Here is a 57,671-nt window from a genome sequence, read left to right on the forward strand (position 1 = left end):
AAACACCGATGCAGACGTTTTTAGATAGTAAACCTATGGCAAAAGAGAAATTATTGGAAACTCTTGCAGAGGAACAAAAAATCCTTACTTTTGGAAGTAAGGATAATATTGGATAACTGACAATTATTTTTAACCCCTAACTGTCAGATAAAGTCGTGGCTATTACAAGCTAAAACACCCAAGAGCATACTTACAATAACAATTGGAATGTACATACAGATGTACTCAAAATACTTAATTTTCATCTTTATTAGTTTGATTGTAAAATTTGTTGATTTTCTTTGATAAGACTTTCATCTAACTTTATTGCACCAGCTGCTTTATTTTTTAGTTCATCAACTACTTTCGCATAAATTTGAGTAGTGGTGACTTTAGTGTGACCCAGCATTTTACTAACAGTATAAATATCTGTTCCTAAAGAAAGTTGTAGTGTTGCAAACGTATGCCTGAAGCAGTGAAAAGTGATATGTTTGGTTATCCCAGCTGCTTGCATCCATTTTTCAAGCGGTCTGGAAATCCACGAGCTATCATGCAAATTTTCAAATACAAGTTGTTCTGGTAATCTTGGAGTTCCGCACAATTGAATTGCTTGTTCAGAAATTGGTGTATACTCAACCCCTTTTGTCTTTTTCTGTCTGAAGTGAATTTTGATTCGATTGGATTGCACATCAAGTTCTTTCCACGTAAGCCTTTTAATATCGCAATGTCGTAAACCCGTTAGAGCAGAAAATAATGATGCTCGTTTCAGTTCATCATTTTCACAAGGTGTATTTACTAAAAGATTAAGTTCCTCCAGAGAGAGATGTTCACGGAAAGATTCCTGCTCTCCAATACCTTTAATCTTTGCTGATAAGTCAATCATAAAATATCCATCTATAAAAGCTTGGGAAACTATTGCTTTAAAAATAGAAAAGTACGTTGCAGCACTATTATTTGAAAGTGTTCCTTTCTTATTTCCACGATATGGTGCCGACAAAAGATAAAGCTTAAAATCGTCAGCAAAACTTAAATCAATTTTAGAAAACCTTAAATCATCACCCGCAAACTCTACAATAAATTCAATTAGACATTTCCAGTTAGTTCTAATGGAATCTGAACTGTTTGCAGACCCGTGCCTTTTCTTCAGTAAACGATTACAGTAATCTGTAAACTTCTCTTTTTGCTTTTCTTGTAATTCAGCTTTTACAGCATCACCTTCACTATATAGATCTACACTATCATACTCTTTTTGACGAAGTTTGCGAATTCCATCTGCATATAACATAGTTTCACGATCGCGTTCACTTTTGCATATAATGACACCATTATCATCACGCCTTGGCTTAAATGTCTTTATACCACTTTTTGAATTAGTACGACCTGTTCTTTTTTTATCCCATTCAACAGTCTGAACAATTCTATTCAAATATTCCCTATCACGTTGAGGCTCATCTTTGCCAGCTACAAAAATTGGATAACTTTCCAAATAGACATACCATTCATTTCTGTCTTCAGCTTTACGCAGTCTAACGGTCACTTGAGTTTTTGAAAGTTGTTTCATACGCTAGTCTATAGTTCCATTATATAATTTATCAATCTCGCTTTTTGGAGCATAAACATAGTTACCAATTTGACGAGTAGGAATTGAGTATTTTCTAATATGCTTGTATACGCTGGTATCGTGTAATTGAAATTTTTTGGAAATCTCTCCTATCGTATAACAATTCTCTTCAGCAAGATCGTAAACAAAAGGATTTGTACTGATTTTTTCTGTTTTTGGCTTAGATATAGGGAAAAGTTTTTCCAAAGCCTGTCTATCTACTCTAATTAATCGAGATCCCTCGTTAACAGAAGGAACACTTTTATTTTTAATTAGCCTGTAAATTGTTGTTTTCGCAATATCAAAAATCAATATTGCTTCAGGAACAGTGATAAATGTTTTATCTATTGGAATCTTTGCAATCAAAGCTTGTCTTCGCATTTCCCTCTTCTCTTCCGTTTTTCTTTTTTGATAAGCCTTCTTGGAACATTGTTCTGTACAATAAACCGAAGTTACAGTCTTTGGTGTAAACTGCTCTGAACAATGTGGACATTCCCTTTTAATCCTCTTAATCATATTTTTAGAAAAACTAAAGATATAAAAAAAATCCTTAAGTTCCACTTCTTCGCATATTAAGTTCCGGTACAAATATGGTACAAATGTCTAATTAAAAACGGTTAAAAACACGCAAAATCAAACAATATAAAAAAAACAAAAATCCCCACAGACAGCTGTCTGTGGGGATTTTCGATATTTTATTAATTATTATTAATCAATAATTACTTAACTTCTTCGAAGTCTGCATCCTGTACATCTTCAGCTCCGGCGTTTCCACCAGGGTTCTGAGCACCTGCATCAGCACCTGGCTGCTGGCCAGCTGCGTATAATTCTTCAGAAGCGGCCATCCAGGCTGCATCTAACGCTTCAGTTTTAGCTTTTACGTCATCAGCATTTTTAGCTTCGAAAGCTGTTTTCAATTCTGCATGAGCTGCTTCGATGGCTGCTTTTTTGTCAGCAGAAAGTTTCTCACCGAATTCTTTCAGTTGTTTTTCAGTCTGGAAGATCAATCCGTCAGCTTTGTTGAAGATTTCAACTTCTTCTTTTCTCTTAGCATCTGCTGCAGAATTTTCCTGAGCTTCTTTCTTCATTCTTTCGATTTCTTCGTCAGAAAGACCTGAAGAAGCCTGGATTTTGATAGACTGCTCTTTACCAGTTCCTTTATCTTTAGCAGATACGCTTAGGATACCGTTCGCATCAATATCGAAAGTTACTTCAATCTGAGGAACTCCTCTTGGTGCTGGTGGAATATCTGTAAGGTCAAATCTACCGATTTCCTTGTTATCGTTGAACATTGGTCTTTCCCCCTGTCCTACTCTGATGCTTACAGCCGGCTGGTTGTCAGAAGCTGTAGAGAATACTTCAGATTTTTTAGTTGGGATCGTAGTGTTCGCTTCAATTAATTTTGTGAATACAGAACCCATTGTTTCGATACCTAAAGAAAGTGGAGTAACGTCAAGTAATAATACATCTTTTACATCACCTGTCAATACACCTCCCTGAATAGCTGCACCAATGGCTACAACCTCATCCGGGTTTACTCCTTTAGATGGTTTTTTACCGAAGAATTTTTCTACTTCTTCCTGGATAATCGGGATTCTTGTAGAACCACCTACCAGGATTACTTCGTCGATATCAGAAGTTGATAAACCAGCATCTTTTAATGCCTTAGCAACAGGCTCCATAGATCTTCTTACAAGATCAGCAGATAATTGCTCGAATTTAGCTTTTGTTAAAGTCTTCACTAAGTGTTTAGGACCTGTAGCAGTAGCTGTTATATATGGTAAGTTAATTTCAGTCTGAGGAGAAGAAGACAATTCAATTTTAGCTTTTTCAGCTGCTTCTTTCAATCTTTGAAGAGCAATGGCATCAGCTTTCAAGTCTACACCTTCTTCAGCTTTGAACTCGTCAGCCATCCAGTTGATGATCACATCATCAAAGTCATCACCTCCCAGGTGGGTATCACCGTTTGTAGACAATACTTCGAATACACCGTCTCCAAGGTCAAGGATAGAGATATCGAAAGTACCACCACCAAGGTCATATACTGCAATTTTCTGATCTTTATGGTTTTTATCAAGACCATAAGCTAACGCTGCAGCGGTAGGTTCGTTGATGATTCTTTCTACTTTAAGACCTGCAATTTCACCAGCTTCTTTAGTAGCTTGTCTCTGCGCATCGTTGAAGTATGCAGGAACAGTGATTACCGCTCTTGTTACTTCCTGGCCAAGATAATCTTCAGCAGTTTTCTTCATTTTCTGAAGCGTCATTGCAGAAATTTCCTGTGGAGTATATTCTCTATCGTCGATTTTTACTTTTACTGTATCGTTTGGTCCGGCAACTACTTTATAAGGTACTCTTGTGATTTCAGAAGCATCATCTTTAAAGTGTGTTCCGATAAATCTTTTGATAGAGTAAACAGTTTTTGTTGGATTCGTTACAGCCTGTCTTTTTGCAGGATCACCTACTTTTCTTTCTCCGTCTTCCGTAAAAGCTACGATAGAAGGAGTAGTTCTTTTACCTTCTGCGTTAGGAATAACAACAGGGTCTTTCCCCTCCATTACAGCAACACAAGAGTTGGTTGTTCCTAAGTCAATTCCAATTATTTTACTCATAATATTTTATATTTTTTCTATTTTTAATTTTAATTTACACTCTCAATTTCTCAATATCTGTACCATTCAAAAAAATATGACAAAATGACACAATAAAAATAAAAACCCCATTAAAGCTGGGGTTTTGAAATTATATTCAGGAAAAAAAATCATTTTTTTGAATGGAGATGTGTCAACTTTCATCAGTTTGCTGTGAGGTTTTATTTACTTTCTTTTAAAACCTGAATCAAAAAATAGCCAAGATCCGGATCCACAGGATATATTCTTCCAGTATTAATGCCAACTCCCACTCCATTTGTTCCAAAACCTACACCGTCTATTCCGATACCTGAGAAACTGTAGAATTTATTAAACTGCTCCGGTTTCCATTTTGCCCATACCGTCATTCCTGTAATCCCTCCTTTTACTATTTTCACCTCTTCATTTTCCTTTAGAGTAATGGCTGCAAATGTATTGTCTGTCACTTCTCTTTTCTCTCCGTTTACTTTAAACTTTGAAGTATTTCCGCCGTTTAGAATGGGCTCGCCAATAATATAAATTCTATTTTTTTCAATAAGCGTACTTTGATGTCTGATGTCGGAATCCTGTATATAATAAGTATCTATTACTAATTCAGATTCATTTTGATGATCTCCTTCTTTAAAGCTTACAATGTGATAAGCATTCGCTCCTGAACTTTTTGCTTTATCAGCAATGGCTGTAAATAAATGTCCGAGATAAGTATTGGGATAATAAGCTTTGTACCTTCCTACAAATGCTGATTTATAGTTTTCCTGCTGCTGTAAAGGAATCATAAATTTCCGGGGAGACAGGTTGTCCAGATTTCCTTTCTCCAGAACCTCTACATATTGACTGTGCCCCCAACCAAATAACTGCAGCAGAAGTATGATTATCAATTTTTTCATGACTAAAAGTTTTTTATAATCCCGGTAAATATTTTCAAATAATGAATAAATTTTTGATAATAACCTGATATAAATATAGCAAAAACAACTGATAACCAGACCTTTTACAAGAAGTCCCAATAAATAGAAGGAATCCCACATTCAATCTTCAAAAATTAATCAAAGTTTAACCTAAGAAATAGAGGCAGAATCTTTGTGAATTATTATTTTTGATAAAATATACACATTTAGAATGTCAATACACTTTAATCCCCGAGATATTACATGGCTTGCCTTTAATGAAAGAGTTTTGCAGGAAGCCATGGATGAAAAAGTTCCCTTACATTTAAGAATACGTTTCCTCGGAATTTTCTCCAACAATTTAGATGAATTTTTCAGAGTGCGTGTTGCCGGATTAAAGCGCGCCATGGATTTCAAGGAAAAAGTGATTGCCGAATCTTTTTATCAGCCGCCATCCAAGATCCTTCAGAGAATCAATGAAGTTGTGATGAGACAACAGCTGAATTTTGATAAAACCTGGAAAAAAATCCAGACCGAAATGGCTGACCATAAAGTTTTTATTAAAAATGCCAAAAACCTGACAGCCAATCAAAAAGAATTTGTCAAACAATATTTCGATGAAGTGGTAGAATCCAATGTGATCCCGATTCTCCTTCACGAAAATACTCCTATGCCTTATTTGCGTGATAAAAGTCTTTATCTGGGAGTAGCCATGAGAAAAAAAGACTGGCAGTATTCCAGTAATTATGCCATTATTGAAATTCCTTCCCGTTTTGTAGGAAGATTCGTATTGCTGCCAACGGAAGATCCGGAAGAAAAAAATGTCATGTTACTGGAAGATGTGATTACCTTTAACCTTCCGCACATTTTCTCTTATTTCGGATATGATGAATTTGCAGCCAATGCATTTAAAGTAACAAAAGATGCCGAACTGGATCTGGATAATGATATCAGAACCAATTTTGCAGAAAAAATAGAAAAAGGACTCAAAAACAGAAGAAAAGGAAAGCCTACCCGTTTTGTTTTTGATAAAGATATGGATAAAGCTCTGCTGGAGCTCCTTATCAGAAAGCTTAACTTAACCAAGAAAGACAGCATCATTCCCGGTGGAAAAATTCATAATTTCAAGCATTTCATGGATTTTCCCGATGTATTTGAAAAGTATGAAAGACCTGTGGAAAGAACCTCTTTTACGCATCAGGGGTTTGAGCATGGGGAAAGAGTAACAGATGTTATTTTAAAAGAAGACGTTCTCCTTACTTTCCCTTATCATAAATATAATCCGGTGATTGATCTTCTCCGTGAAGCCGCTATGGATCCGGATGTAAAATCAATACAGATTACCGCTTACCGTCTTGCCAGCAGCTCAAAAATCATCAATGCCCTGATCTACGCGGCCAGAAATGGTAAAGAGGTAACGGTAATGCTTGAACTTCAGGCAAGATTTGATGAAGAATCCAATCTTGAATGGAAAGATATGCTGGAACCGGAGGGAATTACCGTACTTGTCGGCATTCCAAACAAAAAAGTACATGCCAAACTTTGTGTCATCAAGAAGAGAGCCCACAATAAAACAATCCAGTATGGCTTCGTAAGTACCGGAAATTTCAACGAAAAAACAGCCAGAATATATGGTGATCATCTGCTGCTGACTGCTGACCGCGGCATCATGGCAGATATCAATAAAGTCTTCAATGTGTTGAAAAAACCGAAAGATGATTTTATTTCCATTTTGAAAACTTGTAAAAATTTATTAGTTTGCCCTCAGTTTATGCGTGAAAAGATTGTTCACCATATCGATAAGGAAATCGAAGAAGCTAAGGCAGGACGAAGAGCAGAAATCATTGTCAAAGTAAACTCAATGAGTGACCGCGCACTGATTGAAAAAATATATGAAGCTGCTAAAGCCGGAGTGGTAACCAGAATGATTGTAAGAGGTATCTATTGTGCTGTAAATCAAAAGGAATTCAAAGAAAAAATAAAAGCTATCAGTATTGTAGATGAATACCTGGAACACGCCAGAGTTATGTATTTTTACAATAAAGGGGCTGAAGACATGTACATTTCTTCCGCAGACTGGATGACAAGAAACCTTGACTACAGGATTGAAGCAGCCGCTAAAATCACTGATAAGAACCTTAAGAAGGAATTAAAAGATATTCTTGATATCCAGCTTAGAGATAACGTAAAAGCAAGGATTTTAGATAAAAAACTGAGCAATGAATACGTAAGAAATGATAAAAAAGAATGCCGATCACAAATAGAAACCTATAAATATTTAAAAGCTAAAACAAGCAAGAAATGAAGATAGCAGCGATAGACATAGGGAGTAATGCAGCCCGCCTTCTTATCAATGAGGTAAAGATCAATAACAGAAAACCTGAATTTATTAAGCTGAACCTTCTCAGAATTCCTCTGAGACTGGGAATGGATGTTTTTACCATCGGAAAGATAGGTCCGGAAAGAGAAAAAATGGTCATTGATTCTATGAAAATCTTCAGTGATCTGATGAAAATATACAAAGTAGACCACTACAGAGCCTGTGCTACCAGTGCTATGCGTGATGCTGCCAACGGTAATGAAATTATCGATCTGGTAAAAAATACCTCCGGAATTGATATTGAAATCATTTCCGGTGATGAAGAAGCAACGCTGATCTACGAAAATCATGTTGCAGAAGGTCTTGACAAAGAATTTGCCTATCTATATATTGACGTGGGCGGAGGTTCTACAGAGCTTACTTTCTACGAAAATGGTAAGATGGTTTACGAAAAATCTTTCAACATCGGAACGATCCGTCTTCTCAACAATCTTGTTACGATGGATAACTGGAAAGAAATGAAAGAGGAAATCAAGAAAAATATTGTCAGTAAAAAGCCGATTGTTGCCATCGGTTCGGGAGGAAACATCAACAAAGTATTCTCTATGAGCAAGACCAAAGATGGAAAACCAATGTCTCTGTCTCATCTGAAAAAGGTTTACAAAGAATTCAATGAACTTTCTGTGGAAGAAAGAATGACCAACTACAACCTTAGAGAGGATCGTGCCGATGTATTGGTACATGCCCTGGGAATTTTTAACAATGTCATGTCATGGTCTGATATCAATAAGATCTTTGTTCCTAAAATTTCCGTAGCAGACGGATTGATCCATAATATTTACAGTCAGCTGCAACATAAAAAGTAAAGCTTATAAAGATATTGAAGGCCAGCGCAAAAATGCGCTGGCTTTTATTTTAAAAGTTTTCCCCATTGTCATTGCGAGAAGCATAGCGACGAAGCAATCTGTATAATTAAGTTTTAGCTAAATCCAGTACAAGGCGGCTCATTTTTAAGGCGGGCTAAAGCCCACCCCTATTGAATTATTGAATCCGGACATTTAAGACAATATCTTTTATCTTTTATCCAAAATTTTAAAGTAAAACCCTATGCCTATCCGTCATACCTATATCAATAGCAAAGCAATGAACCCAATCAAAATAATTCTTACAGGAGCTACGGGAATGGTAGGCGAAGGTGTTTTAATGGAATGTCTTGAAAACCCGGATGTTTCCGAAATCCTGAGCATAAGCAGAAAACCCTCCGGGAAAACGCATCCTAAGCTGAAAGAATATCTCGTCCCTGACTTTCTTTCGCTCGATCTGAATGATGAAAAACTAAAAGGTTATGATGCCTGCTTTTTCTGTGCAGGAATCAGCAGTATAGGCATGAACGAAGAAGAATACACCCAAATCACTTATGATACAACCCTTCATTTTGCAAAAGCCGTTTTGAATCAAAACCCTGAAATGGTGTTCAACTATGTTTCCGGGGCAGGTACAGACAGCACAGAGAGTGGAAAAATGATGTGGGCCCGTGTAAAAGGAAAAACAGAAAATGATCTGAAAAGAATGAATTTCAGAGGTACTTATAATTTCCGTCCGGGATTTATGAAACCTGTTGAGGGTCAAATCAATGTAAAATGGTTTTTTAAACCTTTTATTTGGATTTTTCCTATATTTTTTCAGTCAAAATCATTAACTTTACACGAAGTGGGTAGAGCAATGATCAATGTGACACAAAAAGGATACCCTACATCTACTTTAGAAATTAGAGATATTAAAAATTTAGCGCTATGAGAGACATGTTAAAAAGAATTGTTCTGGTTATTTTTGTACTCTTGCTTGTGACTGCTGTTTCAGGATATTTTTATATGCAGAAACATCCTTTGGAAGGAAATAAATCAGGAACAATTTTAAACTTTTCGGGAAAATCAGGAAAATAATTTCACTATAAAGTTTCTTATTCACATAATTTTTATCTTTTATTGGAAATAAACCTATTTTTTAAACATTTCTTAAAGTTCCATTAAAATAATTGCAAGGTATAAAGTTCATTTTTGTATTTATCTAATTGAAATAAAAAATGATCAACAACTACCTATTAAAAGGGTCTGTGATTGCCGCATTCTTCTTTCAGAGCGGTCTTTTCGGGCAGACACTGATTCATTACTGGAATTTTAACGATAATGCTTCTGCATCCACAATTACGACCCCTACTTCTACGATGGTAAATGGTTCTCTTGCACCTATAGCAGGAGGAACGAGTGTTATTGATTTTGCCGGAGGTACCGGACAGAATTTTAGTCTGCAAAATTTAAATGCCAGAAACGGTGATGGATCCGGAACCCATTTAAGATTCAACAATCCGATTGGAGGGGCTTTACAGTTTAATCTTCCTACAACGGGCTATAATAATATCATTGTGAAGTTCACCACCAGAAGATCCGGTCAGGGAGTAGGAACACAAACCTGGTCTTATTCCACAGACGGAACTACTTTTGTACAGTTTCAGACCGTGAATCCTCAGGATGCAGATCCCCAGCTGATAACACTCGATTTTTCTGCTGTACCGGGTGCTAATAACAACCCTAACTTTAAATTAAAGGTAGAATTTTCCGCAACGGGAGGTGGAACAGGCGGGAACAACCGTTTTGATAACTTTACAGTAGATGCTGTTCCAGCAGGAGGCCCTGATACTACTCCACCAACGGTTACTTATTTACCTGCTCACAATACCAATAATGCTTCGACGGCTGTAAATCCGACCTTATCTTTTAACGAAAATATAAGGCTAACAGATAATTCTGCGATCAACGATTCCAATGCACAGAACCTTATTGATTTCCGTCTGGGAAATTCTTCAGGTACCCCAATTCCTTTCACTACAACATTCACTAACAATACCATCACTGTAATTCCTGCTTCCGGACTTGTGCCGGGGCAAGCCTATTATTTAGCGCTTAAGCCCAATATGGTGGAAGATTTTAGTGATAATGGAATTACCACTGTTACTTCGAGTACTTTTACTACTGCTGGAACAACAGTTGCTTTAGAAAAGAATTTTATTAAGGTTAATGAAAATGCGGGAAATCTTGCATTTAAAATCAACATTACCAATCCTTCTGCTTCTACGGTAAACCTTGTTGTAAAGCCTGCTCCTTTCAGTACAGCCGATTCCAATGATTTTACTTTAGCCAACCAGACTATTAACATTAGTCCATCTACAACGAGTTACACCGTCAATATTCCGATTATTGATGACACAGTGGCAGAACAGCAGGCTGAATATTTTGTAGTAAGTCTTGAAAATCCTGTGGGAGCTACTATTTCAGGAGACAATTCTGCAACGGTTTATATCGTAGACAATGATAAACCGGCTCCGGTTCCTTCCCATCAGATTCAGCTGAATTATCTTCTAAGTTTTGACCCGTCAGGAAATAATAACAGTTCTACAGAAATTGTGGTTCATGATCCGTCAACACAACGTTTATTCACAATCAGTTCGATTACTGATGTATTTGATATTATTGATTTCAGTAATCCTTCAATACCTTCAGTCATAAAAACAGTGAACATGACTCCTTATGGTGGTATTACAAGTATCGCTGTGAAAAACGGAATCATTGCAGCCGCCTCTCCCAATACTGATCCTCAGCAAAATGGATCTGTAGTATTTTTTGACATCAACGGAAATTTCCTGAAGCAGGTAACTGTAGGAGCTTTACCGGATATGGTGACATTCTCCCCTGACGGAACAAAAGTAATTACTGCCAATGAAGGAGAACCTAATGATGCTTACACTATTGACCCTGAAGGCACTATCAGCATCATTGATATTTCCGGAGGTATCGGAAATCTTACCCAAAGTAATGTAACAACACTTAATTTTAATAGTTTTGATAATCAGGTAGCAGCATTAACCGCTGCCGGTTTAAGAAAAGTAAGAACGAGTAATACCCTTTCTCAGGATCTGGAACCGGAGTATATAACCATCAGTGCCGACAGTCAGAAAGCATGGGTAACTCTTCAGGAAAACAATGCCATTGCTGAGATTAATCTGGTTACAAAAACCATCACAGGAATCTGGGGATTGGGAAAAAAAGACATGAGTATTCCGGGTAACGGTTTTGATGCCTCAGATAGCAATGGAGAGGTTTTAATTGCCAACTGGCCGGTAAAAGCTTACTATGTTCCGGACGCTGTACAGAATTATAAAATAGGAAACACCAATTATATTATAACCGCTAATGAAGGTGATGAAAAAGATCTTTCAGGATTCAGCGAAAGAACTACAGTAGGTGCTAACAGTTATACTTTAGATCCTGTATTGTTTCCGAATGCAGGTATTTTAAAAGCAGCTTATAATCTTGGCAGATTCAGGGTTTCATCTGCTACAGGAAATACGGATGGAGATTCGGAGTTTGAAGAAATGGCGGCTTTAGGAGCGCGTTCTTTCTCTATTTTCAATGCTGATACTAAACAGATTGTCTACGACAGCGGAGATCAGTTTGAAAGATATATTTCAGCTTATCATCCTTTAATTTTCAATGCGGATAACGAGTCTAACGGTATTAAAAACAGAAGCCGCGCCAAAGGCCCGGAACCGGAAGGAGTTGCTTTAGGAAACATCAACGGACAGACGTATGCTTTCATCACACTGGAAAGAACCGGAGGTGTTATGGTTTATAATATTACGGACCCTAATAACCCTACGTTTACAGATTACAAACATTCCCGTTCTACTTCAGCATACGGAGGAGACAATGGTCCTGAAGGAATCATTTACATTGCCCCTGAAAATACAACAACCAATAAAGGGTATGTGATCGTTGCGAATGAGATCAGCGGAACTTTATCCATGTATGAAGTAGCCACGCCTGCTACGCTTGGAACAGGTGAGATAAAATCTGAACAGGCAGCTTTCAATGTATTTCCAAACCCTGTCAACAAAGGAAATACACTTTATTTCAACAGAAAACAGGATTACGAATTGTACGATATGTCCGGAAAATTGATCGGAAAAGAAAAGGATGCTTTAACAATCAATACTTCTACACTTTCTGCCGGTGTTTATCTGGTAAAAACGTCAGAAGGACAGATCAAGAGAGTTATTGTAAAGTAAATATACATTACAGCATACCATTTTATCTAAGGCTTCGGATTTTCCGGGGCTTTTTTGTCATTGGAATATACAATATGCCATATGAAGACTCTTTATTTAAGATGATTTAACTTTTGAAACACTTGGAAGAAAGCATTTTATATCTATATTTATCCCGAATAAAAAACCAATTCGCATGAAGAATATTAAAACCGCAGGAATTCTTACTTTCCTGTTGCTGGGAACAGCTACTGCTTTCTCACAATCCAGAAAAACAGAATCTACAAAAGGTGTGGAGAAAACCGAAGGCAATAAAGTGGTACATGTAGAAGGTGTAGGACATACACTCAATTATACACTCAGCGGAGGCGTTGTTGAGGTAGAAGGTGGTGATAACAAGCTTACGGTAAAAGGGAGTGCAAAAAAAGTTACAATCTCAGGAACAGGTAACAAAATATACATCGATAAAGTAGACAAAATATCCATGGAAGGTGGTGATAACACCGTTTACTACAGAACTTCAGGAACAAAATCAGGGAAACCGGATGTTTCTATTACAGGAGTGGGAAATAAGGTTGTAAAACAATAAAAAAACATTTTTCGGAATCTGAAAAATCTCATCCTAGACCTAAAGTATCAATTAATTAAAAACCTGCCGGGCTTTAAAAACCCGTCAGGTTTGGTTCACCAAGCTGAACCAAACTTCTTGCTATTAATACAAATAAAAGACAGTCCTTAAAAATTCCTGCTTATAAAATATCTCCTTGTGACCTTTTTCAAATAAAAATCTCAATCAAATTTATTATATTATTTGTATATTTAAATAACATTTTAATATTTAACAGTAAAACCATTTTACAGTTAAAAAACACAAAACCAAAAGAAATCATGAAAAAAGTACTATTGTTCTCATTAAGCTTATTTTTCAGCTTATATTTTGCTCAGGTAGGGATAAACACAAGCTCTCCCACTGCAACTCTTGATGTAAAAGCATTAACAACAGCCACAGCTCCTGCTATTGCTGAGGGATTAATCACTCCTAGATTATCAAGAGCTGACCTTATTGCTAAAGACGGGGCTTATAATTCCCCGCAAACAGGTACCTTAGTATATGTATTAGATACAACAGGTACCCTTACAGTAAAAACAAACAATGTTACTACACCCGGCTACTATTATTTTGATGGAACTATCTGGCAAAAAGTAATTACCTCTGTTCCCAGCGATACCAGTATATATAATACAGATGGTACGATACAAGCAAATCGTACTGTCGCCATGACTAATAAAACATTATCTTTTACAGCAAGTACCCCCAGTGTCAATCAATTTAATATTGATGGCACTACTTTTTCAGTAGATACACAAAATGACAGAATAGGAATCGGGACTTCCGCACCTACTACTAAATTGGATATTAATGGTAATGTGAGAATTGGGACTGCTTCAAGTTCCAATTCATCAACTAATGTTTCTACCCTTGTGAGAGACAACACAACAGGAGAAGTGAAAATTGCTGTTTCATCAACCGGAAATACATCACCGCTAAATTATATTGTTTATACAATTTCTAACGTTAATGGAGACTGGGTTGCTAATTATGACACTAAAATAAGCAGCACAGATTATACTGTGACAGTAGTAGGAAATAGTTTTAACACCTCTTTAAATACTAATACAGGAACAACACCTCCTACTTATGCTCCCGCAAATGTGTTTGCATTTACTTCTGCCGGAACATGGCGTTTATCAGCTGACTATTTAGCCACGGCTACTCCAGGTGGAGTGAATGGAACATGGACAATCTACTGCCTTGTTATCAATAATAGTGTACTTAAAACGCTTACACCAGTGTCTCAAAACTTAGGAGGATTAAATAGTGGAGCAGCAGCTGCACCTCCGGCAGGATTATAATTTTCATTTATTACGTGAAAATATACTCAAAAATTAATAAACCTGACGGGTTTGGTTAAGCTTGGTGAACCAAACTTATTGTTATTAATGCAAATAAAAAGACAGGCCTTAAAAAAAGCCTGTCTTTTTAAAAATATCTCAGATATAATTTACTCTACGTTGATTACCTTTTCGATTTCCGGAGCATGTTGTTTGATTGTATTTTCAACACCCAGTTTTAAGGTTGAAAAATTCAATGAACACCCGGAACAGTTACCTAAAAGTTTTACAAACACCTGATTATCTTTCACATCAATAAGCTCAATATCACCACCGTCTTTATTCAAAAACGGCCTGATGCTTTCCAGAGCTTCCATTACTCTTGTTACTGTATCTTCGTGCGTTATGTTTGTTTCCATATTTTTTCAGTTCAATTCGGTTTCTTCAAATTTTATTGAAATTATTATTATTTTGCTTTTGGCGAGCATCCTGCCATTGTGGAAATCTTCACTGCTTCAGTGGGAGGAAGATTTTTATTTCTTTCCACTAAGCTTTCTACCATTTTTCTGGCAGTTTCTGTGTAGATATCTTCAATTTTAGATCCTTCCTGAAGTGCTGCCGGTCTTCCAACGTCACCTGCTTCTCTGATGCTCTGGATTAGTGGAATTTCACCCAATACCGGAATTCCAAGATCTTCCGCTAAATATTGTGCTCCCTGGTTTCCAAAGATATAATATTTATTGTCAGGAAGTTCTTCCGGTGTAAAATACGCCATATTTTCGATCAAACCAAGCACAGGAATGTTAATACTTTCCATCTGGAACATGGCAATTCCTTTTCTTACGTCTGCCAATGCAACATGCTGAGGTGTACTTACGATGACCGCTCCTGTTACTGGTACTTCCTGGATAATTGACAAGTGAATGTCACCTGTTCCCGGAGGAAGGTCAATTAGAAGGAAATCCAGTTCTCCCCATGCTGCATCTCTGATCATCTGGTTCAAAGCTTTTGAAGCCATAGGACCTCTCCATACTACTGCCTGATTGGCTCCTGAGAAGTATCCTATTGAAAGCATTTTTACTCCATAATTTTCGATAGGCTTCATCAGATTCTTACCATTCACTTCTACAGAAATTGGTTTTTGTCCCTCTGTATCAAACATGGTAGGAACTGAAGGACCGTAGATATCAGCATCCAGTAATCCTACTTTAAAGCCCATTTTAGCCAACGTTACTGCCATATTTGCAGAAACGGTAGATTTCCCTACTCCTCCTTTACCGGAAGCAATAGCGATAATATTTTGAATTCCCGGAATCTGTTTTCCTTTGATCTGACTTTGCTGAATTTCACTAGGCTCCGGAGAAACGATTTTAAGTTTTAAATGAATGTCTTCTCCAAACTCACTGGCAAAAGCCTGTTTCATAGCAGCCTCCAGTTTTTTCTTTTCGTGCATTGCAGGCGAATGGGCAGTCATATCAATATAAACATCGTTACCCATAATCTGAAGATTATTCACCAAATCGTCTACTTCTATTTCTTTAAGGAATTCCTGAACCTTTTCTTTCGTCAACATATAAATATAAATTGTTTACAAATTTACGCATTTTTTCGGTAATTTAGAATCAATAAAATCTATAATATCAGGTGATAAATCAGATCGTTAAAAATTTCTTATTCTGTTTTTTCATTCTGATACCACATCCTCTCCCAGAAAGCAATTGATATGAAAACGACCTCCTATCCTTCCAAATATGCACAGCCAAAAGGAATTATTATTGTTGGAAAAACAAAATTCAAATGGTATGACCTGGCCAATGATCCTGCAGAAGTTTCACAACAGGACATTGAAAATGCCCAAAAGTGTATCGAAAGTGCTGAAGAAAACTTTAAAAACATTGATGATCTCGGATTTGTCATTATGCACCGCTGCGGAAAAAACTATCTTTTACTGGTATGTACATGGCGAAATGAAAACGAATTATGGGAGAGCGTGTATTATGATGGTTCCGGACAATTTGAAATATGGGACAGAAACAAAACCCACCTCCCAACTTATTGTGTCTGGGAAATGGGTATTGTCTATCATGAATCTCAGTCCTGGAAAAAATATCTGGGCTCCGGAAGAGAAGACAAAGATAAAGAGACCTATCTCAATCATTTTTTTGAAGGAGAAGTGTAATTTAAATTCGCTCTGTCTTCTTATGAATGAGATCGTTTTTAACAGGACAAACGGTAATGATCTTTTATTGCATCACTTTTGCTGTTTTTCAATATCTTCGTCTGATAAAATCAGAACATGAAAAAAGGGCTTATTGCATTTTCTATATTTATTACTCAGATCATTTCTGCACAGAGCTATTCCCAATATGTGAATCCGTTTATAGGAACCGGAGGGCATGGCCACACTTTTCCCGGGGCAATCGTTCCATTCGGGATGGTACAGCTTTCTCCCGATACAAGAATTGATGGAAGCTGGGACGGATGCAGCGGATATCATTATTCGGATTCTGTAATCTATGGTTTTTCTCATACTCATCTGAACGGAACGGGAGTTTCCGATTATGGAGATATCATGCTGATGCCTACGATGGGAAACCCAGGTCTGGGCAGCAAGGATTATTCTTCAAGGTTTTCACATAAAAATGAAAAGGCGGCTGCCGGATATTATTCTGTAAAATTAGATAAGAATAATATTGATGTCCGCCTTACTACTACCAGAAGGGTCGGCTATCACGAATATACGTTCAACAACGCAGGCAATGCCAATATTATCTTAGACCTCAATCACAGAGACAAACTTCTGGAAGGGGAAGTAAAGATTATTGATGATAAAACCATTGAGGTTTTCAGAAGAAGTGAAGCATGGGCCACCAACCAGTATATTTACGCCAGAATTGAGTTTTCAAAACCCATGAAAATTTCAAAAAAAGAAGTTAACGGAAAGCAGGAAAACAATCTTTTTACCGGAACAAAACTTGCTCTGGCATTTTCAGCCACCGTTAAAAAAGGAGAAAAGATCAATGTAAAAGTTTCTGTTTCTCCTACAGGATATGAAGGAGCAGGAAAAAATATGCTGGCAGAAGGACAGTCAGGCGATTTTGACATTGTAAGAAAGCAAGCTCAATCTGACTGGGACAAAGAGCTTTCAAAAATTGAGGTGAAATCTGATGATAAAAACAAATTAGCCATTTTTTACACCGCTCTTTATCACGTTTTCACACAACCCAACATCAATATGGATGTAGACGGAAGATACAGAGGCAGAGATAATAAGCTTTATACCACCAATGGTTTTGATTATTATACGGTATTTTCACTTTGGGACACCTTCAGAGGAGCACATCCGCTGATGACTTTAATCGACAGAAAAAGAACTGCTGATTTTATCAATACTTTCATTAAACAATATGAACAGGGAGGAAAACTTCCGGTATGGGAACTGGCTTCCAATGAAACAGAATGCATGATTGGCTACCACTCCGTTTCTGTTATTGCAGATGCAATGGCAAAAGGAATTCAGGGATTTGATTATGAGAAGGCATTTCAGGCAGCAAAAGGTTCAGCCATGCAGGATATTTTTGGATTGAATGCTTATAAACAGAATCATTATATCAGTATAGATGACGAGCATGAAAGTGTTTCGAAAACTGTAGAATATGCTTATGATGACTGGTGTATTGCTCAGATGGCAAAAATTTTAGGCAAAAAAGAAGAGTATCAGGAGTTCATGAAGCGTTCTCAGAACTGGAAAAACCTTTATAATCCAAAAACAGGTTTTATGCAGCCAAGAAAGAACGGAAACTGGTATGAACCATTTGACCCGAGAGAAGTCAACAATAATTATACGGAAGGAAACTCATGGCATTATTCATATTCTGTACAGCAGGACATTCCGGGACTTATTGCGGCTCATGGCGGGAAAGAAAAGTTTGAACAGTTTATTGATGCTATCTTTACTGCTCCTGATAAAACTACGGGAAGAGAACAAGTGGACATCACAGGATTGATGGGCCAATATGCCCAGGGAAATGAGCCAAGCCACCACATTGCCTATCTGTATAATTTCGTCGACAAGCCAGAAAAAACAGATGCGAAAATCAAATACATTCTTGATAATTTTTATAAAAACACCCCTGACGGATTGATCGGAAATGAAGACTGCGGCCAGATGAGTGCATGGTATGTTTTAAGCTCAATAGGAATTTATTCTGTAACCCCGGGATTACCGGAATGGGAAACCACCACTCCATATTTTGACGAAATTAAAATTCACCTTGAAGACGGCACTACAAGAACGATTACAAAAACTACAGGCAGAGCAGAGCTCAAAAAATTAGGTTTCGAAAATGTAAAACCTGCTAAAGATTTTAAATATCCTGAACAGACAGCCTCTCCGGTAATTGCTGCCGACAGAATCTTCGACTTTTCTACCAAAGTTGAAATCACTCCATTAAACCCAAGCGACAAAGTATATTATATGACAATGGATGAGAGTGACAGCAATAAAAGAAAAACATTCTCTACTTATAAAGGCCCGATTTCCATCACCAAAACTACTCAGGTAATGGCTTATGCTGAAAGAAACGGCGAAAAAAGCTCTGTGACAACCGCTCATTTCAACAGAAGACCAAACTATTGGGATATTAATATTCTGTCAAAAGTGACTCCGCAGTACAGTGCTACCGGAAACTTGGCACTTATTGACGGAATCAGAGGAGATGTTAATTGGAGAAAGGGTGAATGGCATGGTTATCAGGGACAAAATTTTGAAGCTATTATTGATCTTAAATCCCCTCAAAACATTAAATATTTATCTTCAACGTACCTTCAGGACAGCAAAGCATGGATTCTGATGCCTAAAAAGGTGGAATATTACGCTTCCATGAACGGAAAAGATTTTGTCCTTCTGAAGACCGTTGACAATACTATTGATCCTAAGGATGAAAAAGTACAGATCAAAGATTTTTCTACAGAAATTCTTCCTACCGAAGCACGTTATATCAAAGTAAAAGCCTACTACTTCGGAAAACTTCCGGAATGGCATCAGGGAGCCGGAGGCGATGCGTATATCTTTATTGATGAGATTGGTATAAAGTAAGGAAGATGGGAGAAGGAAGATGGAAGTTTCTATCTGCCGGAGTACTTTTTAAAGTTGGCTTGAAGAAAGGTTAAAATTAAAAATTTGATAAGTAAACATAGATTAATCTTTAGACTTTCAGAAACTTCCAGCATCCAGCTTCCTACAAAAAAAATCACCCTTCGAAAATTCGAAGGGCGTATTTTTTATCCATTCATTCTTTCCGACCATTGCAGAACTTCCGGAAGTTCTATATCAGAAAACTCGATGTGAATGACTCTTCTTTTCCTTCCGTTCGTTGTTCTGTTAGAACCATGAAGCGTTAAAGGTTTCATCAGCATAATTCCCCCTTTTTCTACGTTGCAGATTTCTTCTGTTTCTACAGTCCAATCAATAGTCTCGGGTCTGTAAATGCCTTTTGCATGAGACTTTGGAACCACTTTCAGCGCTCCGTTGTTTTCATCGGTATCATCCAGATGGATTCTGATGGTATAGATATTTTCCAAAACGTTGAGTGGAGGCTGTACCGCAAACTGATTTTGTTTGGTGGTCCAAGGTCCGAAATTAGCGAGTTCCAACTTCTTATCTACAGAAATAGTAAGATCCTGGTGATAGGCTACATACCAGTTGGAGGTTTCAGGCTTATCAAAATAGATACTTTTAACCACAAAATATTTTTCACCGAAGATTTCTTTCACCACTTTCCGGATGTTTTCATTAAACACAAGATCTTTGATTTCCGGAACTTCTTTTAAGAACTGCCTGATAGCAAAAAGGTCTTCAGACTTTCTAAAATTTTCTTTTGAAGTGTCTATATTTTGCAGCACAACATTGATGTCTTCAAGTTCTTTCTGCGAAAACACATCATTGATAACAGCAAAGCCATATTCTTCAATATGGCTTTTATGATTTTCTAAGTTATGTAAACTCATTGATATTTAAATTTTGTCCAATGGTTCAGTTAACTGCCCTTCCCATTTTGAAACTGCTGTGGTTGCCAGCGTATTTCCAAGTACGTTGGTCATACTTCTACCCATATCACAGAAATGGTCAATTGGTAAAATCAAAGCAATACCTTCTGGCGGAATCCCGAACATTGAACATGTTGCCACAATAATTACCAGGGAAGCTCTTGGAACTCCTGCAATTCCTTTTGACGTAAGCATTAATACCAAAAGCATAGTGATCTGCTGTCCAAGGGTCATTTCGATTCCGTAGATCTGAGCAATAAAGATTGAAGCAAATGTCATGTACATCATACTTCCATCCAGATTGAATGAATATCCTAAAGGTAAAATAAAAGATACTACTCTGCTGTTACACCCGAATTTCTCCAGTTCTTCCACCAATTTCGGGAATACTGCTTCTGAACTTGTAGTAGAGAAAGCAATTAGCAAAGGCTCTTTAATTCTTTTTAAAAGATCAAAAAGACGGTTTCCTAAGATGAAATATCCTACCAGTAAAAGGACCAGCCAGAGAACTCCTATAGCAAAGAAGAAGTCTCTTAAATAAATAGCATATACTTTAAAAATTTCAAAACCATTGGTGGCCACTACCGCTGCAATAGCGCCCAATACTCCAAGCGGAGCAAACCACATGATATACCCTACCATTTTAAGAATGGCGTGAGCAATAATATCAAATAGTTTCACAACAGGCTTAGCGTATTCTTCTCCAAGATTAGCCAAAGCAACTCCAAACATTACCGCAAATACAACAATCTGCAATACCTCGTTGGTAGCGAAGGCTTCAAATAAACTTTTAGGAATCATGTGTTTTACAAAGTCTTCCATGGAAAAACTTTTGCTGCTTTTAAGAAGCTCATCAGCAGAAGCCACATCCTGAATCGGTAATTTTGTAACATGTCCCGGCTCCAGCCAGTTAACAAGGATCAACCCGATAAAAAGGGAAATCAGAGAAGCTGAAATAAACCAAAGCATGGCTTTTGTACCTACTCTTCCAATCATTTTGATATCACTCATTTTGGCAATCCCCACTACTAATGTTGTAAAAACCAATGGAGCAATAATCATCTGTACCAATCTGATAAAAACCGTTCCCAACAGTTTTATGTTTTTAGAAAAGGGTTCTGCACTATCCGGATAGCTCACGTGTACAATACCTCCGATTCCTACGCCCAGAAGAAGGGCAATGATAATTGCTATAAAAAGTTTATTCTGTCCTTTCATATATATAGTTCAATTTGCGCAAATATAATGGTTTTTCAATTGGCAGACGATTTTCTTCTATAGCGTTGAATTTTGCATTAAGTTTTTAATCCCTGAAAATTAAAACCCTGGTTTAGAAAATATTGTAAAAAAATTAAGAAACATTTATTGAATTTTTATTCCTTTGGTACAAATTTTATTATTACATTTGAGTGTATAACAACATTAATAAATATACAATATGAAAAAAACTATTGCAATGGCTGCATTAGCTGTAGCTGTATCTTTCGGTGCTATTTCTTGTAAAAAGAAAGTTTCTGATGCCGACCTTCAGACTCAGGCTACAACTATAGTAACTTCTAATCCCAATGCTTCTGTTGAAGTAAAAGAAGGTGTAGCTCACTTAAGCGGTACTTTCGCAGATCAACAGTCTAAAGACGCAATGATTGCTAAATTAAAAGCTATCAGCGGGGTAAAAGACGTAATGGATATGTCTACTATAGCAGCTGCACCTGCACCTGCACCAGTGGAAACTGCTTCTGCTGTAGATCCTGCTGTTCAGAAAAAAGTTCAGGATGCGGTGAAGGATTTCCCTTCTGTAAAAGTAGAAGTTGTAAACGGACAGCTTACGCTTACAGGAAATGTTTCTGCTTTACAGGCCAGAAAAATCAAAGAATCTGTAGATGCTTTGAAAATCGGAAAGTATAACAACAACCTAATCGTAAAATAATTAAAGATGAGCGAATTACAAGATAAATATTCAAGTGTAGTTTCAGCGGCACAGTCTGCAGGGATTTCCAATCTTCAGGTTCAGGAGCAGGATGGAATTCTTTATGTTTCCGGAAATGCTTCCAATACTGCAGCTAAAGATGCTGTATGGAATGCTTTAGGAGCTATTGATTCTACTTATTCTGCTTCAGATATCAATATTGATGTACAGGTTGCAGGTCTTGCTTCAGGGGCTTCTTTAACAGTGGCTACTGAAGAATCTAATCTTAACATCAGACAGGAACCTTCTACTGAGGCTGCCGTTGTAGGTAAAGCTGCAAAAGGTTCTTCTGTAACTCTTATTGAGCAGACTTCTGATGACTGGTGGAAAGTGAAAAATGCAGATGGTCAGGAAGGATATGCTTATTCAAGATATTTAAGAGCATAATTTTTATTAAAAAATAATAAATTTTCACAAAAAAAACATCGAAACATCCCAGATTTGGGATGTTTTTATATTTTTACGGCTCTGAAAAAAAAACTAATGAAGAAAACTCTGCTGCTATTGACTTTGATGTTCACAGTCATTATTCTGCACGCCCAAAAACTACACATTGACGGAAAAATATCCGATTATGAAAAGAAAGCGATAGAAAATGCCACCGTTTATCTTTTGAAAGAAAAAGACTCATCCATTATCAATTACACAGCTACCAACAAAGAAGGGAAATTTTCTCTGAAAATTGATGACATAAAAGAACCTTCCATTCTTAAAGTAGACGCTGATAAATTATCTTCCTATTCGAAAAAATTTGAAAAAATAAACCTGTCATTATCACTGGGGGATATTCAGCTCGAGAAACAAGGCATTGTGAATACGATTGATGAGGTAAAAATTACGGTTTCTCCGGTAAAAATTAAAAAAGATACTATTGAATTTAATGCAGCCGCAATCAAAGTAAGACCTGACAGTAAAATTGAGGAACTTCTGAAGCAGATTCCCGGTGTAGAGATCAGCAATGAAGGAAAAATTACGGTGAATGGAAAAGAGGTGGATCAAATCATGATCAACGGAAAACCTTTCTTTGATAAAGACGGTAAAATTGCCCTCCAAAATCTACCTGCAGATATCATCAAGAATATCCAGTTTACCACCACCAAAACAAAGGAGGAGGAACTGAGCGGAAAAGCAGCCAAATCCCAGAATACCACTATCAACTTTAATATTGATGAAAAGAAAAATAAAGGTTTGCTGACAAGACTTACGGTCGGCTATGGATCAGACAAGCGGTATGAAGCAAGCGGACTGGCCAGTTATTTTAAAGGGGATACGAAAATAAGTTTGTTGGCTTCTTCCAACAATATCAATTCCCAGGGATTTTCCAGAGATGAGGTTTTTGACAGCATGGGTAATGGCCGGAATGCCTGGATGATGCAGGGAGGATCTGTCTCAACGGTAGGAAATGTAACTTACTTTAACCAGGGAGGTGGTACAAAAGGAATTCAAAGGTCTACGACCATTGGCTTAAACTACAGTGACAAACTTGGAAAAGATGCCGATCTGGATTCCTTCAGTCTAATGCATTCCGATTCTAATACAGAAACAAGGTCTAAAGTTTCAAGGTCTACTCTTCTCCCTGCTTACACGCTTCAGACCAATTCTGAAAGTAACGGAGAAAATGAATCCAAGCAATACAGTTTTGATACTTCAGCCAAAATCAAGCTGGATTCTATGACCAGTATCTATCTTTCTCCGAGATTTACAAAAAACAGCAGTTTCAGTTTCAATAACTCAAGATCCTCTTCTTTAAGGAATGGCAGTCTTCTGAATGAAAGTAATGCGTATTCCAGTAATGATTCGGAAAGCAATTCATTTAATCCATATCTCTATTTTTCAAGAAAATTCAGAAAAAAAGGCCGTTCAATTTCCGCTAATATGAACAGTTCCATTTCAGAATCCAGAAGGGATAATCTGAATCAATCTCAAAACACGTTCTATCAATCCAATGGAATATCAACAGACAACAGGGATCAATTAGCCAAAAATAAAAATCAGAACAGCAGTTTCAATTTCAATGCCGGATATACAGAACCTGTTTCCGATTCGTCCAGTGTAAGTTTTGAAGTGAAATATGAAACCCGATCTACCAGAGACTTGAGGAATGTAAATGATTTTGATAATACAACCGGAGACTACACTAAATACAATCAGCTTTTATCCAACAATATGAAGCAAAGAATTAATCAGATCTCTCCTGAGCTTACATATCAGATTAATAAAAAGAAACTGAATTTCTGGGCTTCCATGAATCTTGATATTTCAGATATGAAGGTAAATTCTATCTATAACGGACAGCAATATGATCTGCAGAAAAATTTTGTACTGCCCCAATATAATGTCAATCTTTACTATCAGCTGAGTGAAGGAAAAACCTTGAACATTTATAACTATTCCAACTTCACCATTCCCACCGCAGAACAATTGACTCCATATAAAGATGAATCCAATCCTTTGATTACGTTTCAGGGAAACCCTGACTTAAAAAACACCTGGACCAACAATCTTTATTTGTATTTCAACAATTATAATAAAGTAAAAGATCTCAGCTACTATTTCAATATCGGCTTTACGTACAGAAATAATGACATCATCAATTTTTCCACCTATGATAATGCAGGGAAACAGGTAATTACTTATGACAACGTAAGCGGAAATAAAAGCATCAATGCCGGCGGAGGTTTTAGTAAAGTATTGAAATGGAAGAATAATAAACTTATTATCAATCCAAGACTCACCATGAATTATGCTTACAATAACGGTTTTATTGACGGACAATCTTTCACCAGCAATTCTTACAATCTAAACCCAGGTCTTAATCTCACCTATGAAATCAAGGATAAAATGACCATCAAACCTTCTTACAGACTTGGATACAGTTTCTCCAATTATACCAATTATAATGTAACGAATGTAAATACAGCCAATCAATCCCTAAAACTGGAACTCACCAATTATATGCTGAAAGGCAATTTCGTATTTGGAAACGATTTTGAATACAATACCAATTCCAATATTGCTCCGGGCTTTAAAAAAGATTTCTACTTCTGGAATACCAGCCTTGGATATTCGTTCTATAAAAAACAGTTTACGGCAAAAGTAAAGGTCTATGATGTTTTAAATCAAAATCAAAGCGTAAGAAGAACGATCACCGATTCTTATTTTGAAGATCGTGAAGATCTCATCCTGAAACGATACATCATGTTTTCCATCAGCATGAAACTGAATAAGTTTGCAGGAAAAAAGAAGTAATAATCACACCATACTTTATATATAATTTTTGATAATGGCCGGATCTTTCCGGCTATTTTTATAGACAACCTGAAATATAATACTGAGCTCCATTACAAGTGAATACGTAATATTCCCCTCCTCCGGAGGGGTGGCGAAAATTCAAAGAATTTTTGACGGGGTGGTTTCCCAAGAAATATCATCATATTACACAGATTAGTAGTAATCACAACAACCTTTTAAACAAGATTTACGAATAAACCTGTTTTTATTTTTAAATTAGCATCAAATTTTTTTTATGAAAATCCATATTTCAGTATTATGTATTCTTTTTTTCATTCTTGGAAAAGCTCAGAAAACGGAACAGAAAGATACTTTCGTTAAAGACAATTTCACCAAGAAAGAATTTTATATTCCAATGCGTGATGGCGTAAAACTTTTCACTGCGGTATATATCCCGAAAGATATATCGAACAAGAACAAATATCCGTTCCTGATGCAGAGAACCTGTTACAGTATCGCACCGTACGGAGAAAGTGAATATAAAACAAAGGTAGGTCCCAACACGTATCTTATGAAAGACAAGTATATTTTCGTGTATCAGGACGTACGCGGAAGATATATGAGTGAAGGCACTTTTACCAATATGACTCCGCAGGTGGAACGCAAGACCAAAAAAGATGTTGATGAAAGTACTGATACTTATGACACCATCGAATGGCTTTTGAAAAATGTGAAAGATAACAATGGTAAAGTAGGCCAATTCGGAACATCATACCCGGGATTCTATACTGCTGTAGGAACGTTGTCACAGCATCCTGCTTTGGTAGCTTCTTCACCACAGGCACCTATTTCTGATTTCTGGAATGACGACTTTCTTCACAACGGAAGATTTATGCTCGGCTATTTCAGAACATTCCCTGTTTTTGGGGTTCAAAAAACGCAGCCGGAGAAACAGGCCTGGTATATGGATTCTTTCATCAAACAGACTTCTGAAGACGGTTTGAAATTCTACAGAGATATGGGTACTCTGAAAGATGGATATGAAAAATATTACAAGAATAATTTCTTCATGACAGAGATTATGAATCATACCAACTATGATGAATTCTGGCAGAAAAGAGGTCTTCTTCCTCACTTAAAGAATATTAATCACGCTGTAATGACTGTCGGAGGATGGTTTGATGCAGAAGATCTTTCAGGACCATTGAATATTTATAAAACCATAGAAAAAACAAGCCCTAAAGCAAAAAATACTATCGTTATGGGACCTTTCTCCCATGGCGGCTGGTCTCAGGAGCAGGGAAAACATTTCCACAGTGAAACGTATTTTGGTGACAGCATTGCTACATACTATCAGAAAAATATTGAAACAAGGTTTTTCAATCATTATCTGAAAGGCAATACCAAAGAAGATGCAGGACTTCCTGAAGCACTGATGTATGACACCGGTGCTAAAGCATGGAAGGAATTCGCTTCTTACCCACCGAAAAATGCTCAGAAAGTGAATTTCTATCTTTCTGATAAAACCCTGAAAAAATCATCCGGACAAGGCTATTCTGAATATTATAGTGATCCTAACAATCCTGTTCTAAGCTCAGATCATTTAAAAGACTTTAACGGTTTCACTCCAAAAAATTATATGTCGGAAGACCAGAGATTTGCTGTAGGAAGACCAGATGTATTAACATTCACTACCGATGTATTGACTGATGATATTACATTTGCAGGAGAGATTGTGGCTAAACTGAATATTGCATCCACGTCTACAGATGCCGATTTTGCAGTAAAACTGATTGATGTTTATCCTGAAGATTTTAAGCCTGCAGAAAAGAAAGAAGGCGTTATCTATGGCAACTACCACCAGATGGTAAGAAGTGAGATCATGCCTGCAAGATTCAGAAATACCAAAGAAAAGGGAGAAGCTTTGGTTCCGAACCAGAAGACGGCTGTTAACTTCAGACTTCAGGATGTAGTTCATACGTTCAAAAAGGGACACAAAATCCAGATTCAGATCAGCAGCACATGGTTCCCGCTTTTCGCCATCAATCCACAGAAATTTATGGATAACCCGAATTTTGCCAATAAAGAGGATTACACCAAAGCATTTATTAAAGTATATGATGACAGCTCCATTGAAGCTGAAATTTTAAAATAAATTGAAAAAGCTGTTCGTTTGAACAGCTTTTTTGTTTTTAGAGCTTGAAGTTTATTTTGGTTTTGGCTAAAGCCGGATGATTTTGTTCTTTTGGTTTAAGTGGGCTAAAGCCCACTTCTATTGATGGAGATGATAAGCGTAATTCTCTAAAGTCTGCGTAAACAGCTTGCCATTAGATAAAGCATCATTGGGACTCCTTCGGAGTGACAAACGTTATGGATAAAATTTCTCTTAAAAACTATTCTTCAATGGTTCTGAAAGTCAGGTTGACTCTTGGAGTTTTCACTTTTGTAGTGGGTGGAAGCCTGTGAAGCCAGTTGTCCTGGGTAGTTCCTTTCATAATTAATAAACTTCCGTTTTCGAGGAATATCTCAACTTTTTCTTTAGTTACTTTATGTTTAAATAAAAATTTTCTTTCGGCGCCAAAAGTCAGAGAAGCAATGGCTCCATGTTTTTTCAGATCTGTCTCGCCATCGCTATGGTAGGCCATTCCTTCACTTCCGTCGTGGTACAAATTAAGCAGACAGGAATTGTAGGTTTCTCCCGACACTTCTTCACATTTTTTCTTCAGCTCCAGTAATTCGGGAGTCCAGAATTTTGCATATTTTGTTCTTTTTGAATAAGTGTATTCAAATGCTTTTTCTCCAAACCAGGCCACTTTTCTTTTGGTTAAAATCAGTTTTCCAAAGATTACCGCCTCATCATTCTCCCACGGAATCTGATTAAGCAGATATTTATAGTAAAAATCTGATTGTTCTTTGGTGAAGACCTTGCCATAATAATGAACGGTTCCATCGTGTGGAAGGATATTTAGGGGATAATCTGATATTTCTTCGAAAAGGCTCATCATCGTTTTTAATTTTTTTTCATTAAACACAAATTACACTAATATTTTTCACAAATGACACGAATTTTCGCATCAATAGAAACGGACTTTAGCCAAAACTTCAATTAATAGTTTTCAGCCACAAAAGATTCTTTCATTAAACACAAATTACACCAATGTTTTTCACTAATGACACGAATTTTTATATCAATAGAAACGGGCTTCAGCCCGTTTAATAAAATACAAGAATCCATTGGCTTTAGCCAAAAACTTAATAATTGCAGAATCCTTTTGTGGTAAAATAGATTACGAGTAAATATGTGAGCCCTCCCAACCCACAATCAACTGTTTCCTATCACTTCCCCATCGGTAGCCACCGAGATGTCCTGTAGACTGAATCACGCGGTGGCATGGGATAAGAAATGCAACCGGATTACTTCCAATAGCCGTTCCCACTGCTCTGGAGGCTTTAGGATTTCCTATTTTTTCGGCTAACGTGCCATAAGTAGACAGTTTACCCATCGGAATAGTCAGCAGACTTTCCCATACTTTCAACTGAAAATCGGTTCCTTTTAAGTGTAGTTTTATTGTGTTGAGTTTTGTCCAGTCTTTATCAAATATGGACAGTGCGTTCTTTTGAAGGGCATCCTGTTTTTCAATAAAAGAAGCATTGGGGAATTTTTGTTTCAGTTCCCCGAATGCTTTTTCTTTATCGTCTTCAAAAGCCATATAGCAGATTCCTTTTTCTGTAGAAGCTACTAAGATATTTCCGAAAGGACTTCCGGAAAAACTGTAATGAATACTAAGGCTTTTTCCTCCGTTTTTATATTCTGCCGGAGACATTCCTTCAATCTTTACAAACAGGTCATGAAGCCTGCTGGTACTTGAAAGTCCTGTCTCATAGGCGGTATCAAACAAGCTTGCTTTTTCTTCCTTCAATAAATTTTTAGCATGTTCAAGACTGATGAACTGTAAAAATTTTTTCGGACTTGTTCCTGCCCAATCTGTAAAGATTTTCTGGAAATGAGCCGGACTTAAGTGAATATTTTCTGCCACTTCCTCCAAACTTGGCTGAAGCCTGAAATTGCTCCGGATATATTCTATCGCTTTGGCAATTCTGTTATAATCTATCTGACTTTGTGTGGACATCATATTATTGTTTTTACCTCACAAATATCCAAAGAATATACGGCAGAAAAAATCCGATTCTTGCGGAATATTAGTTGTTGTTATAAATATCGTAGTAAGCAAGCATTTTGTAATATAACTTTGCAGACAGGAAAGCTGTTGGCTTAGCCATTGGTGAATCCATTAATTCTACAATATCAAATGCTACTACATTACATTTTTCAAATACTTTTCTTAATAATTCCAGCGTTGGATACCATTGTAATCCACCAGGCTCAGGAGTTCCTGTAGATGGGGCAATAGAAGGATCAAAAGCATCTAAATCAATAGTGATATACACATTTCCCGATACTTTTTCCAATACATCATTGATCCAGTTTTCGTTGTTGGCAATTTCGTGAGCAAAAAATACTCTTCCTTCAGGTAAATATTGCGCTTCTTCAATATCCATAGAACGGATTCCCACCTGTACCAGATTATGCTTTTGATTGGCTTCAAAAACAGCACAAGCGTGGTTGGAAGTAGAACCGTGAAACTCTGGACGTAAGTCTGTATGAGCGTCTAATTGAAGTACTGTTAGATTTTCAAATTTTTCTCCTACTGCACGGATAGAACCGATAGAAACAGAGTGCTCTCCACCGAAAAGAGTAAATAATTTACCGTCATTGTCCAAAAGCTCTTTTGTTTTCTGATAAACCGCTTCCGTCATTGCTTCCGGTGAAGAATTTTCCGAAACTTCTCCTGCTAAGTAAACTCCCTGTAAGTAAGGTTCTGTTTGAGTTTCAATATCGTAAAGCTCCATGTTTTCAGAAGCGTTTAAGAATAATTCCGGACCTTTATCAGCTCCTTTCCCCCATGTTGAAGTTCCATCGTAAGGAACAGTTACCAACATTACTTTCGAATTCTCTAACGTTGCGTTTTCCTCGGGAATTCCTGCGTATGTTCTCATGCTTTATTTAAAAATTTTAATGTTTTAAAATTGAAATATTGACCACAAAGATACGAAGAGTTTATGAGTTGGAGAGTAAGAGTGTCGGCGAGTTTATGAGTTACAAGTCTGCTACCTAAAACCTATCATCTATCATCTATCATCTATCATCTATTATCTATCATCTGTTACCTCTTCCCTTTCCACTCTCAACTCAAATAACTATTTTTGTATAAAACTCATTATATGCCTTTAAAAGCTGTACTTTTCGATATGGATGGAGTTATTGTAGATACGGAACCCTTACATAGAAAAGCTTATTTCAAAACTTTTGACGAACTGGAAATCGTAGTTTCCGAGGAGCTGTACACTTCTTTTACTGGTGCTTCCACCAAAAGAGTCTCTGAAACATTGATTAATGAATTTAATTTAGATCAGACTTATGAAGCCATTGCTGGAATAAAAAGATCTCATTTCAAGGATTATTTTTACAATGATGATGAGTTTGATTTAATTCCGGGAGTAAGAAAACTGATAGAGCATTATCATGAAAACGGACTCAAACTGATTCTGGCATCTTCTGCTACAATGGTAACCATCAATATGGTTTTTGAAAAATTCGGACTGGAGCAATATTTCAGCGGAAAGATCAGCGGTGCGGATTTAAAAGAATCAAAACCTCATCCTGAAGTTTTTTTACTGGCCGCTGAAATGGCAGGAGAACCTGTTGAAAACTGTATGGTTATTGAAGATTCCACCAACGGAATTTTGGCTGCGCACCGTGCAAAAATCTTTTGTGCAGCATACAGAAGCCCACATTCAAAAAATCAGGATTATACGTTGGCAGATACTGTGGTTTCAGATTATGAAGAATTAGAACTGGATAAGATTTCAAAATATTTTTAAATAAAAAGCTCTCAGTTTGTCTGAGAGCTTTGTTTTGGCTAAAGCCAATGTAATTTATTATTCTTGATGAAACGGGCTAAAGCCCGTTCCTATTGATATAAATTATTTATAACCAAGAAGTTTCAATACATCTTCCGGTTCCTGTTTCTCACGGAAAATCTCATATTGTAATTCACCGTTTTCATCTTTCTGAATCAGGACGTGTCTCGGCTGAGGCATCAGACAGTGATGTACTCCGCCATATCCTCCGATTGTTTCCTGGTAAGCTCCGGTATGGAAGAATCCGATATACAAAGGTTTTGTATCACTGAAAACAGGTAAATAAATGGCATTGGTATGCTGTTCAGAGTTATAATAATCATCCGAATCACAAGTCAGTCCTCCCAAGAATACTCTTTCATACGTATCTTCCCAACGGTTAAGCGGAAGCATGATAAAGTGTCTTGAAATGGCCCATGTATCAGGAAGAGTGGTCATGAAAGAAGAATCAATCATATTCCATTTTTCTCTGTCGTTCTGACGTTTCTGAGAAATGATTTTATAAAGGTTGGCCCCACTTTCCCCTACGGTAAAGCTTCCGAATTCAGTATAAATATTAGGCTCTTCTACTCCTTCCTCTTCACAGAATTTTTTGATCTGAGAAACGATTTCTTCCACCATGTACTGATAGTCATAATCAAAATTCAAAGAAGTTTTGATTGGGAATCCACCTCCGATGTTCAGTGAATCCACTTCCGGAGCGATTTTTTTCAGACGTGCATATACACGAAGACATTTATACAATTCATTCCAGTAATATGCTGTATCCTTAATCCCTGTATTGATAAAGAAATGAAGCATTTTCAATCTTGCGTTCGGATGTTCCGCGATCTTCTGGCTGTAATAAGGAATAATATCTTTATATCCGATTCCTAATCTTGAGGTATAGAATTCGAACTTCGGTTCTTCCTCTGATGCAATTCTGATTCCGATATCAAAAGTGGAATCAATACTTTCAGTAAGCTTATCCAGCTCTCTGTAATTATCAAGAATCGGCGTAATATTTTCAAATCCGCTATTGATCATATCTGAAATCTTTGCCAGATAATCATCGGTTTTAAAACCATTACAGATCACTTCGATATTCTTATCTACCTTACCCTTCTCATAAAGAGATTTTACGATATCCATATCATAAGCTGAAGATGTTTCTATTGAAATATCATTCTTCAGAGCTTCTTCCAATACAAAATTAAAATGACTGGATTTTGTACAATAGCAGTAGGTATAATTCTTTTTATATTCGGTTTTCTCAAAAGCTTCTTTAAACCAGCCTTTCGCTTTCTGAATATTTTGAGAAATTCTCGGCAGGTAGCTAATCTTTAGCGGGGTGCCAAATTGTTCAACAACATCCATTAACGGAATATCGTGAAACAACAAATTGTTCTCAGAAACATTAAATTCCTCCGTAGGAAAATATAATGTCTGATCAATAAGTTCCGAGTACTTTATTTTCATTTCTAAACAAGTGAATTAAGAAATGCAAAATTGCTAAAAAACTTTCATTTTTAGGTGTTAAAATTATTATAATTTTAAATAAACACCCAATATTGAATCCCAGAAAAATTTATCTCTGATAATCAATACGTAAACTTCTGAATGTATTCTTTTCTTCTGGCATCTGAAATCCCTAATACCTGCTGAATATAGACATCTGTAGAGCCATATTTTTTATTGATCTCTTCAAAAGCCGCATCAAGGTATCTTTTTTCTACCCAGCTGAGTTTTTCCAGCACCTGTAAATCCATTTTCGGATAGAGGAAATGTAAAGTACTGGCAAGGCGTAATCTTTTTTGAACAAGATTTTTTCTGTAGTTATTGGATAAAAGATATTCATTATAAATAGTCTCTTTATCAAACTTCAGAATGGCAAGAATTAGTGCGGTGGTAATTCCGGTTCTGTCTTTTCCTGCGGTACAATGGTAAAGGATAGGATCTTTGGATTCCAGTATTTCCGTAATAATTCTTTTTATCATTTCCGGATTTCCGGTAACGTACTCGCGGTAAAAATCGATCATTCTTTTATCAGCATCGGAAGCATTTACTTTACCTTTAAGAACAAGTTTTTTGGCCTGAGCCAGCTGATCTCCTTCATCTTCAAATGCTGAGAAGTTTTTGTAAACATTTTCTGAAGGCAGCTGATCGGGCTTTTGAGCAATTTCCCTGGAGTTTCTGAGATCAATAATTTCTTTAATCCCCAACTTTTCAAAATCGTCGAAAGATTTCTTTTTAAGCTTATGAAGATGGGCACTCCGGTAAAATTTCCCTTCTTTTAAAGTTCTTCCATCTGTATTTTTGATATTTCCTACCGTACGGAAATTGGTTACTTTCTTGATCGGAATCACTTTCTCAGTTTCATTTTTACCATATTCAGGTGTTTCAAAATGCTGTGTTTTGCATGAGAAAATACAGCATAATGAAATGGTGAAAACTGATATTCTGATTAGTTTATTCAATGGTTTTTAATAAGTTTTGGCTGAAGCCAATGGATTCTTGTATTTTATTAAACGTGCTTCCTTCGTTTAAGTTCAGGATTATTGCCCGTTCCTATTGATATAAAATTAGTGCCATTTGTGAAAAACATTGGTGTAATTTGTGTTTAATGACAGTCTTTTTTTACAATGGGTAAAGCCCATTTCTATTGATAATCATCACTCTAATAAATTGCCGGATATTCAATCTCCTTGATCCCTACAAAAAACAAGACATCTCCTGATTCATACTCTATAGAAACCTCATCTTCAACAGCGAAATTCCGGGTTCCTATTCTTGAGGTAATGCTAAGGCTTTCATTAGTCAAAGGCCAATTGAGACCTTTTGTCGTGATATTATGCACTGATGGAAACGGATAAAGAGAAATCATCCTGTTTTTCGCTCCTTTCAATGTAAAATGATTGGGAATGAAATAATATTCTGAAAACTCATCATAAAATTTAATATTCATCAGGTCTTTGAATGCAAAAGCAACGGTAAGATTCCCAAGAAAATGATCCTGTTCACCACCGCTTCCTCCAAAAACATCGACCTCTGAAAAACCTTTTTCCTGAATAATTTCCAGCGCTTTATGAAAATCTGTTTTTTCCTGATCTAATGTAAGGATGAATTTTTCCTCATACATATCTTCATCTGATCCGGAGTGCGAATCAAAATCGCCAGATATAAAAGCCAGCTTATCCAAAGGAAATCCCATTCTTTTTAAATAATGAAAGGCACCGTCTGTGCAGGCAATCAATTCATAATTTTCGGGGTTGGGTAATGATTTTGGAGCATCTCCGTTGATGAAAAGTAATGTTTTATCTTTCATTCGGGTTCCAGTATTCTTCCGGTTCGTTGTTCAGTTTTGAAATATATCTGGCCAATACAAAAAGATAATCTGAAAGCCTGTTTAAATATTTAATCAGTTCGGGACGTACTTCCTCAGATTCATTCAGGAATACCAGTGAACGCTCTGCTCTTCTGCATATTGTTCGGGCTGCATGTAAAAAGGTCGCCGGTTTACCTCCTCCAGGCAGAATAAAATACTGAAGCGGTTCCAGTTTTTCGTCAAAAGCATCCATCCATTGTTCCAGTTCTTCAATTTCTGTTTCTGAAATAATGATCGGAAGACGGGATTTTCCATTGGCAAGCATCAGCTTATCCACAGGTGTTGCCGCCTCTGAACCTACAGTGAATAAATCAAACTGTATTTTCTTCAGCTGTCTCAGCACTTCTTCATCTTCGATATGGCTTTTTGCAATTCCGATGAATGAATTCAGCTCGTCTATATTTCCATAACTGTCTACTCTTGCACTGGCTTTGGAAACTCTTGTTCCGCCGTACAATGCAGTCTGACCTTTATCTCCTGTCTTTGTATAAATTTTCATAGTACTAAAATACCTTTTTTTATACAATGTAAAAAGTAAAATTTAGTAATAACTTCCTGTTCTATCTTAAAAAATAAAACTGACATTAGAAATTAATGTCAGTTAGTATTTGCGTAGATCGCTTTTATATCTTTTATGGTTAATTTCCCTGTATTAAAGCACTAATTATTTATTTATACATTAAAAAGTGTAATTAACATTAAGCTGAAAAGTGGTTCCGTTAAATCCAAACTGGTTGACCTCCCACGGATATTTGAATCTTCCTCCAAGATCTGTCACTACATCTCCTTTGCTGTCTATGACGTCCGGGTAAATATTAAATAAATTATTTACAACTCCGGAAACTTTAAGGTCATTCGTAATTTTATAGGTTAAAACGATGTCTGTAACCACCTTACCGGAAAATGTCTGATCTTTGGCAGGATCAGTGGCATGCTGCCATGTAACAGAGCCAAAATACGTATTATTAAGGTTAAAATTAAACTTTGTAATGTCATAAGACAGACTAAGGATCGTTTTTGTTTTTGGCCTTGCAGAAGTAATTCTGGATTGTTCCTTTCTGTCAAAAAAGTTTTCTGAATAGCCATTTTGCGCCAAAATAGACGGAACAGCAATATTATCTACTATTTTAGTTTCGTTATAATTGAAGGCAGCAATAACGCCTAATCTTCCTTTTCCAATAGCTGAAGTATAATAATTCGCGACAAAGTCTATTCCCTGAGTAACTGTATTGACAGCATTGGTGAAAAACTTCAGGGAAGTTATTTTATTATTGTTTAATATGACTTCCACAGGGTTTGACAGATCCGGACTTCCGGGAGCTCCGGTTTTGTATCCAATATCTCCTGAAAAAAGTACACGGTCTTCAATTTTTATTCTGTAATAATCTGCTGTAATAGTAAGATTTTTAAAAGGTTTTACAGCCAATCCCCCGGTAATGTTAAAGGCTTTTTCAGCATTTAATTTTGGAACCCCAAGATCAGATCTTACAATTGGAGAGTCATTATTAAAGGTACCCTGATTGGCTACTGTATTCCCTGTAATTTTAGTCTGAACATTGGAATAATATATCTGGTGTAAGGAAGGGGCACGGAATCCTGTAGAAACAGATCCACGGAAAACCAATTTATCATCCAGCAATTTATATCTTGCATTTCCTTTCCAGGAAACATTATTTCCGAAATCACTGAAGTTTTCATACCTCACCGTTCCTCCAACTAATAGGTTTTTTGTAACATCCCATTCAGCATTGAAATAGGCTCCGATATTCTGACGGTTTTTATTGACTTCATTTTGAGGCTGCAGTCCCGGAAATGATTCCGCGCCACTTCCCATATAAGAAGCTTCTTCTCCTGCCCTTGCCTGATAGTTTTCATTGCGCACCTCAACTCCGGCTCCTAAAACAAGTGCACCAAAATCTCTGCTGAGATCTATGTTTCCTATAATATTACTGAACTGGTGACCACCTGCCTTAAAACTTGTTGGTGACTTTGCACCCAAAGATGTATTAATGGTATTTCCTACCACATAATCTACTGCATTAGAGCCAAAGGTGGCACTCCCATCAAAACTCCATTTTCCAAACATTCCTTTCCATCCGGAGGTTAAATTATAATCATAAACATCGGTTTTAAATTCCGGCTGAAATCCATTGTAAGGCTGTCCTTTTGGAGTTAATAAACCAAAATCTGATGATACCCAATAAGGTGTTCTATACAAAGCGAAACTGGTCCCATTTCTGTAAGTTGTACCGCCAAAAGCATAAAATTTACCCGTTTCGCCGGTTGGCAATTCAAAATTCACAAACATATTGGCAACTTTTGTCTCCGGTTGCCCAATGATCATTCCTAAACCAGGATTAGCCTGTGTCCAGGCATTATCCACACCAAAAAGTTCATCTTTTGTAACAGAACCTGCACGATTAGTTTTATTTTGTGAGGAAAATCCTAGTGTAAGATTCAGGCTTCCTGTTTTTGCGATTCTGATTCCTGTATTAAAATCTGCTCCGATATTAAAGCCATCTCCTTTTGAAGTAATTCCGGAAAAGAGATTCACTGTGCTTTTCCCAACACCATTCTTAAGGATAATATTGATCACTCCTGCAATAGCATCAGATCCGTATTGTGCAGATGCTCCATCCCTCAGGACCTCTACGTTTTGTAAGGCTGCTGAAGGAATACTTTTCAGGTCTGTACCTACTTCACCTTTTCCCGGTGTATCATTTACGTAAATGAGAGCACTTTGATTTTTTCTTTTATTATTAACTAAAACTAATGTTCTGGAAGGCCCCAAACCCCTTAAGTCTGCCGGATCAAAATGGGCCGTGGCATCAGAAACAGTTTGTTGTGATGAATTAAAAGAGGGAACAGCATAGGTTAAAGCTTTGTCAAAAGTTACCTGACCTGTAGATTTTAGCTGCGCTGCTGAAATATTGTCTATAGGAATTGCTGAGGTAATGATGGTTCTGGGCTTAGTTCTCCCCGTGGTCACCACCACTTCGTCTATTTTATTTTGTTTTATGCTGTCCTGAGCATATCCCATAACACCAGCTCCGCTTAATACTAAGACATAGATTTTTCTATTCAATAAATTTTCCTTCATGTTAATTGTTAATTATTCAATAAAACTAGTAAAAAAATCAACATTAAACATAAAAATAAAAAATATAATAGCAATTTTATTTCATATTTACGAAAACCATGCCATTTCATAAAAACAAGAATTAATATACGAAACGTAAAGTGATTTATTAATAACAATAAAAAATATAAATCAATAACATCAAATTTGTATAAAAAAATCAATTAGTTAACATCAGAAATAAACATGATTTTATTCGTTCTGAAAAGTAATTTTCAATGAGTTGAGAAGCGTTTGCTATGGCTCGCAATAATCGAAAAATGAATGGAAATAAAAAATGGCCGGGAGAAACCGGCCATATCCAAATTATTTATTTACCTCTACGTATTGTATGATGGTCTGATTTTTTGGGTTGTAGATAATGGTACTACTGTTCGGAAATCTTTTCAGCTTATAATACTGAATATTTTTATCGGATTTAATATCTTCGAGAATACTGGTATCAAAAGTATTTTCAGGAAGGAATTTTGACAGAAAGCTTATTTTATCAATAATGTTCTGGCCATCAATCTTTCTGGCAGTTTTATCAGATTTATTTTCATCAGACGTTGGCTGACTTTCCAAAAATGGCAGCAACACTGTAATGTCGGCTTTATATTTAAAGATATATCCTTCTGGTCTTCCCGGAATTTTAATTTTCTTTCCTTTTTCTTCAGAAACAATGGAAGCACCTGTACCAGGGAAAACGGTATTAAACTTTACGTCTTCGGCGTTGGTTAAAGAATTTATAGATTCATTGACTGTTTTCTTGACTGTTTCTTCTACAGCCTGATGTGTTTTTTGTTGTACTGCTTCTGTTGTTTTCTGAACAGTCTGGTCAATTTTTTCCTCAATCTTATTGCATGATACTAATAAAAAACCAGTAATAACAGGCAAAATATACTTCTTCATAATTCTAATAATAGCGATTTTTTTATTAATATCCTCTTTTCTAACGTAAAAACGGGCCAGGATATTTTAGCAAAGAAAAAAATATTTTTTCAATATGAAAAATCCTGCTGACAAACTGTTGTCATAAACCTCTCTTACCTTTGTATCAACAACAAACAAAAAACAAAACATTATGACAACTACAGCAACAGCCACTAAACAATTCATGACTACAGATCAGTTATTAAAAGACTGGCAGGGACACAGAAATCTTACAAGAAGAGTGATTGAAGCTTTTCCTGAAAAAGAATTATTTGAATTTTCCGTTGGAGGAATGAGACCTTTTGCCAAACTTGCCACAGAGATGATCAGCATTGCAGGTCCTGCTTTGAAAGGAATCATTGAAGGGAATATGGAAGGTTATAATGAAGAAGGGTTCAATCCTTCAACTAAAGAAGAGTTATTAAAAAAGTGGGATGAAGAAACAGAAGTAATCAACCACTATTTCAATCAGATTTCTGAAGAGCGTTTCCAGGAAGTATTCAACCTGTTCGGACAATATGAATTCCCGGTGTATGAAAATATTCTGTATTTTATTGATAACGAAATCCACCACCGTGGGCAGGGATATGTTTATTTAAGAGCTTTAGGGATTGAACCTCCTTTCTTCTGGGAGAGATTTTAATACAATGGGAAGGTAAAATTGCAGAAAGGGTAAACAAAACTTATATCTTTTTTTGCGACACAACAAATTTTCTTATTTGCAATTATGCCTTTTCCGTAAACCATTTCATTTATTGCCTCAATTAAGTCTTTAAACCTCAACAGTCTTGTTGGGGTTTTATTATTGATGTCTTTCAACCATTTTTACAAGCAGTTCATTCAAACGGACACGAAGACTTTCCGGTTCCAGAACGGTAGCATAATCTGCAAAAGTAATGAGCCAGCGGGGAAATCCATCACTGATCCATTCTGTTTCAAAGGTGAGTTCCATCCCTTGTTCGGTTTCTACTTCTTCTATCAATCCGTAATATTTTTTAGAATTTACAAGATGATTCATGATCTTTTTATCAACCAGCAGTTTGGCTTTAACCTTATTTCCGTTTGATTTTTTACGGTAATCATTCACCTGTCCGTATTCCTGTAAAAAAGGATTCTGTGTTTTTGAGATTTCCAGAATTCGGTCGATACGAAACTGTCTGAAATCTTTTCTCAAGGTACAGTAGGCCATGATATACCAGAAATTAAATTCGAAAAACATACCAACTGTTTCAATCGTTCTGTTGTTTACTCTTTCATCTACAGTCTTATACCTGATATTGAGCTGGGTTTTCTCCGCAATACTTTCCAGGATAATAGGAATTACGTTTTTCAGTGAATCTCCGGAATCTGTATGAAAACTGAAAACATCTATTTGCTTCTCGATATTTTTAATCAGATTTTTATCAGAATATTTCAGTACCGAACGTACTTTTTCCATGGCAGCCTGATAATGATTTCCCAGGCTTTGGTGGGAAAATTTCTGCATCAGCTTTTCAGCGGTAATGAAACTTAACACTTCTTCTTTGGTAAACATGATCGGAGGAAGCTTATAGCCTTCCATTAAAGAATAGCCGTTTCCAGCTTCTCCCACAATAGGAATACCGGCATTTTCCAGGGTTTTTACATCACGGTAAATAGTTCTGATACTTACATCAAACTTTTCAGCCAGATCCTGAGCGCGTACAACAGGTTTCGACTGCAACTGGGTAAGGATGGCCGTTACCCTATCGAGCTTTTTTAAATAGTGATCGTTCATGATGGAACAAAGCTAAAATTCTTTTTTGAGGTATGACTTATAAATGAGAGGGCTTTTTGACTTTAATTTTCTTTAAAAGTATTCACCAGTTTATCGAGATTAAGACTGCGGGCAGAGGCATCAAAAATCTCACGGTATGTTCCTTCTTTATTGTACAGTTCATCATGAGTTCCATTTTCAACCACTCTGCCTTTTTTCATCACATAAATGGTGTCTGAATCCAGGATCTGTGAAAGAGAATGGGAAATAATGATCACCGTTCTTCCTTCTTTAATAGCATCCAGAGAATTCTTGATCTGTTCGGTGGCAATAGCATCAAGGCTGGCTGTAGGTTCATCCAGAAAAATAATCGGTGGATTTTTAAGAAACAGTCTGGCAATGGCAATTCTCTGCTGCTGTCCTCCTGAAAGCTGAGTAGCATCATGCTGATATTTTTCAGGAAGATCCATGATCTGATCATGCAGATAAGCTTTTTTTGCAGCCTCCTGAATTTTTTCAAAACTAGCATTCATATCTCCATAACGGATATTATCTTCTATGCTTCCCTGAAAGATATGATTTTTCTGAAGTACCAACCCAAGATCGCTTCTCAGGAAAGTATTTTCATATTCATTAAGGTTGACTCCATCCAGAAGGATTTCTCCAGAATCCGGAAGATAGAATTTACACAAAAGATTGATCACCGTTGATTTTCCTGCACCGCTCAACCCTACCAAAGCAGTCGTTTTTCCGTTTTCAATTTTCATGGAAACATCATGCAAAGCTTTTGTACCGTTAGGGTAAGTAAAATCCACATTTTTCAATTCAAAAGTTCCTTTGATTTCTTTTTCTACAAAGTTTCCGTTGGATTCTGTTTCATGATCTGCATTTAAAATATCAAAGTACCCTTCGGCGTAAATCATGGCATCGTTCATATCATCATAGATTCTGTGAAGCTGTCGGATAGGCGCTGAGACATTGTTAAAAAGCATAATATGAAGCATGATAGCACCGATAGTCATTTGCTGGTCAAGCACCAGATAAACGGTTAAAAGGATAATCAAAACAACTCCAAATTGTTCAATGAACGTTTTTAAACCATCATAAATAAAATTGGTTCTTCTTGTGATCATCTGGCTTTCCATCAGCTCCATCTGAAGGTCATATTGTTTTTTCCCTTCAAATTTTTCACGGACAAAGCTTTTAATAACCATAATAGAATTGATCAGGTTCAAAAGTCCGGAGGTCTTTTTTTCTCTCTGATTCCTAAGCTGACGCCTCACTCCGCCCAGTTTTTTGGCCTGCAGGGAGCTGATGTAGAAATAGATCGGTACAATAATCGTAGAAACCAGTCCCACATACACATTCTGCATATACATAATGATGAGGGCAATAATGGCATTGGAAAAAAGAGGAAGGATATCAATAAAAAAGTTCTGAACCAATCTTGTCAGACTTTCTATTCCACGGTCTATTCTGATCTGTAATTTTCCGGACTCATGGTTTTCATCATTAAAATAAGCGACTCTGTAGGTTAAAATCTTATCAATGGCTGATTGTGCCAACACTGAGCTCACATTGATCCTTATTTTTTCGCCATAAAATTTCTGTCCGAAGTTGATAAAGATGTTCAATAATTCTTTTCCCAGTAAAATAATGGAAATAATAATGAGAATATGAATTCCCTCCGACATCGGATGTGGAAGGTGAGTAAGCTTGGTAACCTCATCCACTGTATATTTCAGAACAATCGGGTTCACCTGTGCTGCAAGAGCTCCCAGAAAAGTAAGAAACAATGTTCCGTAAATCATAGGTCTGTAAGGTCTGATGAACGGGACAAGCTGTTTATAGATTCCGAATAAGGTGACAGTTCTGTTAAAAGGTTTAGCCATAGAAATCATTTTAAATGAAAAACGTACCGCTTTCAAAAGAAAAAGGTACGAATTATTATTAACTGGTCATCTAGGATTTATTTAAAAATCTTTCAATGTACCATCGTCATTAATGTATTTGAATTGGTAGTTTGGATCAATTATCTTCCCTCCCATTTGTACAAAAGGCCCCCACATTCCTGACCAATCTTCAAAATCATTTTCAACAGATGTATCCCAGCGGATTACGGTTGAACTTTTATGGAACTGTACATCCACTATAATACCATATTCATTATACAAATAAACTTTGGTTCCTACTTGAAAATCTTCATATCTATAAAGATCATCCATTTATCCTTCAAACAAATAAGTTGTAAGATAATGCAGTTCTTTTCTGCTGGCTTCTTTAGACTCTGCTTCTGCCTGTTCTAAAGAATAGTGGGAATTGATTTCTTTTTTCTGCAAAACAAATGAATTGTTGGCGTTCTTATCCACTACATCATTGAAAATATGTTCAATTTCAGAATTCGCTAAGGTGGCAAAGCTGACTTCTTCAAAGCCATGTAACAATCTAAGATCATCAAACTGACTGAAATTTTCATTGACAAATCCCTGCAGCTGTGATTTTGAATCAAAATTACCAGCCCAGATATTGTAAGCATATTTCTTCTTTTTAGGTTTATCCAGAATACTCTGATACACGAAATTTTCACCCAGATAAGCTTCTCTTACCTGCGGATCATTGGCAAGATCTTCCGGAAGTCCTTCTTTAAGGATCTTTCCTTCAAACATGATATAGGTTTTATTAGTAATTGCCAGGGTTTGCTGTACGTTGTGGTCGGTAATCAGAATTCCGATATTTTTATCAACAAGACTTCTTACGATTTTCTGAATATCTTCTACGGCAATCGGGTCTACCCCTGCGAAAGGCTCATCCAGAAGAATGAAGTTCGGGCTTGTGGCCAAACAGCGTGCAATCTCGGTTCTACGTCTTTCTCCCCCGGAAAGAAGATCTCCTCTGTTTTTACGGACATGCTGCAAAGAGAACTCCTCAATCAGTTCATCACATTTGATCTGCTGTTCACGCTTCGAAAGCTTGGTCAGCTGTAATACTCCCATAATGTTTTCTTCCACAGACAACTTTCTGAAAACCGAAGCTTCCTGAGCAAGATACCCGATTCCCTTCTGGGCTCTTCGGTACATAGCATCTGTAGTAATCTCCTGCTTATCCAAAAAAATTTTTCCTGAAGTGGGCTTAACCAACCCTACAATCATATAAAACGATGTGGTTTTCCCTGCTCCGTTCGGACCCAGCAAACCAACAATTTCTCCCTGTTGAACCTGTACAGAAACGCCTTTTACAACTTTTTTAGGACCGTATTCCTTGATTAAGTTTTCTCCTCGTAAAATCATAGGGCAAATATATCAAAAATATAAACTTCACTTATAGGTTAATATCAACTTGTTTACGTTAAACGCAAACTTATTCATTTACAACCTATTGTAACTTTTCACTACTTTAATCTACTTATCGTAAAACATCAATCAATTATAAATAGTAAGAAATGGAAAATTACGGTTATACAAAAACAGAAAATGTGCAAAACCAGCAAAGCAATGTTCCCTACCGTTCAGAAAAGAAAATCCCTGCCGCTATATTGGGAATTCTTGTGGGATGGCTGGCTTTAAATAAATTTTATCTTGGATATACGAAGGAGGGAATTATTCAGCTTGTCCTGAATGTTGTTACGTTAGGAGCTGCCTCTGTTATTCCTTTTATCGAAGGTATTTTATATCTTTTTATGAGCGATAAACAATTCGATGACACGTATGTGTATGGGAAAAAAGGATGGTTGTAAAATTATTATTACTTAGAAATAAAAAGAGACTACCGATTGAGTAGTCTCTTTTTTATCTGAATGAATTTAATCATTATTTATTTAAAAGAATAGCTGCTTCTTTTGCAAAATAAGTAAAGATCATATCTGCTCCTGCTCTTTTAAAACAAGTCAAACTTTCAATGATCGTTTTGTCGTTATCCAGCCAGCCGTTTTGAGCCGCTGCTTTTACCATGGCATATTCTCCGCTTACATTGTATACTGCAATCGGAAGATCGATGGCTTCACGTACTTTGGAAACAATATCCAGGTAAGGAAGTCCCGGTTTAATCATGATTACATCGGCTCCTTCATCTATATCTTTAAATACTTCATTCAAGGCTTCGCGTGAGTTGTGGAAATCCATCTGATATGTTTTTTTATCTTTCGGAATTTCCATATCATCTTTCGGAGCACTGTCTAAAGCACTTCTGAAAGGGCCATAGAAAGAACTTGCATATTTCGCAGCATAGCTTACAATTCCTACATCTGTAAATCCGCTTTCTTCCAAAGCTTCACGGATAACCATTACTCTGCCATCCATCATATCACTTGGTGCTACAAGATCGGCTCCTGCTTCTGCATGAGATACTGACATTCTTGCCAGTGCATCATTGGTAGCGTCATTTACAACTTTTCCGTTTTCAATGATCCCGTCGTGTCCATAGATTGAATAAGGATCTAAGGCTACATCCGGCATTACAATCATTCCCGGAACGGCATCTTTGATTGCTTTGATGGTGTTCTGCATCAATCCGTCTTTGTTCCAGGCTTCTTTTCCTGTATTGTCTTTCAGATGTTCTGACACTTTCATATACAAATTGACAGCTTTTACCCCCAAAGAAAATAATTCCTTACATTCCTTCACCGTTAAATCTATACTGCGCCTGAAAATTCCCGGCATAGACGGGATTGCCTCCTGCTTGTTTTCGCCCTCCATTACGAAGATCGGCATTACAAAATCATCAGTTGTAAGCACATTTTCTCTTACCAGACTTCTGATAGATTCATTAACTCTAAGTCTTCTATTTCTTGAATGTATCATTTTGGAATACTTTTTGAATAAGTTTCTACAAATTTAATATAAGTTCTGCAAAAAACTATTGTACGAAATTGCAGAATGTATTACATTTGTTATATATATTCGAGAAATTATAAATTTGATGAAAAAACTTTTACTTTTATTTCTATTTGTAGGCACTTTTGTTGGTTTTTCCAACAATTTCAAAGCTCAGCTTAGAGAGCCGGGTTCCACCACTCAAAAGGCGGATGACGGCGTATTGCTTGCCTATCCAAATCCTGCAAAGGATTTCCTTATTATTAAGGCAAAAGATTCTTCTTTAAGAATCAAAAGCGTGACTTTTTATTCAATTTTGGGTATGCAGGTCGCTAATTATACGGTGAATATGAATTCCGGAGAGATTAATATTGAAAAATTAAAGCCCGGAAAATATATGATCCGATATATTTTAAGTGACAATACACAAAAAGTTACTCAAATCGTGAAACAATAAATTAAAATCCTGATAATCATCAGGATTTTTTCTTTTACATTAATTCTGTTTTAATATTTCCGTAACTTTCGGGACTTTTTCATACTAATAGTAAAAAAGAACAATTTAATGCTAAAAGCTGAACATATTAAAAAGACCTATAATGCCGGAAAAAAGGTCGCCCTGGATGATTTCAGCATCCATGTCCCGAAAGGCAGTATTTATGGCCTTTTAGGTCCCAACGGAGCCGGAAAAACTTCTTTTATCCGTATCATCAACCAAATTACTCAGGCAGACTCTGGAGAAATCCATATCAATGGCCAAAAGCTTAATCCAGGTCACATTAAAGATATTGGCTATATGCCTGAAGAAAGAGGACTGTACAAAAACATGACGGTTGGTGACCAGATTCTCTATTTCGGGGAACTGAAGGGAATGAGCAAAAGTGATGCTCTGAACGAAGCCAAAAAATGGTTTGAAAAACTGAACATCGACCAATGGTGGAAGAAAAAGCTTTCTGAACTTTCTAAAGGAATGGCTCAAAAAATCCAGTTTGTAGTTACTGTTCTTCACAGGCCTCATCTTTTAATTCTTGATGAGCCGTTTTCAGGTTTTGATCCGGTAAATGCCAACTTAATCAAAGATCAGATTATTGATCTTAAAAATAACGGAACAACCATCATTCTTTCTACCCACAGAATGGAAAGTGTGGAGGAAATGTGTGATTATGTTGCATTGATCAACAATTCAAAGAAGATTATTGACGGAAGGGTTTTTGATGTAAGGGAAAAATTCAAGAAAAATATTTTTGGGATTACGCTTTCTGAAGTAAGCAATGATCAGTTTGAAAATTTCAGAAACAAATATGAGATCTTCAATTTATCCAATGAAAACAATCTTGTTTCTTTTGACCTGAAAAATGAGGAGAGCCAGAATAATGTTCTTCTTGATCTTGTACAGGTAGGTAAAGTGAGATCATTCGACGAAAGAATCCCAAGTATGAATGAAGTGTTTATTAATGCTGTAAGTAACCATTCTTAATTTTATGAATAATATTTTTTTAATTACCAAGAGAGAGTTTCTTACCCAGGTTAAGAAAAAATCCTTTATCATATTGACTCTGCTTGCCCCTGTCTTGATTATTGCTTTCGGAGCAGTGGTAGGGCTAATGTTTAAGGCGAATGAATCACATAGTATCATAGAAGTGGTTGACAAGAGCGGCTTGTTTACCAATCAGCTTCAATCAAATGATAAATTAAGCTATGTTTTTGTTTCTGCGGCGGATGAAAAGTCCAAGATTAACAATCTAAAAGGGAATGAATCTCTCGATGGCATCCTGATTCTTCCACAGCTGAAAAACCAGAATTTTGATGAGCTTGAAAAGGAAACCAGACTAATTATCAACAGTAAAATAGGGTTTGACACAAAACAGAGAATTGTATCTGATATCAGCAATGTTGTCCGAAAAGAAAAGATCAAGCAGCTGGGTATTCAGGAAACTCAATTAAATGATCTTGATAAAAACTTTAGCTTAAAAACCATCAACGTTACGGATAATAACAAAGAGGACTCGGATCTTGTTTTCGGGGTGAAATCCGGATTGAGCATGGTACTGATGTATGTTACTTTTATGTTCATCATTATTTACGGGGTAAGGGTAATGAGAAGTGTACTTGAAGAAAAAAACAACCGTGTTGTGGAGATCATCATTTCTTCTGTAAAACCTTTTGAACTGATGATGGGTAAAATTCTGGGAGTAACCATGGTTGCACTAACCCAGTTTCTGATCTGGATTACCATGTCTGTTATTGGTGCATTGGTACTCAATACAGGGTTCTCTTCTATTCAGAAGAATATTCCAGGGGGAAATGAGGAGATGGCAAGTAAACTGGATATGGGACAGCTTGCTACCCAGATTTCTCACAGCCTGCTGGAGTTGAACTTCCCGCTCATCATTTTTGTATTCATCGTATTTTTCCTTTTAGGATATATCTTCTATAGTTCTATTTATGCAGCTATTGGTTCTGCAGTGGATAACGAAACAGAAACCCAGCAGTTTACTTTATTTGCGATCTTACCGTTAACATTAGGTATGTATGGAAGCTTTACACTGATGAACAATCCGGAAGGTCCTTTAGGCTTCTGGCTGTCAATCATTCCGTTTACTTCACCGGTTGCTATGATTGCCAGAATTCCGTTTGGAGTTCCTGCATGGCAGATTGCATTGTCTATTACATTATTGCTGGTAACTACTATTTTCATGATCTTCCTTGCCGGAAAAATCTATCGTGTAGGAATTTTAATGTATGGAAATAAAGCTACGTTAAAAGAGCTTTGGAAGTGGATTAAAGGGTAATCAAAATGTAAAGCAGCGTAAAAGCTGAGAACGTTGGTTTGCCAACTGATATAAAATAAAAATCCCGGAAACTGCGTTTCCGGGGTTTTTTATATTCTGAAATATTCTATTTGAATATATAGCTTAAAGTAAGTGCAATTACCTGTTCTGATTTTTTCTTATCAGTACCTTTGGTTTCTTTAGCAAGACCAGGATAAGTATCGCTTAGACCTAAGTCATATTTTACCGCTACTTCAAGTTGTCTTTTGTAGCTATATCCTACGCCCAGACCAAGTCCCCAGTTAAAACTGTTCGCCTTACCGTTTACGCCTGCCGGCTGGTTAGGATCAGTAACATCGGGATCATAATAAGGTCTGCTTACTGGAGCGTCTTTAACGTTCTGGCTCAGCAAGAAGTTAAATCTAGGTCCTATCAATCCAAAGAATTCTGATTCTGCTTCAGAAAAATATCCTTTAAAATAAAGAGGTACACTCAGGTAGTTATTAGCATATAATGCGTCATAACCACTTACCCCTTTAGCATCTTTATCTTTTCCTGTTTCTCCTGCACCATAATACAGAACTTCGGGTTGAATAAAGAATTGGTTTGCCTTTCCTACGGGAATCAATGCCAAAGCTCCAGCCTGGAAAGTGTATCTTGGGCCTGAAGGATTATGGGCGTTAGATACTCTGGAGTAGTTTAAACCTCCTGTTACTCCAAATCTTGTACTTTTCCACTGCACTTGTGCAAATGATAAAGCAGAAAACATTAAAGCTGAGGCTAATAAAAGTTTTTTCATATGCTGGGTTTTATATTATCCTAGAATCTTAGCTACAGTAGCACCAATATCAGCAGGAGAATCAACAACGTTGATACCGTTTTCTCTCATGATTTCCATTTTAGCCTGAGCTGTATCTTCAGCACCACCTACGATAGCACCTGCGTGTCCCATTGTTCTTCCTTTTGGAGCAGTCTGTCCTGCGATGAAACCTACAACCGGTTTAGTAGATCCGCTAGCTTTGTACCATCTTGCAGCTTCAGCTTCAAGACCTCCACCGATTTCACCGATCATTACAACAGCTTCAGTTTCAGGATCGTTGATGAATAGCTCTAATGCTTCTCTTGTAGTTGTTCCGATGATTGGGTCACCTCCGATACCGATTGCAGTAGAGATACCGTAACCTGCTCTTACTACCTGGTCAGCAGCTTCATAAGTAAGCGTTCCTGATTTTGAAACGATACCTACTTTTCCTTTTTTGAAAACGAAACCTGGCATAATACCAATTTTAGCTTCTTCAGAAGTAATGATTCCAGGGCAGTTTGGTCCGATTAATCTGCAGTCTCTGTCAGCGATGTAAGATTTTACTTTTACCATATCAGCTACAGGAATACCTTCAGTAATACATACAATTACTTTGATTCCTGCTTCAGCAGCTTCCATGATAGCGTCTGCTGCGAATGCCGGTGGTACGAAAATGATACTTACGTTTGCTCCTGCTTTTTCAACAGCGTCAGCTACTGTATTAAATACCGGCTTTCCTAAGTGCTCGCTACCTCCTTTTCCTGGGGTAACACCACCTACTACGTTTGTTCCGTATTCAATCATCTGACCAGCGTGGAAAGTTCCTTCGTTCCCTGTAAATCCTTGTACAATTACTTTAGAATCTTTGTTTACTAAAATTGACATTTTATTGTTGTTTTAATTTATTTATTATTTTATTAATGCTCACAAATTTACTCAAATTTCTTTGATTTTGGATAAAACCTTTGGAATTGTTTATTTGAGATTTCTCAGTTTTACTTCTTTTTTCAGATAAGTTTTAAAATCTTCTGCAAACATCCCGATATAGGTTCCTTTTTCAAGATCTCTGTTGACGCCGGTTTTCCCCAAAAGTACAGATCCCGACTCAATTTTGTTTCCGGAAGCGATTCCTACCTGTCCCCATAATGTCACTTCATCACCGATGATACAGCATCCTGCAATTCCAACCTGAGAAGCAATCAGACATTTTTTTCCGATAACGGTATCATGTCCGATCTGAATCTGGTTATCCAAAACGGATCCTTCTCCAATGATGGTAGAGTCTGTAACTCCTCTGTCAATGGTACACCCGTTTCCAATCTCCACATTGTTTTCAATAACAACATTTCCAACAGAAATCAGACGATCAAAATTTCCATTTAATTTTCTGTAATAAAATGCATCACCTCCTAAAACGGTGTTGGACTGAATAATTACGTTATCTCCGATTTCCGTACGGTCACCAATGACAACATTAGGAAAGATTAAGGTATTTTTCCCGATTTTCACGTTGTTCCCGATTACTGCCGAAGAATGGATTTTGGTTCCCTCTCCTATTTCAACATCGTGTAGTTCTTCCGTGAAATTATAGATTCTGGTAAAATGGGTATTGATTTTATTAAAGTCTCTGAAAGGATCATCAGAAACCAAAAGCGCTTTACCTTCCGGGCAATCTACTTCTTTATCAATTAAAATAATAGTAGCTGCAGAGTTTAATGCTTTGTCGTAATATTTAGGGTGATTCACAAAAACGATATCACCTGGTTTTACCATGTGAATTTCGTTAGTTCCCAATACTTCAAAATCTTCCGGCCCTACAAATGCTGAGCCTATTAAATCTGCAATCGTTTTAAGCTTTTGCGGAGAATGGAATCTCATAACAATAGATTTTCTTATAAAACAAAATTCGGAGTGCTGATGCAAACCGAATTTATGTAAATTTTATTTATTCTTTTACTCTTTCTAAGTAGCTGCCGTCTTCAGTGCTTACTTTAATTCTGTCTCCCGGTTCAATGAACAAAGGAACCATTACTCTTGCTCCTGTTTCAACGATTGCGTTTTTAAGAGCATTGGTTGCTGTGTTTCCTTTTACACCCGGATCAGCTTCGATAACATCCAGGTATACGGATTGTGGAAGTTCAGCAGAAAGTGGAGTTTCATCAGCTTCTTTCAAAATGATAGTCACTTCTTCACCCGCTTTCATAAACTGAGAGTTCTCAATCATTTCTTTGTTGATGTATAACTGAGAGAAATCATCATTGTTCATGAAGTGGAATCCGTTCTCATCATCATACAGATACTGGAATTTTCTGGTGATTACTTTTACTTCATCAATTTTGTGTCCTGCAGAGAAAGTATTATCAATTACTTTACCGTTTGTCACTGACTTTAATTTTGTTCTTACGAAAGCAGGTCCTTTTCCCGGTTTTACGTGAAGGAACTCGATTACTTTATAAATATCATTGCTATATTCGATGCATAGCCCTTTTCTGATATCGTTACTTGTTGCCATTAATATATTATATTCTTTTATTTATTATTCTCTTTGTTCACCAAATCAATTATATCCTCTAAGTAATACTGATTGGTCTTTAGTTTTGAAATGACTTCAGGATCATTATCTGTGAGCTTCACAATAAGTTTTGTATCTACTACCAATCCGAAGCTGACATCTCTTTTATCAGAGGCATTATTTGATTTTTCAATATCAATCAAAAGAACCTTGTAAGAATTTCCTTTTTTATCCTTCCACGCAAACTTAGGAGTCAGCCCTGCATTTAAAGCACCTCCCAGCAAACCTCCTCCATAAGGATTATTGTATGAAATTGCTTTTTTATCTTTTACTTCATCAAGATAGACCAGAAAATATTTCTTCCCAATTACATTGACTCTTGCAAATGTATCAAAAGAATAGATATACGCTGCATAGGTCATACTAAAATACAGATTATCCTGATATTTCATCAGCCATGCTCTATTCTCCTTTTTTGCTTTTTTATCCGTATCTGTATATCTGAATGGAGATATTTTGATGTAATCTTCATTCTGACTTTTTACTTCTGCATAAACACTGGGTTTAGCAAGGCTGTCTTTTTTATAGTCCGAGAAGCCGTAATAGAACTCCATACCTGTTATTCTCTGGTTCTGGGACAGATAAAAATGGGAAATTGCCAGTACAAAAAGGAAAGACAATTTTTTCATCAGTTACTTTCTTTACCGGTTCCGTATCCTTTTACGATACCTCTTGGTGAGTTTTGAATAAACTGTAAGATCTCATCTCTCTCAGCCGTTGGAAGCATTTCTTTTTCAATATGGGAAATAGCCTGTGAAACGTTCATCTTCATCTGGAAGATGGCTCTGTAGATTTTCTGGATTTCAAAGATTTTCTCATTGGTAAATCCTCTTCTTCTTAGACCAACAGAATTGATACCGGCATAAGACATAGGCTCTCTTGCAACTTTTACGTAAGGCGGAATATCTTTTCTTACCAGAGTACCTCCGGAAATCATGACATGTTTTCCGATTTTACCGAATTGGTGAACTGCTGATAAACCTCCCATTACAGTATAATCTCCAATCTCCACATGTCCTGCAATACCACAACCGTTTACAATGATAACGTGATCTCCGATAACACAATCATGGGCAATATGTGAGGTAGCCATAATAAGGCAGTTCGCTCCTATTTTAGTATATCCCAAAGCCTTTGTCCCTCTGTTTACGGTAACACACTCTCTGATTGTTGTATCATCACCGATAATTACCTGGGTATCTTCACCATCAAATTTCAGATCCTGAGGAATTGCAGAGATTACAGTACCCGGAAAAATCCTACAGTTTTTTCCTATTCTTGCGCCATCCATAATGGTTACATTAGGACCAATCCACGTTCCTTCTCCAATTTCTACGTCCCCTGCAATGGTAGTGAAAGGTTCTACGATTACATTTTTGCTGATTTTCGCACGTTTATCTACGGCTGCTAATTGATGAATCATTTAATCAACTTTATTTTTTGCAACTTGAGCCATAAGCTCTGCTTCTACTGCTACAGTATCTCCTACATATCCATACCCCTGCATATGAACAATTCCTCTTCTGATAGGCTCTATCAATTCAATTTTGAATATAAGTGTATCTCCTGGAATTACTTTTCTCTTGAATTTCACCTTATCAATTTTGATGAAATAAGTAGAATAGTTTTCAGGATCCGGAACGCTGGCCAACACAAGAATTCCTCCTGTCTGTGCCAATGCTTCTACCTGAAGAACTCCAGGCATTACAGGTTCTTTTGGGAAGTGTCCCACGAAGAAAGGTTCGTTCATGGTTACGTTTTTCAAACCTACTACGTGAGAGTCTGAAAGTTCAAGAACTTTATCGATCAATAAGAACGGAGGTCTGTGAGGCATAAGCTTCATAATTCCGTTGATATCGAATACTGGTTCTTTTGTCAGGTCAAAATCCGGAACGTTTTTCTTTTTCTGCAATTTCCACTGGCGGTTTAGTTTTTTCGCAAACTGAGTATTCACAAAGTGTCCCGGTTTGTTAGCAATAACTTTACCTTTTATTTTTACTCCTGCCAAAGCAAGGTCACCGATTACATCCAGTAATTTGTGTCTCGCCGCTTCGTTAGGATAGTTTAAGTTAAGATTATCAAGAATACCGTTGGGTCTGATCGATACATTATCTTTTCCAAAGGCTTTTTTTAATTTTTCTGTAGTTTCAGGAGTAAGATCTTTATCTACATATACAATAGCATTGGAAATATCTCCACCTTTGATCAAACCGTGATCTAAAAGCATTTCCAATTCATGCAGGAAGCTGAATGTTCTTGCTGATGAGATTTCGTCTTTAAATTCTGAAATATTTTTAAGAGTAGCATTCTGAGTACCTAATACTTTAGTCCCAAAATCTACCATAGTAGTTACCTCGTAAGTATCTGAAGGAATGATTGTGATTTCCGAACCTGTAGCCGGATCACTGTAGGTAAGCACCTCTTTTACAACAAGATATTCTCTTGCAATAGCTTGTTCTGCTACTCCCACACTTTCGATAGCTTCCACAAAGTATTTTGAGGATCCATCCAAAATTGGTGGTTCAGAGGCATCCATTTCTAAAATTGCGTTATCAATATCACAACCAACAAGGGCTGCCAGAAGATGTTCGCAAGTGGTAATTTTTACCCCTAATTTTTCTAATGTAGTTCCTCTTTCGGTTGCTACCACATAATTTACATCAGCTTCTACCTGAGGATGTCCCTCCAAGTCTGTTCTTACAAATACAAAACCTGTATTTTCTTTAGCAGGTTTAATGGTAAGTTTTACTTCTTTACCTGTATGAAGGCCAATTCCAGAAAGAGTTACCTCTTGCTGAAGTGTTTTTTGCATATCACTCATTAGTATTATCTTTTGAGTTATTCTCAAGATTATTTATTCTATTTACTATTCCAGGCAAGTTCCTGAAATGAACATAACTCCTTAAATAGTCATTGTAACTGATTGCAGGTGAACCGTACAAAGTTTCTCTGTCATTAACACTGGAATTCACTCCACTCTGAGCCTGAATTTTCACCTGGTTTCCTATTTTAATATGTCCTACGACACCTACCTGGCCACCAATCTGATTCCAGTCTCCGATAGTGGTGGAACCTGCAATTCCTGCCTGTGCAGCAATGACGTTGTTCTGACCAATTTTCACGTTATGGGCAATCTGAATCAGATTATCAATCTTGGTTCCTTTACCTATTATTGTAGAACCTATCGTGGCTCTGTCAATACTACAGTTTGACCCGATTTCTACATCGTCTTCAATGATTACATTTCCAAGCTGCGGAATTTTCTTGAAGCCTTCAGCCGTTGGCTGGAAACCAAAACCGTCTCCTCCGATTACCGTGTTGGAATGAATCACACAGTTATCTCCAATAATACAGTAGTCGTAAATTCTGGCACCACTGTCTATCTTACAGTTTTTACCAATTTTCACTCCTTTCCCTATATATACATGTGGATAGATCTGTGATCCTTCCCCGATCTTAGCTTTCTCGGAAACATAAGTAAATGCCCCGATATACGCTTTATCTCCTATGACAGCGGTATCATGAATAGATGAACCGTTCTCAATACCTTCTTTTCTTCCCTGCATTTCCTGATATAAATTCATCAGAATCTGAAAAGAAAGATAGGCATCTTTTACAACGATTAAGGTAGGGTTATAATGATTTTTCTCCAGAAGTTTTTCCGAAACGATGATAACAGAGCATTTTGAGCTATCCAAAAAATGAGAAAACCGATCTTGTGCTATAAAAGAAAGATGTCCCGATTCCCCATTTTCAATTGGTGAAACTCCCGTAATAAGTGCATTCTCGTCACCTATTATTTTTCCGTCAATAAAACTTGCAATTTGCGAAGCTGTAAATTCCATATTCTGCAAAGATAAGAAATTCTATAATTTGCAAACATGTTTTAGTTTCAGATCGTAAATTTTAATATTCTTTAAGAGTCCAGTCTGGAGATATCTCTTGGAAACATAAGGATATAGCGGGTCGTCTTATTTACGATTAATCCTGATAAAAGCTGATCTTCCGACTCATGCAGCCTTGTTCTTTTTCCATTTTTATGCAGTAAATAAATGGGCTGTTTCTCTGCGTGATAAGGCAATAATTTTCTTTTAATTTCATGAACCAATTCATCACCATTATCGATTACGAAAAATTCATTGCTCTTTTTTATTTTTTCATCAATTATTTTCTCATCAAACGGATGTGATGAAATAATTGTTTTAGGCAAATTTCTCTGAATTACACATTTACACCAGTATGACAATACGAAATCTTCTGAATTCTGCCATTCTTTCATGGCCTGAATTACATCATTATCATCAAGCTGAGTAAATCTTTCTATATCTTCATCTGTGGCACCGCTCTTTTCACGGTATAAAAAATATTTCAGATTGTCTGTTGCCGAAAGTGCTACACCCTGGGAAATCAGATATTTTGCCCTTTCAAGAATTTTAACCAAAAGAAACTCTGCCAAGGCTGAAGTTTTATGATAATACACCTGCCAATACATAAACATTCTGGCAGTAAGGAAATTTTCAATGGAATAAATTCCTTTTGCATCAATCACCAGTTCGCCTTCTTCGCAGACATTCATCATAGAGATAATTCTCTGGGTATTAATATTTCCTTCTGAAACTCCTGTAAAAAAACTGTCCCTTTTTAGATAGTCCAAACGGTCAACATCCAGTTGGGAAGAGATCAGCTGGTTAAAAAACTTTCTGTGATACTTCCCCTGAAACATTTCAATAGCCATTGATAGTTGGCCTTCAAATTCCTCATTAAGCTTATTCATCAGCAGCAAAGAAAGATTTTCATGATGCCAGTCATCCATCAGCATACTTTCCAATGCGTGTGAAAACGGACCATGACCGATATCATGCATCAAAATGGCCAGCATCGCCCCTTTTTCTTCTTCCTCAGAAATTTTCACTCCTTTCTGCTTCAATGTTTCTAAAGCTGTAAACATCAAATGCATCGCTCCAAGAGCATGATGAAATCTTGTATGGGTAGCACCGGGAAATATCAGGTTCAGAAGTCCGGTCTGCCCGATTCTTCTCAATCTCTGAAAGTAAGGATGCTCAATGATATCAAATAAAATTTCGTGTGGAATTTTGATAAACCCGTGAACAGGATCGTTGATGATTTTTAGCTTATTCTGCATTGAAACTTCAGTATTAGTAAACAAAGTTAGGCATTTTAAAATTTAGCCTTTTATTAAATTACTATTAAGATTCTGGGATAACATGATGATACACCAAATATTTTTCATCAAAAACATCTTCATATCAACTTCAGAAATTCCTAAATATCTATTTATTATCAATTCGAGATTTTTTGAAAACCTTTTGCGCCTGTTATATTAAAGGATTATCTTTGAGAGAAAACACGGCAACCTTTAATGAGACGCTTCCCGCTTTTCCTCTTTTTACTTTTAAGTTTGAATTTTTCCGCACAGATCATCACTGAGACCCAAAAGCTGGAATCTCTTTGCAGGATTTGGGGATTTTTAAAATATTACCATCCCCGTGTGGCAAAGGGAAATCTTAACTGGGATAAACAGCTTTTTCAAAAAATAAATGAACTTGAAAATATTAATGATAAACAGTCTCTCAATAATTTTTATTCTGAATGGATTGAGAGTCTGGGAGAAGTTCCGCCATGCAAAGAATGTTCAGCTAAAGATCAGAAGGTGTATTTCCTTAAAAATTTTGATCTGCGCTGGATGGACAATTCACAGATTTTCTCTGATGATGTATCTCAAAAGCTTCGTTATATCGAAAAAAACAGAAATATTGGAGACAATCATTTTGTGGGAAAAGGGGGAAGAAAAATATATTTCAGGAATGAAAAATCCTATGGGTATCAATTCACTTCCACAGCGATTAGTTTACTGGAGCTATTCAGATACTGGAATTACGTGGAATATTTCTTTCCTTATAAATATGAAAC

At 36.7% G+C, this 57,671-nt stretch carries 50 protein-coding genes and 1 pseudogene (1 of these 51 running past the window's edge); 20 read left to right on the forward strand and 31 right to left on the reverse strand.

What is annotated here, in order from left to right:
• Window positions 1-250 precede the first annotated feature (250 nt).
• The 4 genes from DEU40_RS11515 to DEU40_RS11530 form a co-directional block, all read right to left on the reverse strand.
• Window positions 251-1,540: a site-specific integrase gene (locus DEU40_RS11515; protein ID WP_110009970.1), complete on the reverse strand. Its 1,290-nt coding sequence runs from the start codon at window positions 1,538-1,540 to the stop codon at window positions 251-253.
• Window positions 1,541-1,543: 3 nt separating this feature from the next.
• Window positions 1,544-2,140, reverse strand: a complete 597-nt coding sequence (locus tag DEU40_RS11520) for a helix-turn-helix domain-containing protein (RefSeq protein WP_228406504.1) — start codon at window positions 2,138-2,140, stop codon at window positions 1,544-1,546.
• Window positions 2,141-2,298: 158 nt separating this feature from the next.
• The gene (dnaK, locus tag DEU40_RS11525; RefSeq protein WP_110009971.1) at window positions 2,299-4,191 is read right to left on the reverse strand and encodes a molecular chaperone DnaK; all 1,893 of its coding nucleotides are present in this window, start codon (window positions 4,189-4,191) and stop codon (window positions 2,299-2,301) included.
• A 200-nt stretch (window positions 4,192-4,391) separates the two neighbouring features.
• Window positions 4,392-5,096, reverse strand: a complete 705-nt coding sequence (locus DEU40_RS11530; protein WP_146207848.1) for a hypothetical protein — start codon at window positions 5,094-5,096, stop codon at window positions 4,392-4,394.
• Window positions 5,097-5,328: 232 nt separating this feature from the next.
• Between DEU40_RS11530 and ppk1 the strand changes: the two genes are divergently transcribed.
• The 7 genes from ppk1 (at window position 5,329) to DEU40_RS11560 (ending at window position 14,431) form a co-directional block, all read left to right on the forward strand.
• Window positions 5,329-7,401: a polyphosphate kinase 1 gene (gene ppk1 / locus DEU40_RS11535; protein ID WP_110009973.1), complete on the forward strand. Its 2,073-nt coding sequence runs from the start codon at window positions 5,329-5,331 to the stop codon at window positions 7,399-7,401.
• Window positions 7,398-8,282: an exopolyphosphatase gene (locus DEU40_RS11540; RefSeq protein ID WP_110009974.1), complete on the forward strand. Its 885-nt coding sequence runs from the start codon at window positions 7,398-7,400 to the stop codon at window positions 8,280-8,282. Before ppk1 ends, DEU40_RS11540 begins: the two co-directional genes overlap by 4 nt.
• A 277-nt stretch (window positions 8,283-8,559) precedes the next feature.
• Window positions 8,560-9,213: an NAD-dependent epimerase/dehydratase family protein gene (locus DEU40_RS11545; protein ID WP_110010095.1), complete on the forward strand. Its 654-nt coding sequence runs from the start codon at window positions 8,560-8,562 to the stop codon at window positions 9,211-9,213.
• Window positions 9,210-9,359 carry a hypothetical protein gene (locus DEU40_RS22450; RefSeq protein ID WP_156106575.1) on the forward strand — a complete coding sequence of 50 codons (150 nt, stop codon included), beginning with the start codon at window positions 9,210-9,212 and terminating at the stop codon, window positions 9,357-9,359. The genes DEU40_RS11545 and DEU40_RS22450 overlap by 4 nt, the downstream gene beginning before the upstream one ends.
• Before the next feature lie 140 nt (window positions 9,360-9,499).
• Window positions 9,500-12,538 carry a choice-of-anchor I family protein gene (locus DEU40_RS11550; protein WP_110009975.1) on the forward strand — a complete coding sequence of 1,013 codons (3,039 nt, stop codon included), beginning with the start codon at window positions 9,500-9,502 and terminating at the stop codon, window positions 12,536-12,538.
• Between the two features lie 175 nt (window positions 12,539-12,713).
• Complete coding sequence (locus tag DEU40_RS11555; protein ID WP_110009976.1) at window positions 12,714-13,106, forward strand: DUF3060 domain-containing protein; 393 nt, start codon at window positions 12,714-12,716, stop codon at window positions 13,104-13,106.
• A 299-nt stretch (window positions 13,107-13,405) separates the two neighbouring features.
• Window positions 13,406-14,431 carry a hypothetical protein gene (locus DEU40_RS11560; protein ID WP_110009977.1) on the forward strand — a complete coding sequence of 342 codons (1,026 nt, stop codon included), beginning with the start codon at window positions 13,406-13,408 and terminating at the stop codon, window positions 14,429-14,431.
• Between the two features lie 149 nt (window positions 14,432-14,580).
• Here the strand turns inward: DEU40_RS11560 and DEU40_RS11565 are convergent, their stop codons facing one another.
• Entirely contained in the window at window positions 14,581-14,829 is a 249-nt protein-coding gene (locus DEU40_RS11565; protein ID WP_002977212.1) for a NifU family protein, read from the reverse strand.
• Between the two features lie 47 nt (window positions 14,830-14,876).
• Entirely contained in the window at window positions 14,877-15,983 is a 1,107-nt protein-coding gene (locus DEU40_RS11570) for an Mrp/NBP35 family ATP-binding protein (RefSeq protein WP_110009978.1), read from the reverse strand.
• A gap of 150 nt (window positions 15,984-16,133) precedes the next feature.
• On the opposite strand from DEU40_RS11570, the gene DEU40_RS11575 reads away from it, so the two are divergent.
• Window positions 16,134-16,589: a hypothetical protein gene (locus tag DEU40_RS11575; protein ID WP_110009979.1), complete on the forward strand. Its 456-nt coding sequence runs from the start codon at window positions 16,134-16,136 to the stop codon at window positions 16,587-16,589.
• Between the two features lie 117 nt (window positions 16,590-16,706).
• Window positions 16,707-19,508 (forward strand): GH92 family glycosyl hydrolase, encoded by a 2,802-nt coding sequence (locus DEU40_RS11580; RefSeq protein WP_110009980.1) that lies wholly within the window; start codon window positions 16,707-16,709, stop codon window positions 19,506-19,508.
• Between the two features lie 185 nt (window positions 19,509-19,693).
• Here DEU40_RS11580 and DEU40_RS11585 read toward each other — a convergent pair whose 3' ends face one another.
• Both DEU40_RS11585 and DEU40_RS11590 read right to left on the reverse strand, forming a co-directional pair.
• A complete protein-coding gene (locus DEU40_RS11585) occupies window positions 19,694-20,419 on the reverse strand; it encodes a phytanoyl-CoA dioxygenase family protein (protein WP_110009981.1) in 726 nt (241 codons plus the stop codon).
• A gap of 6 nt (window positions 20,420-20,425) precedes the next feature.
• Window positions 20,426-21,676 (reverse strand): dicarboxylate/amino acid:cation symporter, encoded by a 1,251-nt coding sequence (locus DEU40_RS11590; protein ID WP_047434424.1) that lies wholly within the window; start codon window positions 21,674-21,676, stop codon window positions 20,426-20,428.
• A 220-nt stretch (window positions 21,677-21,896) separates the two neighbouring features.
• On the opposite strand from DEU40_RS11590, the gene DEU40_RS11595 reads away from it, so the two are divergent.
• The 4 genes from DEU40_RS11595 to DEU40_RS11610 all read left to right on the forward strand — a co-directional run bounded on the left by DEU40_RS11595 (window position 21,897) and on the right by DEU40_RS11610 (window position 27,810).
• Window positions 21,897-22,385: a BON domain-containing protein gene (locus tag DEU40_RS11595; RefSeq protein WP_110009982.1), complete on the forward strand. Its 489-nt coding sequence runs from the start codon at window positions 21,897-21,899 to the stop codon at window positions 22,383-22,385.
• A 6-nt stretch (window positions 22,386-22,391) separates the two neighbouring features.
• On the forward strand, window positions 22,392-22,811 hold the full coding sequence (locus DEU40_RS11600; protein ID WP_076596553.1) for an SH3 domain-containing protein: 420 nt from the start codon (window positions 22,392-22,394) through the stop codon (window positions 22,809-22,811).
• A gap of 96 nt (window positions 22,812-22,907) precedes the next feature.
• Window positions 22,908-25,673, forward strand: coding sequence for a TonB-dependent receptor (locus DEU40_RS11605; RefSeq protein WP_181397963.1), 2,766 nt, complete (start codon window positions 22,908-22,910; stop codon window positions 25,671-25,673).
• 277 nt (window positions 25,674-25,950) lie between these two features.
• Window positions 25,951-27,810 carry a CocE/NonD family hydrolase gene (locus DEU40_RS11610; RefSeq protein ID WP_110009984.1) on the forward strand — a complete coding sequence of 620 codons (1,860 nt, stop codon included), beginning with the start codon at window positions 25,951-25,953 and terminating at the stop codon, window positions 27,808-27,810.
• Between the two features lie 238 nt (window positions 27,811-28,048).
• Here DEU40_RS11610 and DEU40_RS11615 read toward each other — a convergent pair whose 3' ends face one another.
• From DEU40_RS11615 to speB, 3 genes are all read right to left on the reverse strand, one after another.
• The gene (locus tag DEU40_RS11615) at window positions 28,049-28,657 is read right to left on the reverse strand and encodes an alpha-ketoglutarate-dependent dioxygenase AlkB family protein (RefSeq protein WP_110010096.1); all 609 of its coding nucleotides are present in this window, start codon (window positions 28,655-28,657) and stop codon (window positions 28,049-28,051) included.
• A gap of 285 nt (window positions 28,658-28,942) precedes the next feature.
• The gene (locus DEU40_RS11620) at window positions 28,943-29,785 is read right to left on the reverse strand and encodes a bifunctional helix-turn-helix domain-containing protein/methylated-DNA--[protein]-cysteine S-methyltransferase (protein WP_110009985.1); all 843 of its coding nucleotides are present in this window, start codon (window positions 29,783-29,785) and stop codon (window positions 28,943-28,945) included.
• 70 nt (window positions 29,786-29,855) lie between these two features.
• On the reverse strand, window positions 29,856-30,713 hold the full coding sequence (gene speB / locus DEU40_RS11625) for an agmatinase (RefSeq protein WP_110009986.1): 858 nt from the start codon (window positions 30,711-30,713) through the stop codon (window positions 29,856-29,858).
• Window positions 30,714-30,938: 225 nt separating this feature from the next.
• Between speB and DEU40_RS11630 the strand changes: the two genes are divergently transcribed.
• Window positions 30,939-31,598, forward strand: coding sequence for an HAD family hydrolase (locus DEU40_RS11630; RefSeq protein ID WP_110009987.1), 660 nt, complete (start codon window positions 30,939-30,941; stop codon window positions 31,596-31,598).
• 102 nt (window positions 31,599-31,700) lie between these two features.
• Here the strand turns inward: DEU40_RS11630 and DEU40_RS11635 are convergent, their stop codons facing one another.
• The 6 genes from DEU40_RS11635 to DEU40_RS11660 all read right to left on the reverse strand — a co-directional run bounded on the left by DEU40_RS11635 (window position 31,701) and on the right by DEU40_RS11660 (window position 39,031).
• Window positions 31,701-33,095, reverse strand: coding sequence for a decarboxylase (locus tag DEU40_RS11635; protein ID WP_002977177.1), 1,395 nt, complete (start codon window positions 33,093-33,095; stop codon window positions 31,701-31,703).
• Between the two features lie 122 nt (window positions 33,096-33,217).
• Window positions 33,218-34,093 (reverse strand): tyrosine-protein phosphatase, encoded by an 876-nt coding sequence (locus DEU40_RS11640; RefSeq protein WP_110009988.1) that lies wholly within the window; start codon window positions 34,091-34,093, stop codon window positions 33,218-33,220.
• Between the two features lie 200 nt (window positions 34,094-34,293).
• Window positions 34,294-34,941, reverse strand: coding sequence for a thiamine diphosphokinase (locus DEU40_RS11645; protein ID WP_110009989.1), 648 nt, complete (start codon window positions 34,939-34,941; stop codon window positions 34,294-34,296).
• Window positions 34,931-35,500, reverse strand: a complete 570-nt coding sequence (locus tag DEU40_RS11650; RefSeq protein WP_041461407.1) for a cob(I)yrinic acid a,c-diamide adenosyltransferase — start codon at window positions 35,498-35,500, stop codon at window positions 34,931-34,933. The genes DEU40_RS11645 and DEU40_RS11650 overlap by 11 nt, the downstream gene beginning before the upstream one ends.
• A 180-nt stretch (window positions 35,501-35,680) precedes the next feature.
• On the reverse strand, window positions 35,681-38,101 hold the full coding sequence (locus DEU40_RS11655) for a TonB-dependent receptor plug domain-containing protein (RefSeq protein WP_110009990.1): 2,421 nt from the start codon (window positions 38,099-38,101) through the stop codon (window positions 35,681-35,683).
• A gap of 345 nt (window positions 38,102-38,446) precedes the next feature.
• Window positions 38,447-39,031: a hypothetical protein gene (locus tag DEU40_RS11660; protein ID WP_110009991.1), complete on the reverse strand. Its 585-nt coding sequence runs from the start codon at window positions 39,029-39,031 to the stop codon at window positions 38,447-38,449.
• Between the two features lie 172 nt (window positions 39,032-39,203).
• Between DEU40_RS11660 and DEU40_RS11665 the strand changes: the two genes are divergently transcribed.
• Entirely contained in the window at window positions 39,204-39,695 is a 492-nt protein-coding gene (locus DEU40_RS11665; protein ID WP_110009992.1) for a DinB family protein, read from the forward strand.
• Between the two features lie 159 nt (window positions 39,696-39,854).
• Here DEU40_RS11665 and DEU40_RS11675 read toward each other — a convergent pair whose 3' ends face one another.
• From DEU40_RS11675 to lptB, 4 genes and pseudogenes are all read right to left on the reverse strand, one after another.
• Window positions 39,855-40,808, reverse strand: a complete 954-nt coding sequence (locus DEU40_RS11675) for a helix-turn-helix transcriptional regulator (RefSeq protein WP_110009994.1) — start codon at window positions 40,806-40,808, stop codon at window positions 39,855-39,857.
• A gap of 62 nt (window positions 40,809-40,870) precedes the next feature.
• Window positions 40,871-42,598 carry an ABC transporter ATP-binding protein gene (locus DEU40_RS11680; RefSeq protein ID WP_110010097.1) on the reverse strand — a complete coding sequence of 576 codons (1,728 nt, stop codon included), beginning with the start codon at window positions 42,596-42,598 and terminating at the stop codon, window positions 40,871-40,873.
• 162 nt (window positions 42,599-42,760) lie between these two features.
• Window positions 42,761-43,012, reverse strand: a complete 252-nt coding sequence (locus DEU40_RS11685) for a hypothetical protein (protein ID WP_110009995.1) — start codon at window positions 43,010-43,012, stop codon at window positions 42,761-42,763.
• 336 nt (window positions 43,013-43,348) lie between these two features.
• Window positions 43,349-44,074: pseudogene (gene lptB, locus DEU40_RS11690) on the reverse strand (LPS export ABC transporter ATP-binding protein); the annotation flags it as partial.
• A 152-nt stretch (window positions 44,075-44,226) separates the two neighbouring features.
• Between lptB and DEU40_RS11695 the strand changes: the two are divergent.
• Window positions 44,227-44,520, forward strand: coding sequence for a TM2 domain-containing protein (locus DEU40_RS11695; RefSeq protein ID WP_110009997.1), 294 nt, complete (start codon window positions 44,227-44,229; stop codon window positions 44,518-44,520).
• Window positions 44,521-44,593: 73 nt separating this feature from the next.
• On the opposite strand, the gene hemB is transcribed toward DEU40_RS11695, so the two are convergent.
• Window positions 44,594-45,583, reverse strand: a complete 990-nt coding sequence (gene hemB / locus DEU40_RS11700) for a porphobilinogen synthase (RefSeq protein ID WP_062674069.1) — start codon at window positions 45,581-45,583, stop codon at window positions 44,594-44,596.
• A gap of 118 nt (window positions 45,584-45,701) precedes the next feature.
• Here hemB and DEU40_RS11705 point away from each other — a divergent pair, with 118 nt between their 5' ends.
• The 3 genes from DEU40_RS11705 (at window position 45,702) to DEU40_RS11715 (ending at window position 48,387) form a co-directional block, all read left to right on the forward strand.
• On the forward strand, window positions 45,702-46,052 hold the full coding sequence (locus DEU40_RS11705) for a T9SS type A sorting domain-containing protein (RefSeq protein ID WP_110009998.1): 351 nt from the start codon (window positions 45,702-45,704) through the stop codon (window positions 46,050-46,052).
• Between the two features lie 108 nt (window positions 46,053-46,160).
• Window positions 46,161-47,072 (forward strand): ABC transporter ATP-binding protein, encoded by a 912-nt coding sequence (locus DEU40_RS11710; RefSeq protein WP_110009999.1) that lies wholly within the window; start codon window positions 46,161-46,163, stop codon window positions 47,070-47,072.
• 4 nt (window positions 47,073-47,076) lie between these two features.
• Window positions 47,077-48,387, forward strand: coding sequence for an ABC transporter permease (locus DEU40_RS11715; protein ID WP_110010000.1), 1,311 nt, complete (start codon window positions 47,077-47,079; stop codon window positions 48,385-48,387).
• Window positions 48,388-48,493: 106 nt separating this feature from the next.
• On the opposite strand, the gene DEU40_RS11720 is transcribed toward DEU40_RS11715, so the two are convergent.
• The 9 genes from DEU40_RS11720 to DEU40_RS11760 all read right to left on the reverse strand — a co-directional run bounded on the left by DEU40_RS11720 (window position 48,494) and on the right by DEU40_RS11760 (window position 56,883).
• Entirely contained in the window at window positions 48,494-49,165 is a 672-nt protein-coding gene (locus tag DEU40_RS11720; RefSeq protein ID WP_110010001.1) for a porin family protein, read from the reverse strand.
• A gap of 15 nt (window positions 49,166-49,180) precedes the next feature.
• Complete coding sequence (gene sucD / locus DEU40_RS11725) at window positions 49,181-50,053, reverse strand: succinate--CoA ligase subunit alpha (protein ID WP_002977143.1); 873 nt, start codon at window positions 50,051-50,053, stop codon at window positions 49,181-49,183.
• 90 nt (window positions 50,054-50,143) lie between these two features.
• Window positions 50,144-51,046: an LpxD N-terminal domain-containing protein gene (locus DEU40_RS11730; protein ID WP_062674061.1), complete on the reverse strand. Its 903-nt coding sequence runs from the start codon at window positions 51,044-51,046 to the stop codon at window positions 50,144-50,146.
• 67 nt (window positions 51,047-51,113) lie between these two features.
• Window positions 51,114-51,680 (reverse strand): elongation factor P, encoded by a 567-nt coding sequence (gene efp / locus DEU40_RS11735; protein ID WP_002977139.1) that lies wholly within the window; start codon window positions 51,678-51,680, stop codon window positions 51,114-51,116.
• Window positions 51,681-51,697: 17 nt separating this feature from the next.
• Window positions 51,698-52,369, reverse strand: a complete 672-nt coding sequence (locus DEU40_RS11740) for a hypothetical protein (RefSeq protein WP_110010002.1) — start codon at window positions 52,367-52,369, stop codon at window positions 51,698-51,700.
• On the reverse strand, window positions 52,369-53,163 hold the full coding sequence (gene lpxA, locus DEU40_RS11745) for an acyl-ACP--UDP-N-acetylglucosamine O-acyltransferase (protein ID WP_076596575.1): 795 nt from the start codon (window positions 53,161-53,163) through the stop codon (window positions 52,369-52,371). The genes DEU40_RS11740 and lpxA overlap by 1 nt, the downstream gene beginning before the upstream one ends.
• Complete coding sequence (locus DEU40_RS11750; protein ID WP_110010003.1) at window positions 53,164-54,561, reverse strand: bifunctional UDP-3-O-[3-hydroxymyristoyl] N-acetylglucosamine deacetylase/3-hydroxyacyl-ACP dehydratase; 1,398 nt, start codon at window positions 54,559-54,561, stop codon at window positions 53,164-53,166. It abuts the gene before it with no gap.
• Window positions 54,554-55,585, reverse strand: coding sequence for a UDP-3-O-(3-hydroxymyristoyl)glucosamine N-acyltransferase (lpxD, locus tag DEU40_RS11755; RefSeq protein WP_110010004.1), 1,032 nt, complete (start codon window positions 55,583-55,585; stop codon window positions 54,554-54,556). The genes DEU40_RS11750 and lpxD overlap by 8 nt, the downstream gene beginning before the upstream one ends.
• 71 nt (window positions 55,586-55,656) lie before the next feature.
• Window positions 55,657-56,883: an HD domain-containing protein gene (locus DEU40_RS11760; RefSeq protein ID WP_110010005.1), complete on the reverse strand. Its 1,227-nt coding sequence runs from the start codon at window positions 56,881-56,883 to the stop codon at window positions 55,657-55,659.
• Window positions 56,884-57,120: 237 nt separating this feature from the next.
• Between DEU40_RS11760 and DEU40_RS11765 the strand changes: the two genes are divergently transcribed.
• A protein-coding gene (locus DEU40_RS11765; protein WP_110010006.1) for a S41 family peptidase crosses the window boundary here: on the forward strand, window positions 57,121-57,671 show its start. It continues 1,090 nt past the right edge of the window; 551 of the gene's 1,641 nt are visible here — the first part of the coding sequence; its start codon is at window positions 57,121-57,123; its stop codon lies beyond the right edge, outside the window.

Source organism: Chryseobacterium sp. AG844 (genome assembly GCF_003182335.1).
Taxonomy (GTDB): Bacteria; Bacteroidota; Bacteroidia; order Flavobacteriales; family Weeksellaceae; genus Chryseobacterium; species Chryseobacterium cupriresistens.

What these genes read in the sequence shown, in the direction of transcription:
- DEU40_RS11675 (WP_110009994.1), bottom strand. Translation starts at nt 40,808, where the DNA reads ATGAACGATCACTATTTAAAAAAGCTCGATAGGGTAACGGCCATCCTT.
- DEU40_RS11605 (WP_181397963.1), top strand. Translation starts at nt 22,908, where the DNA reads ATGAAGAAAACTCTGCTGCTATTGACTTTGATGTTCACAGTCATTATT.
- DEU40_RS11530 (WP_146207848.1), bottom strand. Translation starts at nt 5,096, where the DNA reads ATGAAAAAATTGATAATCATACTTCTGCTGCAGTTATTTGGTTGGGGG.
- DEU40_RS11695 (WP_110009997.1), top strand. Translation starts at nt 44,227, where the DNA reads ATGGAAAATTACGGTTATACAAAAACAGAAAATGTGCAAAACCAGCAA.
- DEU40_RS11550 (WP_110009975.1), top strand. Translation starts at nt 9,500, where the DNA reads ATGATCAACAACTACCTATTAAAAGGGTCTGTGATTGCCGCATTCTTC.
- DEU40_RS11585 (WP_110009981.1), bottom strand. Translation starts at nt 20,419, where the DNA reads ATGAGTTTACATAACTTAGAAAATCATAAAAGCCATATTGAAGAATAT.
- DEU40_RS11705 (WP_110009998.1), top strand. Translation starts at nt 45,702, where the DNA reads ATGAAAAAACTTTTACTTTTATTTCTATTTGTAGGCACTTTTGTTGGT.
- DEU40_RS11685 (WP_110009995.1), bottom strand. Translation starts at nt 43,012, where the DNA reads ATGGATGATCTTTATAGATATGAAGATTTTCAAGTAGGAACCAAAGTT.
- DEU40_RS11560 (WP_110009977.1), top strand. Translation starts at nt 13,406, where the DNA reads ATGAAAAAAGTACTATTGTTCTCATTAAGCTTATTTTTCAGCTTATAT.
- DEU40_RS22450 (WP_156106575.1), top strand. Translation starts at nt 9,210, where the DNA reads ATGAGAGACATGTTAAAAAGAATTGTTCTGGTTATTTTTGTACTCTTG.
- speB (WP_110009986.1), bottom strand. Translation starts at nt 30,713, where the DNA reads ATGAGAACATACGCAGGAATTCCCGAGGAAAACGCAACGTTAGAGAAT.
- efp (WP_002977139.1), bottom strand. Translation starts at nt 51,680, where the DNA reads ATGGCAACAAGTAACGATATCAGAAAAGGGCTATGCATCGAATATAGC.
- DEU40_RS11600 (WP_076596553.1), top strand. Translation starts at nt 22,392, where the DNA reads ATGAGCGAATTACAAGATAAATATTCAAGTGTAGTTTCAGCGGCACAG.
- DEU40_RS11615 (WP_110010096.1), bottom strand. Translation starts at nt 28,657, where the DNA reads ATGAGCCTTTTCGAAGAAATATCAGATTATCCCCTAAATATCCTTCCA.
- DEU40_RS11540 (WP_110009974.1), top strand. Translation starts at nt 7,398, where the DNA reads ATGAAGATAGCAGCGATAGACATAGGGAGTAATGCAGCCCGCCTTCTT.
- sucD (WP_002977143.1), bottom strand. Translation starts at nt 50,053, where the DNA reads ATGTCAATTTTAGTAAACAAAGATTCTAAAGTAATTGTACAAGGATTT.
- lpxD (WP_110010004.1), bottom strand. Translation starts at nt 55,585, where the DNA reads ATGGAATTTACAGCTTCGCAAATTGCAAGTTTTATTGACGGAAAAATA.
- DEU40_RS11595 (WP_110009982.1), top strand. Translation starts at nt 21,897, where the DNA reads ATGAAAAAAACTATTGCAATGGCTGCATTAGCTGTAGCTGTATCTTTC.
- DEU40_RS11665 (WP_110009992.1), top strand. Translation starts at nt 39,204, where the DNA reads ATGACAACTACAGCAACAGCCACTAAACAATTCATGACTACAGATCAG.
- DEU40_RS11620 (WP_110009985.1), bottom strand. Translation starts at nt 29,785, where the DNA reads ATGTCCACACAAAGTCAGATAGATTATAACAGAATTGCCAAAGCGATA.
- DEU40_RS11680 (WP_110010097.1), bottom strand. Translation starts at nt 42,598, where the DNA reads ATGATTTACGGAACATTGTTTCTTACTTTTCTGGGAGCTCTTGCAGCA.
- DEU40_RS11730 (WP_062674061.1), bottom strand. Translation starts at nt 51,046, where the DNA reads ATGAGATTCCATTCTCCGCAAAAGCTTAAAACGATTGCAGATTTAATA.
- DEU40_RS11545 (WP_110010095.1), top strand. Translation starts at nt 8,560, where the DNA reads ATGAACCCAATCAAAATAATTCTTACAGGAGCTACGGGAATGGTAGGC.
- DEU40_RS11720 (WP_110010001.1), bottom strand. Translation starts at nt 49,165, where the DNA reads ATGAAAAAACTTTTATTAGCCTCAGCTTTAATGTTTTCTGCTTTATCA.
- DEU40_RS11655 (WP_110009990.1), bottom strand. Translation starts at nt 38,101, where the DNA reads ATGAAGGAAAATTTATTGAATAGAAAAATCTATGTCTTAGTATTAAGC.
- DEU40_RS11715 (WP_110010000.1), top strand. Translation starts at nt 47,077, where the DNA reads ATGAATAATATTTTTTTAATTACCAAGAGAGAGTTTCTTACCCAGGTT.
- DEU40_RS11515 (WP_110009970.1), bottom strand. Translation starts at nt 1,540, where the DNA reads ATGAAACAACTTTCAAAAACTCAAGTGACCGTTAGACTGCGTAAAGCT.
- DEU40_RS11630 (WP_110009987.1), top strand. Translation starts at nt 30,939, where the DNA reads ATGCCTTTAAAAGCTGTACTTTTCGATATGGATGGAGTTATTGTAGAT.
- lpxA (WP_076596575.1), bottom strand. Translation starts at nt 53,163, where the DNA reads ATGATTCATCAATTAGCAGCCGTAGATAAACGTGCGAAAATCAGCAAA.
- DEU40_RS11590 (WP_047434424.1), bottom strand. Translation starts at nt 21,676, where the DNA reads ATGAAAGGACAGAATAAACTTTTTATAGCAATTATCATTGCCCTTCTT.
- DEU40_RS11645 (WP_110009989.1), bottom strand. Translation starts at nt 34,941, where the DNA reads ATGAAAGATAAAACATTACTTTTCATCAACGGAGATGCTCCAAAATCA.
- DEU40_RS11710 (WP_110009999.1), top strand. Translation starts at nt 46,161, where the DNA reads ATGCTAAAAGCTGAACATATTAAAAAGACCTATAATGCCGGAAAAAAG.
- DEU40_RS11555 (WP_110009976.1), top strand. Translation starts at nt 12,714, where the DNA reads ATGAAGAATATTAAAACCGCAGGAATTCTTACTTTCCTGTTGCTGGGA.
- DEU40_RS11760 (WP_110010005.1), bottom strand. Translation starts at nt 56,883, where the DNA reads ATGCAGAATAAGCTAAAAATCATCAACGATCCTGTTCACGGGTTTATC.
- DEU40_RS11565 (WP_002977212.1), bottom strand. Translation starts at nt 14,829, where the DNA reads ATGGAAACAAACATAACGCACGAAGATACAGTAACAAGAGTAATGGAA.
- DEU40_RS11610 (WP_110009984.1), top strand. Translation starts at nt 25,951, where the DNA reads ATGAAAATCCATATTTCAGTATTATGTATTCTTTTTTTCATTCTTGGA.
- hemB (WP_062674069.1), bottom strand. Translation starts at nt 45,583, where the DNA reads ATGATACATTCAAGAAATAGAAGACTTAGAGTTAATGAATCTATCAGA.
- DEU40_RS11580 (WP_110009980.1), top strand. Translation starts at nt 16,707, where the DNA reads ATGAAAAAAGGGCTTATTGCATTTTCTATATTTATTACTCAGATCATT.
- DEU40_RS11660 (WP_110009991.1), bottom strand. Translation starts at nt 39,031, where the DNA reads ATGAAGAAGTATATTTTGCCTGTTATTACTGGTTTTTTATTAGTATCA.
- DEU40_RS11575 (WP_110009979.1), top strand. Translation starts at nt 16,134, where the DNA reads ATGAAAACGACCTCCTATCCTTCCAAATATGCACAGCCAAAAGGAATT.
- DEU40_RS11635 (WP_002977177.1), bottom strand. Translation starts at nt 33,095, where the DNA reads ATGAAAATAAAGTACTCGGAACTTATTGATCAGACATTATATTTTCCT.
- dnaK (WP_110009971.1), bottom strand. Translation starts at nt 4,191, where the DNA reads ATGAGTAAAATAATTGGAATTGACTTAGGAACAACCAACTCTTGTGTT.
- DEU40_RS11570 (WP_110009978.1), bottom strand. Translation starts at nt 15,983, where the DNA reads ATGTTGACGAAAGAAAAGGTTCAGGAATTCCTTAAAGAAATAGAAGTA.
- DEU40_RS11650 (WP_041461407.1), bottom strand. Translation starts at nt 35,500, where the DNA reads ATGAAAATTTATACAAAGACAGGAGATAAAGGTCAGACTGCATTGTAC.
- DEU40_RS11740 (WP_110010002.1), bottom strand. Translation starts at nt 52,369, where the DNA reads ATGAAAAAATTGTCTTTCCTTTTTGTACTGGCAATTTCCCATTTTTAT.
- DEU40_RS11750 (WP_110010003.1), bottom strand. Translation starts at nt 54,561, where the DNA reads ATGAGTGATATGCAAAAAACACTTCAGCAAGAGGTAACTCTTTCTGGA.
- ppk1 (WP_110009973.1), top strand. Translation starts at nt 5,329, where the DNA reads ATGTCAATACACTTTAATCCCCGAGATATTACATGGCTTGCCTTTAAT.